At 71.8% G+C, this 54,791-nt stretch carries 57 protein-coding genes; 24 read left to right on the top strand and 33 right to left on the bottom strand.

Annotation, left to right across the window (positions count from 1 at the left end; genetic code table 11):
- Positions 1–149: 149 nt before the first annotated feature.
- The 3 genes from ADK55_RS20700 to ADK55_RS20690 all read left to right on the top strand — a co-directional run bounded on the left by ADK55_RS20700 (position 150) and on the right by ADK55_RS20690 (position 2,768).
- Entirely contained in the window at positions 150–1,238 is a 1,089-nt protein-coding gene (locus tag ADK55_RS20700) for an ABC transporter ATP-binding protein (protein WP_053680852.1), read from the top strand.
- Positions 1,239–1,531: 293 nt separating this feature from the next.
- A complete protein-coding gene (locus tag ADK55_RS20695; RefSeq protein ID WP_053680849.1) occupies positions 1,532–1,945 on the top strand; it encodes a hypothetical protein in 414 nt (137 codons plus the stop codon).
- 52 nt (positions 1,946–1,997) lie between these two features.
- A complete protein-coding gene (locus tag ADK55_RS20690) occupies positions 1,998–2,768 on the top strand; it encodes a nucleotidyltransferase family protein (RefSeq protein ID WP_078999202.1) in 771 nt (256 codons plus the stop codon).
- Positions 2,769–2,928: 160 nt separating this feature from the next.
- On the opposite strand, the gene ADK55_RS20685 is transcribed toward ADK55_RS20690, so the two are convergent.
- The gene (locus ADK55_RS20685) at positions 2,929–4,506 is read right to left on the bottom strand and encodes a DoxX family protein (protein WP_199826584.1); all 1,578 of its coding nucleotides are present in this window, start codon (positions 4,504–4,506) and stop codon (positions 2,929–2,931) included.
- Positions 4,507–4,676: 170 nt separating this feature from the next.
- Between ADK55_RS20685 and ADK55_RS20680 the strand changes: the two genes are divergently transcribed.
- Both ADK55_RS20680 and ADK55_RS20675 read left to right on the top strand, forming a co-directional pair.
- Positions 4,677–6,281 carry a hypothetical protein gene (locus tag ADK55_RS20680; protein WP_053680843.1) on the top strand — a complete coding sequence of 535 codons (1,605 nt, stop codon included), beginning with the start codon at positions 4,677–4,679 and terminating at the stop codon, positions 6,279–6,281.
- A 44-nt stretch (positions 6,282–6,325) separates the two neighbouring features.
- The gene (locus tag ADK55_RS20675) at positions 6,326–6,952 is read left to right on the top strand and encodes an NUDIX hydrolase (RefSeq protein ID WP_053680841.1); all 627 of its coding nucleotides are present in this window, start codon (positions 6,326–6,328) and stop codon (positions 6,950–6,952) included.
- A 126-nt stretch (positions 6,953–7,078) separates the two neighbouring features.
- Here ADK55_RS20675 and rlmB read toward each other — a convergent pair whose 3' ends face one another.
- The 5 genes from rlmB to ADK55_RS20650 all read right to left on the bottom strand — a co-directional run bounded on the left by rlmB (position 7,079) and on the right by ADK55_RS20650 (position 11,708).
- The gene (gene rlmB / locus ADK55_RS20670; RefSeq protein WP_053680839.1) at positions 7,079–8,050 is read right to left on the bottom strand and encodes a 23S rRNA (guanosine(2251)-2'-O)-methyltransferase RlmB; all 972 of its coding nucleotides are present in this window, start codon (positions 8,048–8,050) and stop codon (positions 7,079–7,081) included.
- A 109-nt stretch (positions 8,051–8,159) separates the two neighbouring features.
- Positions 8,160–9,560 (bottom strand): cysteine--tRNA ligase, encoded by a 1,401-nt coding sequence (cysS, locus tag ADK55_RS20665; protein WP_053680837.1) that lies wholly within the window; start codon positions 9,558–9,560, stop codon positions 8,160–8,162.
- Between the two features lie 91 nt (positions 9,561–9,651).
- A complete protein-coding gene (gene ispF, locus ADK55_RS20660; protein ID WP_053680836.1) occupies positions 9,652–10,158 on the bottom strand; it encodes a 2-C-methyl-D-erythritol 2,4-cyclodiphosphate synthase in 507 nt (168 codons plus the stop codon).
- Complete coding sequence (gene ispD / locus ADK55_RS20655) at positions 10,148–10,894, bottom strand: 2-C-methyl-D-erythritol 4-phosphate cytidylyltransferase (RefSeq protein WP_053680834.1); 747 nt, start codon at positions 10,892–10,894, stop codon at positions 10,148–10,150. The genes ispF and ispD overlap by 11 nt, the downstream gene beginning before the upstream one ends.
- 331 nt (positions 10,895–11,225) lie before the next feature.
- Positions 11,226–11,708: a CarD family transcriptional regulator gene (locus ADK55_RS20650; protein WP_003953493.1), complete on the bottom strand. Its 483-nt coding sequence runs from the start codon at positions 11,706–11,708 to the stop codon at positions 11,226–11,228.
- Positions 11,709–12,321: 613 nt separating this feature from the next.
- Here ADK55_RS20650 and ADK55_RS20645 point away from each other — a divergent pair.
- Positions 12,322–12,999, top strand: coding sequence for a hypothetical protein (locus ADK55_RS20645; protein ID WP_053680832.1), 678 nt, complete (start codon positions 12,322–12,324; stop codon positions 12,997–12,999).
- Positions 13,000–13,112: 113 nt separating this feature from the next.
- Here ADK55_RS20645 and ADK55_RS20640 read toward each other — a convergent pair whose 3' ends face one another.
- Complete coding sequence (locus tag ADK55_RS20640) at positions 13,113–13,793, bottom strand: response regulator transcription factor (RefSeq protein WP_030009598.1); 681 nt, start codon at positions 13,791–13,793, stop codon at positions 13,113–13,115.
- Positions 13,790–15,028: a sensor histidine kinase gene (locus ADK55_RS20635; RefSeq protein WP_053680830.1), complete on the bottom strand. Its 1,239-nt coding sequence runs from the start codon at positions 15,026–15,028 to the stop codon at positions 13,790–13,792. The genes ADK55_RS20640 and ADK55_RS20635 overlap by 4 nt, the downstream gene beginning before the upstream one ends.
- 230 nt (positions 15,029–15,258) lie before the next feature.
- On the opposite strand from ADK55_RS20635, the gene phoU reads away from it, so the two are divergent.
- The 3 genes from phoU to ADK55_RS20625 all read left to right on the top strand — a co-directional run bounded on the left by phoU (position 15,259) and on the right by ADK55_RS20625 (position 16,906).
- On the top strand, positions 15,259–15,936 hold the full coding sequence (gene phoU / locus ADK55_RS20630) for a phosphate signaling complex protein PhoU (RefSeq protein WP_053680829.1): 678 nt from the start codon (positions 15,259–15,261) through the stop codon (positions 15,934–15,936).
- A gap of 197 nt (positions 15,937–16,133) precedes the next feature.
- On the top strand, positions 16,134–16,283 hold the full coding sequence (locus tag ADK55_RS39265; RefSeq protein ID WP_199826583.1) for a hypothetical protein: 150 nt from the start codon (positions 16,134–16,136) through the stop codon (positions 16,281–16,283).
- A gap of 425 nt (positions 16,284–16,708) precedes the next feature.
- Positions 16,709–16,906 carry a hypothetical protein gene (locus ADK55_RS20625; protein ID WP_053680826.1) on the top strand — a complete coding sequence of 66 codons (198 nt, stop codon included), beginning with the start codon at positions 16,709–16,711 and terminating at the stop codon, positions 16,904–16,906.
- A 69-nt stretch (positions 16,907–16,975) separates the two neighbouring features.
- Here ADK55_RS20625 and ADK55_RS20620 read toward each other — a convergent pair whose 3' ends face one another.
- From ADK55_RS20620 to ADK55_RS20610, 3 genes are all read right to left on the bottom strand, one after another.
- The gene (locus ADK55_RS20620; RefSeq protein WP_159041497.1) at positions 16,976–17,305 is read right to left on the bottom strand and encodes a hypothetical protein; all 330 of its coding nucleotides are present in this window, start codon (positions 17,303–17,305) and stop codon (positions 16,976–16,978) included.
- Positions 17,306–17,340: 35 nt separating this feature from the next.
- Entirely contained in the window at positions 17,341–17,595 is a 255-nt protein-coding gene (locus ADK55_RS20615; protein ID WP_063839574.1) for an NUDIX hydrolase, read from the bottom strand.
- A 92-nt stretch (positions 17,596–17,687) separates the two neighbouring features.
- On the bottom strand, positions 17,688–18,449 hold the full coding sequence (locus tag ADK55_RS20610) for a phosphoglyceromutase (protein ID WP_053680821.1): 762 nt from the start codon (positions 18,447–18,449) through the stop codon (positions 17,688–17,690).
- A gap of 207 nt (positions 18,450–18,656) precedes the next feature.
- On the opposite strand from ADK55_RS20610, the gene ADK55_RS20605 reads away from it, so the two are divergent.
- On the top strand, positions 18,657–19,997 hold the full coding sequence (locus ADK55_RS20605; protein WP_078999201.1) for an MDR family MFS transporter: 1,341 nt from the start codon (positions 18,657–18,659) through the stop codon (positions 19,995–19,997).
- Positions 19,998–20,043: 46 nt separating this feature from the next.
- Here the strand turns inward: ADK55_RS20605 and ADK55_RS20600 are convergent, their stop codons facing one another.
- Positions 20,044–20,535 (bottom strand): YbjN domain-containing protein, encoded by a 492-nt coding sequence (locus ADK55_RS20600; protein ID WP_053680868.1) that lies wholly within the window; start codon positions 20,533–20,535, stop codon positions 20,044–20,046.
- A complete protein-coding gene (gene mshA, locus ADK55_RS20595) occupies positions 20,528–21,910 on the bottom strand; it encodes a D-inositol-3-phosphate glycosyltransferase (protein ID WP_053680819.1) in 1,383 nt (460 codons plus the stop codon). Before mshA ends, ADK55_RS20600 begins: the two co-directional genes overlap by 8 nt.
- A 209-nt stretch (positions 21,911–22,119) precedes the next feature.
- Here mshA and ADK55_RS20590 point away from each other — a divergent pair, with 209 nt between their 5' ends.
- The 3 genes from ADK55_RS20590 (at position 22,120) to ADK55_RS20580 (ending at position 25,988) form a co-directional block, all read left to right on the top strand.
- On the top strand, positions 22,120–22,932 hold the full coding sequence (locus ADK55_RS20590) for a class I SAM-dependent methyltransferase (protein WP_199826582.1): 813 nt from the start codon (positions 22,120–22,122) through the stop codon (positions 22,930–22,932).
- Between the two features lie 211 nt (positions 22,933–23,143).
- The gene (locus ADK55_RS20585) at positions 23,144–24,244 is read left to right on the top strand and encodes a C40 family peptidase (protein ID WP_053680814.1); all 1,101 of its coding nucleotides are present in this window, start codon (positions 23,144–23,146) and stop codon (positions 24,242–24,244) included.
- A 454-nt stretch (positions 24,245–24,698) separates the two neighbouring features.
- On the top strand, positions 24,699–25,988 hold the full coding sequence (locus ADK55_RS20580) for a PP2C family protein-serine/threonine phosphatase (RefSeq protein ID WP_053680812.1): 1,290 nt from the start codon (positions 24,699–24,701) through the stop codon (positions 25,986–25,988).
- A 62-nt stretch (positions 25,989–26,050) separates the two neighbouring features.
- On the opposite strand, the gene ADK55_RS20575 is transcribed toward ADK55_RS20580, so the two are convergent.
- From ADK55_RS20575 to ADK55_RS20565, 3 genes are all read right to left on the bottom strand, one after another.
- The gene (locus ADK55_RS20575; protein ID WP_053680866.1) at positions 26,051–26,389 is read right to left on the bottom strand and encodes a DUF2516 family protein; all 339 of its coding nucleotides are present in this window, start codon (positions 26,387–26,389) and stop codon (positions 26,051–26,053) included.
- A 140-nt stretch (positions 26,390–26,529) separates the two neighbouring features.
- On the bottom strand, positions 26,530–27,132 hold the full coding sequence (locus ADK55_RS20570) for a hypothetical protein (RefSeq protein ID WP_053680864.1): 603 nt from the start codon (positions 27,130–27,132) through the stop codon (positions 26,530–26,532).
- 17 nt (positions 27,133–27,149) lie between these two features.
- Positions 27,150–27,572 carry a helix-turn-helix domain-containing protein gene (locus tag ADK55_RS20565; protein WP_053680811.1) on the bottom strand — a complete coding sequence of 141 codons (423 nt, stop codon included), beginning with the start codon at positions 27,570–27,572 and terminating at the stop codon, positions 27,150–27,152.
- 180 nt (positions 27,573–27,752) lie between these two features.
- Between ADK55_RS20565 and ADK55_RS20560 the strand changes: the two genes are divergently transcribed.
- Positions 27,753–28,205, top strand: a complete 453-nt coding sequence (locus tag ADK55_RS20560) for a hypothetical protein (RefSeq protein WP_053680809.1) — start codon at positions 27,753–27,755, stop codon at positions 28,203–28,205.
- 60 nt (positions 28,206–28,265) lie between these two features.
- Here ADK55_RS20560 and sigJ read toward each other — a convergent pair whose 3' ends face one another.
- The 4 genes from sigJ to ADK55_RS20540 all read right to left on the bottom strand — a co-directional run bounded on the left by sigJ (position 28,266) and on the right by ADK55_RS20540 (position 32,115).
- On the bottom strand, positions 28,266–29,150 hold the full coding sequence (gene sigJ / locus ADK55_RS20555) for an RNA polymerase sigma factor SigJ (RefSeq protein ID WP_078999199.1): 885 nt from the start codon (positions 29,148–29,150) through the stop codon (positions 28,266–28,268).
- Between the two features lie 68 nt (positions 29,151–29,218).
- Positions 29,219–30,010 (bottom strand): putative protein N(5)-glutamine methyltransferase, encoded by a 792-nt coding sequence (locus tag ADK55_RS20550; protein WP_053680807.1) that lies wholly within the window; start codon positions 30,008–30,010, stop codon positions 29,219–29,221.
- 114 nt (positions 30,011–30,124) lie between these two features.
- Complete coding sequence (locus ADK55_RS20545; protein ID WP_053680805.1) at positions 30,125–31,369, bottom strand: GNAT family N-acetyltransferase; 1,245 nt, start codon at positions 31,367–31,369, stop codon at positions 30,125–30,127.
- Positions 31,370–31,497: 128 nt separating this feature from the next.
- Positions 31,498–32,115 carry a hypothetical protein gene (locus ADK55_RS20540; RefSeq protein WP_053680802.1) on the bottom strand — a complete coding sequence of 206 codons (618 nt, stop codon included), beginning with the start codon at positions 32,113–32,115 and terminating at the stop codon, positions 31,498–31,500.
- 132 nt (positions 32,116–32,247) lie between these two features.
- Here ADK55_RS20540 and dtd point away from each other — a divergent pair, with 132 nt between their 5' ends.
- The gene (dtd, locus tag ADK55_RS20535) at positions 32,248–32,673 is read left to right on the top strand and encodes a D-aminoacyl-tRNA deacylase (RefSeq protein WP_053680800.1); all 426 of its coding nucleotides are present in this window, start codon (positions 32,248–32,250) and stop codon (positions 32,671–32,673) included.
- A gap of 33 nt (positions 32,674–32,706) precedes the next feature.
- On the opposite strand, the gene ADK55_RS20530 is transcribed toward dtd, so the two are convergent.
- The 10 genes from ADK55_RS20530 to ADK55_RS20490 form a co-directional block, all read right to left on the bottom strand.
- Positions 32,707–33,675: a YgfZ/GcvT domain-containing protein gene (locus ADK55_RS20530; RefSeq protein ID WP_053680799.1), complete on the bottom strand. Its 969-nt coding sequence runs from the start codon at positions 33,673–33,675 to the stop codon at positions 32,707–32,709.
- Positions 33,676–33,730: 55 nt separating this feature from the next.
- A complete protein-coding gene (locus ADK55_RS20525) occupies positions 33,731–34,198 on the bottom strand; it encodes a Fur family transcriptional regulator (RefSeq protein WP_053680797.1) in 468 nt (155 codons plus the stop codon).
- 79 nt (positions 34,199–34,277) lie between these two features.
- Positions 34,278–34,850 carry an FABP family protein gene (locus ADK55_RS20520; RefSeq protein ID WP_053680795.1) on the bottom strand — a complete coding sequence of 191 codons (573 nt, stop codon included), beginning with the start codon at positions 34,848–34,850 and terminating at the stop codon, positions 34,278–34,280.
- Between the two features lie 327 nt (positions 34,851–35,177).
- The gene (locus ADK55_RS20515; RefSeq protein ID WP_053680860.1) at positions 35,178–35,441 is read right to left on the bottom strand and encodes a DUF3099 domain-containing protein; all 264 of its coding nucleotides are present in this window, start codon (positions 35,439–35,441) and stop codon (positions 35,178–35,180) included.
- A gap of 173 nt (positions 35,442–35,614) precedes the next feature.
- On the bottom strand, positions 35,615–35,905 hold the full coding sequence (locus tag ADK55_RS20510) for a DUF1416 domain-containing protein (protein ID WP_053680793.1): 291 nt from the start codon (positions 35,903–35,905) through the stop codon (positions 35,615–35,617).
- 78 nt (positions 35,906–35,983) lie between these two features.
- Complete coding sequence (locus tag ADK55_RS20505; RefSeq protein WP_053680791.1) at positions 35,984–36,829, bottom strand: sulfurtransferase; 846 nt, start codon at positions 36,827–36,829, stop codon at positions 35,984–35,986.
- Between the two features lie 190 nt (positions 36,830–37,019).
- Positions 37,020–37,103, bottom strand: coding sequence for a putative leader peptide (locus tag ADK55_RS41005; RefSeq protein ID WP_350206375.1), 84 nt, complete (start codon positions 37,101–37,103; stop codon positions 37,020–37,022).
- 161 nt (positions 37,104–37,264) lie between these two features.
- On the bottom strand, positions 37,265–37,981 hold the full coding sequence (locus tag ADK55_RS20500; RefSeq protein ID WP_053680789.1) for a DUF2993 domain-containing protein: 717 nt from the start codon (positions 37,979–37,981) through the stop codon (positions 37,265–37,267).
- An 80-nt stretch (positions 37,982–38,061) separates the two neighbouring features.
- Entirely contained in the window at positions 38,062–39,759 is a 1,698-nt protein-coding gene (locus ADK55_RS39930; protein ID WP_234350169.1) for a hypothetical protein, read from the bottom strand.
- Positions 39,760–39,769: 10 nt separating this feature from the next.
- The gene (locus ADK55_RS20490; RefSeq protein WP_053680787.1) at positions 39,770–40,024 is read right to left on the bottom strand and encodes a MoaD/ThiS family protein; all 255 of its coding nucleotides are present in this window, start codon (positions 40,022–40,024) and stop codon (positions 39,770–39,772) included.
- A gap of 459 nt (positions 40,025–40,483) precedes the next feature.
- On the opposite strand from ADK55_RS20490, the gene ADK55_RS20485 reads away from it, so the two are divergent.
- From ADK55_RS20485 to ADK55_RS20465, 5 genes are all read left to right on the top strand, one after another.
- The gene (locus ADK55_RS20485) at positions 40,484–41,275 is read left to right on the top strand and encodes a winged helix-turn-helix transcriptional regulator (protein ID WP_053680785.1); all 792 of its coding nucleotides are present in this window, start codon (positions 40,484–40,486) and stop codon (positions 41,273–41,275) included.
- A gap of 24 nt (positions 41,276–41,299) precedes the next feature.
- Positions 41,300–42,322, top strand: coding sequence for a LacI family DNA-binding transcriptional regulator (locus ADK55_RS20480; protein WP_053680783.1), 1,023 nt, complete (start codon positions 41,300–41,302; stop codon positions 42,320–42,322).
- Between the two features lie 137 nt (positions 42,323–42,459).
- A complete protein-coding gene (locus ADK55_RS20475) occupies positions 42,460–43,683 on the top strand; it encodes a S1C family serine protease (protein ID WP_053680781.1) in 1,224 nt (407 codons plus the stop codon).
- 50 nt (positions 43,684–43,733) lie between these two features.
- Entirely contained in the window at positions 43,734–44,480 is a 747-nt protein-coding gene (locus ADK55_RS20470; RefSeq protein ID WP_053680779.1) for a response regulator transcription factor, read from the top strand.
- Complete coding sequence (locus ADK55_RS20465; protein WP_053680777.1) at positions 44,477–45,949, top strand: sensor histidine kinase; 1,473 nt, start codon at positions 44,477–44,479, stop codon at positions 45,947–45,949. The genes ADK55_RS20470 and ADK55_RS20465 overlap by 4 nt, the downstream gene beginning before the upstream one ends.
- On the opposite strand, the gene ADK55_RS20460 is transcribed toward ADK55_RS20465, so the two are convergent.
- Both ADK55_RS20460 and ADK55_RS20455 read right to left on the bottom strand, forming a co-directional pair.
- On the bottom strand, positions 45,929–46,807 hold the full coding sequence (locus ADK55_RS20460; protein ID WP_234350168.1) for a phosphatidylinositol-specific phospholipase C: 879 nt from the start codon (positions 46,805–46,807) through the stop codon (positions 45,929–45,931). The genes ADK55_RS20465 and ADK55_RS20460 overlap by 21 nt on opposite strands.
- A gap of 77 nt (positions 46,808–46,884) precedes the next feature.
- Positions 46,885–47,454, bottom strand: a complete 570-nt coding sequence (locus ADK55_RS20455; RefSeq protein ID WP_053680774.1) for a TetR/AcrR family transcriptional regulator — start codon at positions 47,452–47,454, stop codon at positions 46,885–46,887.
- Positions 47,455–47,619: 165 nt separating this feature from the next.
- On the opposite strand from ADK55_RS20455, the gene ADK55_RS20450 reads away from it, so the two are divergent.
- Positions 47,620–48,402, top strand: coding sequence for an alpha/beta fold hydrolase (locus ADK55_RS20450; protein WP_053680773.1), 783 nt, complete (start codon positions 47,620–47,622; stop codon positions 48,400–48,402).
- 105 nt (positions 48,403–48,507) lie between these two features.
- Here the strand turns inward: ADK55_RS20450 and ADK55_RS20445 are convergent, their stop codons facing one another.
- On the bottom strand, positions 48,508–50,325 hold the full coding sequence (locus ADK55_RS20445; RefSeq protein WP_053680770.1) for a bifunctional metallophosphatase/5'-nucleotidase: 1,818 nt from the start codon (positions 50,323–50,325) through the stop codon (positions 48,508–48,510).
- A 118-nt stretch (positions 50,326–50,443) separates the two neighbouring features.
- Between ADK55_RS20445 and mshD the strand changes: the two genes are divergently transcribed.
- From mshD to ADK55_RS20430, 3 genes are all read left to right on the top strand, one after another.
- The gene (gene mshD / locus ADK55_RS20440) at positions 50,444–51,373 is read left to right on the top strand and encodes a mycothiol synthase (protein WP_053680768.1); all 930 of its coding nucleotides are present in this window, start codon (positions 50,444–50,446) and stop codon (positions 51,371–51,373) included.
- A gap of 228 nt (positions 51,374–51,601) precedes the next feature.
- Positions 51,602–53,851, top strand: coding sequence for an RNA degradosome polyphosphate kinase (locus tag ADK55_RS20435; protein ID WP_053680766.1), 2,250 nt, complete (start codon positions 51,602–51,604; stop codon positions 53,849–53,851).
- Complete coding sequence (locus ADK55_RS20430) at positions 53,832–54,776, top strand: CHAD domain-containing protein (protein WP_053680764.1); 945 nt, start codon at positions 53,832–53,834, stop codon at positions 54,774–54,776. The genes ADK55_RS20435 and ADK55_RS20430 overlap by 20 nt, the downstream gene beginning before the upstream one ends.
- Positions 54,777–54,791: the final 15 nt, after the last annotated feature.

The following is a 54,791-nucleotide window of genomic DNA, read 5'->3' as shown; positions in this document are numbered from 1 at the left end:
GTCCCGCCCGACGGCATCCAAGTCGCCGTCCTCCGGGTGCTGACAGAACGGGCGTGGCCGGGGTAGCGTCGGGCGGAGTCCGATTACTGGACTAGACCTTCCACTCGGATCGTCCGGCACGTTCCTGCCGGTAGAAGGGATTCATCACCATGGCTTCTGTCACTTTCGACAAGGCGACCCGGCTGTACCCCGGCGGCGACAAGCCCGCCGTGGACCAGCTCCAGCTGGAGATCGAGGACGGCGAGTTCCTCGTCCTCGTCGGCCCCTCCGGCTGCGGCAAGTCCACCTCGCTGCGCATGCTCGCCGGCCTGGAGGACGTCAACGGCGGTTCCATCCGCATCGGTGACCGCGACGTCACGCACCTGCCGCCCAAGGACCGGGACATCGCGATGGTGTTCCAGAACTACGCGCTCTACCCGCACATGTCCGTCGCCGACAACATGGGCTTCGCGCTCAAGATCGCCGGCGAGGACAAGGCGACCATCCGCCGCAAGGTGGAGGACGCGGCGAAGATGCTGGACCTCACCCAGTACCTCGACCGCAAGCCGAAGGCCCTCTCCGGCGGCCAGCGCCAGCGCGTCGCGATGGGTCGGGCGATCGTCCGCAAGCCGCAGGTCTTCCTGATGGACGAGCCGCTGTCGAACCTGGACGCCAAGCTCCGCGTGTCCACCCGTACGCAGATCGCCGCCCTCCAGCGCGACCTGGGCATCACCACCGTCTACGTCACCCACGACCAGGTCGAGGCCATGACGATGGGCGACCGCGTCGCGGTCCTCAAGGACGGCCTGCTCCAGCAGGTGGACACCCCCCGCAACATGTACGACCGCCCCGTGAACCTCTTCGTCGCCGGCTTCATCGGCTCGCCCGCCATGAACCTGGTCGAGGTCCCGATCACCGACGGCGGCGTGAAGTTCGGCGACAGCGTCGTCCCGGTGTCGCGCGAGGCGCTGTCCGCCGCCGCCGACGCGGGCGACCGCACCGTCACGGTGGGCGTCCGCCCCGAGCACTTCGACATCGGCGACACGGGCGGCCTGACCATCACCGTGAACGTGGTCGAGGAGCTCGGCGCCGACGGCTACGTCTACGGCTCGACCTCCGAGGCCGAGGGCAAGCAGGACATCGTGGTCCGCGTGAACGGCCGCCAGGTCCCGGAGAAGGGCTCGACCCTGCACGTGGTGCCGCGCGGCGGCGAGATCCACGTGTTCTCGACGTCCTCGGGCGCCCGCCTCTCCGACTGACCTCCACACGGCGGCAGATGAGCCGTGAACGGGTGACACACGAAGGGGCGCTCCGCCAAGGGGCGCCCCTTCGGCACGAGTTGTACGCGGACAGCCGGCGGGTACCGCGAGAGCGGCGGCCGAACCCGAGCCGGCCCCGGCCGCCACCACCCCGCCAACCCCCGCGGGAACCCCGGCAGACCGGGCCATTCAGCCCTACTCGTCAACCCTCTATTCGAAAAACCACGTCGAACCATCCCCCGACCGAGTGACTGGATGTCGCCAAATCCTCACCGAGCGCTACTCTCGCCCTCGTGACCCACTCTGCCCGCCGTATCGGCCGTTCCCTCGCCCTGGTCCTGCCCGTCGTCCTGGTCCTGTCCGGCACCCTCGCGGTCACCATGGTCCCCTGGTCGGACACGTCCTCGTCCCAGGTCCTGACCGCGTCCGCCGAGGGTGTGTCCGTCCCCGCGAAGCCGCGCGCCGCACAGGACGTGCTGCGCGACAAGCTGCTCACCGAGTTGCAGGACGGCGCACAGCCCGGGGCGGTCCTGACGCACCTCCAGCAGGAGGTGGACCGGCGTCCGTCCCTCGCCGCGCACTGCGTGGGCATCGCGCGGGCACTCGGCCGTGCCGCGGTGGACGCGTACGGGCCCACGAAGGCGCAGTCGTTCGCCCGGCCCGTGTGCGACACCTCGTACGCGACCGGCGTCGCCTCCATGGGCTGACGCACGCCGCGTCGCCCTCCGTCGGAGTCGGGGTCTCCCTACTCTGACCGCCATGACCGACGCTCCCTCCGCAGCACCCCAATCCACCCATGACGCGGCCGCGTTCCCGGCCCGCCCGACCCAGGCAGTGATCCTGGCGGGTGGCCAGGGTTCGCGGCTGCGCCCGTATACGGACGACCGGCCGAAGCCGATGGTCGAGATCCCGGGCACGGGGATCCCGATCATCGGGCACCAACTCGCCTGGCTCGCCTCCGAAGGGGTCACCGACGCGGTGGTGTCCTGCGGGCATCTCGCGGAGGTCCTCCAGGACTGGCTGGCCCGGGCGCGCCTGCCGCTGCGGGTGACCACGGTCGTCGAGGAGGAGCCGTTGGGGCGTGGCGGCGGCCTGAAGTACGCCGCGCGCCGGCTCCCGTACCCCGACCAGCCCTGGTACGCGACCAACGGCGACATCTGGACCCGGTTCTCGCTGCGGGAGATGGCGGCCTTCCACACGGAGCGCGGTGCGACCGCGACGCTCGCGCTGGCCCGCCCGCGGATCCCGTGGGGGGTCGTGGAGACGAACGAGTTCGGGCAGGTGCTGGACTTCATCGAGGCTCCGCCGTCGCCCTATCCGGTCAACGCCGGCGTGTACGTCTTCGGCCCCGAGTTCGCCGAACTCCTGCCCGAGTTGGGCGATCACGAGCGGACCACCTTCCCCCGGCTGGCCCGGGAACGCCGCCTGGCGGGCTTCCCGCTGCCCCAGGGCGCCTACTGGCGGGCCATCGACACCGCCAAGGACCTCACCGAGGCCGCCAGGGAGTTGGCCGCGCAGAGCGGCGCCTGAGCGCTTCCCCGGGCCGATCCATCCTTCCCCGGGCCGATCCCTCCCCGAACCTCCCGATCATTCACCTCACCGACCCGGCCGCGAAAGCACGGCGGCACGCGAGAGGGCCCGGCGCGCTCCTCGCGCGCCGGGCCCTCCCCCGTACCGTCGTTCCGTCCGGTCAGCCGCCGATCAGGCCGCCCACCAGGCCGGGCTTCCTGGCCGGGGTGCCGCCACTGCCGCCACCGCTGCCGTTACCGCCCGTCGCGCTGCCCGCGCTGCCGTTCCCGGAGGACGAGGACGGCGCCTTCTGCGGGCTGGACTGGCGCGGGGCGCTGCTGCGCGGGCTGCTCTGGCTGCCGGCGCCGCGGGTCGCGGAGGGCGACTGCGCTCCGGTACCGGCGGTCTCGCGGGCCGGGGAACCGGTGCTGCCGCGGCTCGGCTTGCCGGTCGGGGCCGAGGCTCCGGCCGACGGCGTGGCCTTCTTCGCGGGCTGCTTCGGGGCGGACTGTCGGGGCGACGGCTGCTGCTTGGTCGGGGTCTGCGGCAGCGGGGTCCCCGGCAGGTAGTTGCTGGGGGCGCGGCCCGGTCCGGGGACGGTGACCACGGCGGTGGAGCGGACGGCGCCGCCGAGCAGCGAGCCGATGAGCAGGGTGAGTCCGCAGACGACGGTGGCCATGACGGCTCCGCGCCGCAGGACCCGCCGGCGCAGCCGCCAGACCTCGCTGCGCGGGCCGAGGGTGCGCCAGGCCTCGCCGGCGAGGCGTCCGTCGAGGGAGTAGACGGGGGCGCCGGCGATGATCAGCGGGCTCCAGGCGGCCAGGTAGATGATGTCGGGCGCGTCGTAGGCGGGAACGGTCTTCCAGCTGACCGTCATCAGCAGGGCGGCCGACAGCAGCGCCCCGAAGCTGGCGGCGAACCGCTGCCACAGACCGAAGACCGTGAGCACGCCGACGATGACCTGGAGGAATGCCACGCTGAGGCCGGCGCCGACCGGGTGCGCGAGCGCGAAGTCGCGCAGCGGCTCGGCGAGTGCCCACGGCTGGAGGGTGTGCAGCCAGGTCACCATGGAGCCGCGTTCGCCGCCGTCGAAGTAGACGGGGTCGCACAGCTTGCCCATGCCGGCGTAGATGGAGATGAAACCGAGGAAGACGCGCAGCGGGAGCAGCACGACGCCCAGGTTCATCCGGCGGCCGGGGTAGTACTGGGCCTGGGCGCGGGAGTCGGCGGCGGCCCGACGGGAGTCCACCCCGCCTCCGCCCGGTCCGTCGCCGTCGCGCGGGCCGTACGACAGGTCCCGTACGGCGGCCAACGGACGCGTCTCGTCCGGGTCCCCGTAGGTGCGCTGGCCGATGACGGTCGGCGTGCCGAGGGTGTCGTCGGCGAGGTCCTGCGCGAGGTCGACGCGCGGGATGGTCTGGGTGGCGCCGCCGTCGTACTCGTCGGAGCCGCGCCCGGCCTCCCGTACGGCCTGGAGGAGTCCCCCCATGGCCGCGGAGTCGCCGGGGGCGGCCTTGCCGCTCCAGACGACGGGGGCCCGGCGGCGGGTGGCCCCGGCGACGGCGGCCGCGGCCGCGACGCCGAGGACGGGTGCGCGGCCGGGGGCGCTCGCGGGCTTGGAACGCGCGCTCGGGCTCGGTGCGAGCCGCACGCGGAAGCTGGCGTGGTTGACGATGACCTGTGCGGGATCGCACGGCACCTTGACCATGCTCAGCGCGGGCTGGTCGTCGAACCCTGACGTTCTGGTGTCCACACTCATCTAACCGAGTGATCAGTGCTTAGGACACTGCCTTGACATCAGGGATCTGTCCGAGACCCGTCAAGATCCCATCGGATGTGGCGAGATGGAACCAATGTTCGGCGGCGTGACCCCATCTGGTGGGAGAATCAAGGGAGTTGTGTCAGTCGGTCATCTGGGGGGAGCCGCACATGTCCATTCGCACGTCCGAGCAGGAACAGTCAGGTGAACCGGAAGAGCCGTCCGCGGGGGCGGAGGTCCTGACGGCGGGTGACCCGAACGGCCCCCCGCTGAATCCGCTGCAACCGGCGCGGCGGGAGCCGAACCAGTTGGTCTTCGGCGACCTCACGGACTATCCGGTGATGGCCCAGGCCCTGGACAACCAGTGGCTGCCCGCCGAACTCGCCTCCTCCCGACAGCACCCGGACGCGGTGTCCGGCCCCTCCCCCGAGACGGTCGCGGCCGCCGCCGGCGAACTGCGCCGCTCCCTCGTGAACAGCGGGACCCTGGTCGTGAACCGGGCGTTCATCCTCAACAACGAGGCGCTGTACTCCTCGTACCTGCCGACCGCCGATCCGCTGGAGCGCGGCGCGTTCGCCAAGCTGCTCAACTCCCGCGCCCTCGTCCCCTTCCTGTTCGCCGAACGCACGGCCACCACCGACTTCGCCTGGGGCTACGACCGCCGGGTCCACACGGCGTGGAGCCGGTTGCTGGAGGAGGAGGCCGATCCCTCGCTCGTCCGCTTCGACTGGGACGACGCGCGCAACGGGCCGACCACCGCCCGGATCGGCAACTGGTTCTCCCAGCAGCTCTCCGTCCTGAAGCGGCTCGACGCGGCCGAGCTGGCGTCGAGCCTGGGCATCTCCATCGCGCAGGCCCAAGCCATGCGCGACGGGATCCTGCGGGACCTCTACATCTGGGCCGGCGACCAGGACAACGACCAGTCGATCACGCGCAATGCCGTCTACCAGCGGTTCCTTTCGCGGCCCGGCACCGAACCGTACGAGAACCTGCTGCTCGACGGGCCGCACATCGTGCCCTTCAAGCAGCTGATCGACCTGCTCTACAACCTGGGCGTCCCCACCGCGAGCGGCCTGGTGGCGCTCACCCCGCCGGACTCCCCGCCCCGATCGGCCCTCCAGGAACTCCGCCGGGAGAATCCCCGCGAGAACGACCCGGAGGCCATCGGGCTGCTGCTGCGGGCCCTGCTCGCCGACGACCTGCACCGGGCGGTCGACGGACCCAATTCGTACGCGGGGCTGGGTCTGGCGGACGTGGTGCTGCTGCGTCGGGAGGAGGAGTGGCGGGCGTACATCAACACTTTGTCGGCCTTCCTGGACGGCAGTTTCGCGGATGGCCGGCTGCCCTCGAAGGAGGAGTTCACGGCCGGTACCCGCGAGGTGGCCCGCCGGCACGCGCGGATGCTCCAGGTCACCCGTCGGCTCAGCAGTTCCGACACCGGCTTCCGCCGCGAGATCGCCACGGTGCTGGTGTTGGAGTCGGCCGGGATCGCGATGGAGGTGCTGGCCGGCGAGACCCCGTCGGTGCCGGAGGCGGCCTTGGCCCTCCTCGTCGCGACGGCGGGCCCGCTGACGATCCGGCTCCAGTTCCGCGACCGGGGCGGTGCGCGCGGGCTGGGACGAGGACTGAGCCACAGCATGACGTTTCCGGCCCTGAGGCTGGGCAGTCTCCAGAGGGACTGGACGACGATCCTGCGGGTCCTCGGAGCCGAGGTCACCCCCACGGACCGTCACCCGGGCGGCCCCGGCCGGCTCGCGGACCGCCAGACGGACTGACCGAAGCGGCCGAACGGGCCGAGACGATACGACGGGGGACGCCCATGACCGGAGTCGACGAGTACGAGGCCCTGCGCGCGGCGCGGCCCGAGCTGTTCCGCAACCTGCCGGACGGGATCGAGATCCTGACCGACCCGGCGGCCGTCGCGGCGGCGGGCGGGGTCCTCTACCGGGACCGGTACCTGACGCTGCTGCGCGACCCGGTGCGCTTCCCGGACGGTCGCGAAGGCACGTACATCCGGTCGATCGGGACGACGGCCGAGCCGGGGTGCGTGGTGTTGCCGCTGCTGGACGGCGAGGTGGTGCTGATCGAGCACTTCCGGCACGCCACCCGGTCCTGGCACTGGGAACTGCCCCGCGGCTTCGGTACCGGCGGTCTGGACGATCCGGCGAACGCGGCCAAGGAGCTGCGCGAGGAGATCGGGGCGGCGCTACGGGAGCTGATCCCGCTGGGCGTGCTGCACCCCGACACGGGGTTGCTCGGCGACCGGGTGCTGCTGTACGCGGCACGGATCGACGGGATGGGCGAGCCGGCGCACGGGGAAGGCATCCGCAGTGCGCTGACGGTGCCGTTCGACGAGGCGGAGGCGATGGTCGCGGACGGCCGGATCACGGACGCCTTCACCATGGCGGCCCTGCTGCGCGCACGCCTGGCGGGCCTGGGGAACTGACCCCGTACCGGTGCCCCTTGCCCCGGTCCGCCGGAAGCCGCCTCCGGGGGCGGCCCTCCGACGGACCGGAGCAGGGACCCGAGTACGTGACCGGGGTGCGGACCGGGTCGGGCGATCGGGCGCGGATCAGAGGCGGGGGGCCTCGGCGCGGCGGCGTGCGGCCTCGTACAGGACGACGCCCGCGGCCACACCGGCGTTGAGGGACTCGGCGCCACCGGGCATCGGAATCCGGACCAGGTGGTCGCAGTTCTCGCCGACCAGACGGCCCAGGCCCTTGCCCTCGGAACCGACCACGATGACGACGGGACCGACGAGCGCCTCCAGGTCGTTCACCGTGTGGGTGCCCTCGGCGGCGAGGCCGACGATGGTCATGCCGGCCTTCTTGTACTCCTGGAGGGCGCGCGTCAGGTTGGTGACGCGGGCGACGGGGGTACGGGCGGCCGTGCCGGCCGAGGTCTTCCAGGCACCGGCGGTCATGCCGGCGGCGCGGCGCTCGGGGATGACCACGCCGTGGCCGCCGAAGGCGGAGACGGAGCGGACGATCGCACCGAGGTTGCGCGGGTCCGTGACGCCGTCGAGGGCGACGATCAGCGGGTCCTCGCCGTTGTCGTAGGCGGCGGCGGTGAGGTCCTCCGGGTGCGCGTACTCGTACGGCGGGACCTGGAGCACCATGCCCTGGTGGTTGAGCCCGTTGGTCATCCGGTCGAGCTCGGGGCGCGGGGCTTCCATCAGGTGGATGTTGCCGCGCTCGGCCGCGAGCTGGAGGGCCTCGCGGACGCGCTCGTCGTTCTCGATGAACTGCTGGACGTACAGGGTCGTGGCGGGAACACCGTCACGCAGCGCCTCGAAGACCGGGTTGCGGCCGACGACCATCTCGCTCGTGCCCTTGGGACCGCCGCGGCGCGGGGCCGGGCGGCGCTTGGCCGCCTGCCGGGCCATCGCGTTGCTGATGCGGTTCGCCTTGTGCTTCTTGCGGTCCTCGGCCTTGGGCGTGGGGCCCTTGCCCTCCAGGCCCCTGCGCCGCTGGCCACCGCTGCCGACCGTCGCGCCCTTCTTGTTGGACGTGCGACGGTTCCTGCGCTGGCTGTTCCCGGCCATGACTTCTACCTGATTTCGTTGGTGCTGCGGTATGTACGTATGAAGAGTGTGCCGCCCGGGGGGCCGGGCGGCACAGTCGGACTGCTCCGGTGGTACTGCTCCGGTGGGCTCAGCGGGGGCCGAGCGTCCAACGGGGTCCCGTGGGGCTGTCCTCGATGACCAGGCCGGATTGCTGGAGCTGGTCGCGGATGGTGTCGGCGGTCGCCCAGTCCTTGCGGCCGCGGGCGGACTCGCGCTGCTCCAGGACGAGGCGTACGAGCGTGTCCACGGCGCCGTGCAGGTCCTCGCCCCGGTCGGTCTCGCCCGCCCAGTGCGGGTCGAGCGGGTCCAGGCCGAGGATGCCCAGCATGGCCCGCACCTCGGACAGGCGCGCGATGGCCGCGTCCTTGTCGTCGGCGGCCAGGGCGCTGTTGCCCTGGCGGACCGCGGTGTGGACGATGGCGAGCGCCTGCGGGACGCCGAGGTCGTCGTCCATGACCTCGGCGAAGGCGAGCGGGACCTCCGCGGCGGGCTCCACGGGGCCGCCGGCCTTCTCGATGACGCGCTGGTAGAAGCCCTCGATGCGCGCGAAGGCCGACTCCGCCTCGCGCAGCGACTCCTCGCTGTACTCGATCATCGAGCGGTAGTGGGGGGTGCCGAGGTAGTAGCGCAGGACGATCGGGCGCCACTGCTTGAGCATCTCGGAGACGAGGACCGAGTTCCCGAGGGACTTGGACATCTTCTCGCCGGACATGGTGACCCAGGCGTTGTGCACCCAGTACTTCGCGAACTCGTCGCCGTAGGCCTTGGCCTGGGCGATCTCGTTCTCGTGGTGCGGGAAGATCAGGTCGAGCCCGCCGCCGTGGATGTCGAAGGCACTGCCGAGGTACTTGTGCGCCATGGCGGAGCATTCGAGGTGCCAGCCGGGACGACCGCGGCCCCAGGGCGTCTCCCAGTCGGGCTCGCCGGGCTTGGTGGCCTTCCACATCGCGAAGTCGCGGGGGTCCCGCTTGCCCGTGATGCCCTTCTCGGAGGGCTGGCGCAGGTCGTCGATGTTCTGGTTGGAGAGTTCCAGGTAGCCGGGGAAGGAACGCACGTCGAAGTAGACGTTGCCGTCCGCCTCGTAGGCGTGACCGCGCTCGATGAGCGTGCGCATCATCTCGATCATCTCCGGCACGTGACCGGTGGCGCGGGGCTCGTACGTGGGCGGGAGGCAGCCCAGCGCGTCGTAGCCGTCGTTGAAGGCGCGCTCGTTCTCGTAGCCGATCGACCACCAGGGGCGGCCCTGCGTCTCGGCCTTCGCGATGATCTTGTCGTCGATGTCGGTGACGTTGCGGATGAAGGTGACGTCGAGGCCGCGGTAGGCGAACCAGCGGCGCATGATGTCGAAGTTCAGGTACGAACGGACGTGCCCGATGTGCGGGGCGGCCTGCACCGTGGCGCCACAGAGGTAGATCGAGACACAGCCCGGCGTGAGGGGGGTGAAGTCACGGATCTGCCGGGCGCTGGTGTCGTACAGGCGAATAGTCACGGCATCCAGGGTAGTGCGCGCGTAGCAGTGCCCCGCGACCCTTTGGGGACGCGGGGTGACGTTTGTGGCGCGAGACCCGGCGCGAACGCTCTCACTCGGGCGATTTCCCGGTGTTCGTCCGGTAGACGAGGGCCGTGGCGATGGCGGCGAGGCCCTCGGCCCGGCCGGTCAGGCCCAAGCCGTCGGTCGTGGTTCCGGACACGGCGACAGGGGCGCCCGCGGCGGCGGCGAGCGCCTTCTGTGCCTCTTCGCGCCGCCTGCCGATCTTCGGGCGGACGCCGATCACCTGGATCGCGATGTTGCCGATCTCGAAGCCCTCGGCCCGTACGATCCGGGCGGCCTCCGCCAGCAGGACGACGCCGGCGGCGCCGGACCACTCGGGGCGGGAGGTACCGAAGTGCGCGCCGAGGTCGCCGACACCGGCGGCCGAGAAGAGGGCGTCACAGGCCGCGTGGGCGGCGACGTCGCCGTCGGAGTGACCGGCGAGGCCGTCCTCCCCGTCCCACAGCAGGCCCGCGCACCACAGTTCGCGGCCGGTCTCGAAGGCGTGCACGTCGGTGCCGATGCCGACCTGCGGGATCAAGGGACTAGTAGGCATCGGTGGCCCTCCTGCGGGCGAGTACGGCCTCGGCGAGGACCAGGTCGAGCGGACGGGTGACCTTGAAGGCCTCTTCGTGGCCGGGCACCACCACGACGGTGACGCCCAGTTGTTCCACCATGCCGGCGTCGTCGGTCGCGCCCTCGCCCCGTACGGCGACCCGCTCGTGGGCCCGTACGAGAGTGGCGAGGTCGAAGCCCTGCGGGGTCTGCACGGCGCGCAGTCGGGCCCGGTCGGGCGTGGCGACCACCGGCTCGGGCTCGCCGGGCTTCCCGGGCTCGACCTCCTTGACGGTGTCGGCCAACGGCAGCGCCGGCACCACGGCGGGGGCACCCTGACGGACGGCCTCCACGACGGAGTCGACGGTGTCCACGGGTACCAGCGGCCGGGCCGCGTCGTGGATCAGCACGGCGCAGACGTCGGCCGGCAGGGCGTCGAGCCCGGCGCGCACGGACTCCTGGCGGGTCGCGCCGCCGGGCACCACGAGGACCTCGGTCCGCTCGGGCAGCGCGTGCTCGTCGAGCATGCGGCGCACCTCGGGCGCGTCGTCGGGCGGGGCGACGACCACGACGAGGGAGACCGCGCGGGAGCGGGCCATCGCGCGGACGGCGTGGATCAGCATGGGGATCCCGCCGAGGGTCCGCAGCGCCTTGGGGGCGCCGGGGCCGAGGCGCAGCCCGCGCCCGGCCGCCGGGATCACGGCGGCGGTGCGGGGGGTACGCGTTTCGTCAGACATCAGTAGCTCCGAGCCAGGTTTGTGACTTCGGCCGACATGGGTATGGCCTCAAGGGTGCCGGGTGCGACGCCCTCGCCCCTTCCGTGACGACCGGTCGAGCCGGCTGCCCGGACCCGGCACGCCAGTGAGATCCGCACCTCGGTGAGGGTTGCACCACAGTGTGAAAACCAGCAGGGTGGGCACCGCGGAGCGCGTTCCGTGGAACAAGCAGCGCAGGCAGTACGCACAAGCATGGGTACAGACATGCCGCAGCGCCCGGCGACAAGTTTCCTTGTCATCGGGCACCGCGGCACGACTGTGTACGACCGGTCGTGTAAGACCGGTGTTCGCGTCAGGACGCGAGAACCTCGTCGAGGAGAGCCTCGGCCTTGTCCTCGTTGGTGTTCTCGGCGAGCGCGAGTTCACTCACCAGGATCTGGCGCGCCTTGGCGAGCATGCGCTTCTCACCCGCGGAAAGCCCGCGCTCACGCTCACGACGCCACAGGTCACGCACGACTTCGGCGACCTTGATGACATCGCCAGAAGCGAGCTTCTCCAGATTTGCCTTGTAGCGCCGGGACCAGTTCGTCGGCTCTTCGGCATACGGTGCGCGAAGCACCTCGAAGACCCGGTCCAGCCCGTCCTGGCCGACTACGTCGCGAACACCGACGAACTCCGCATTGTCCGCAGGCACACGAACCGTCAGGTCGCCCTGGGCGACCTTGAGCACCAAGTAGGTCTTGTCCACGCCTTTGATCTGACGAGTCTCAATGGCCTCGATCAGCGCGGCCCCGTGATGGGGATAGACCACGGTGTCGCCAACCTTGAACGTCATGTGACAGGTACCCCTTCCGTGGCTATCCAGGGTAACACGAGAACGGACTGTTATGAATGGCGTTTTCGCAGGTCAGGGCACATCTCGGGGCTTGACAACAGCGAGGCGAACGTGCTGCGAAGGACTTCCGGAAGGGGGTATTCGCAGGTCGGAGGCGCTGTGCGGACCAGGAGAAACGGCCACGTTACACCTGACAGACGCCCCGTCCAGTGTGACGTACATCCCGTTTTGCCCGTTTCGGTAACCGAAAACCCGACTACTCCGTTCGACTGGCGGGCTGGTGTACGGGGCGGTTCCGGCCCAATCCCGAATTGATCATCGAGGGGTGTTCGAAGGAATCCCGGAATTGATCATCGAACGGCCGGCGCGCGATATGGGGAATGCGAGATCACGGGCGGATCCCCCGAAGATCGCGGGGTGATCGCGGAACCGGCGCAGGGCGGCCGGCGCGCTGCGGAGGGTCGGGTGCGGGGGCGGGGCGGCGGCTCGGTAACCTAAGCGCGCTGACACACCCTTAGGGCGGCTTTACCTCAGCCGCCCCAGGGGGAACCTCCCAGCGCACTGGCTGGGGGCGTCCACCCTCCGTCCGAACGTCCAAGGAGTTGCCGCCGCCGTGAGCCGCAGCCTTCGACGCGGCGCCCTCGCCGCTACCGCCGTCGTCTTCTCGATCGCTGCGCTCGCCGCATGCGGAGCGGGCAACAACGCCCAGACCCTCGAGATCAAGCCGGACAACGCCGCCATCACCAAGGGCGACATCAAGATCCAGAACGCCCTGGTGATCACCCAGAGCGAGCAGGACAAGAAGGGCCCGGCGGCCGTCTCGGCGACGGTCTTCAACACCGGCACCCAGGCGCAGACCCTTGACGGCATCACCCTCGCGGGTGGCAAGAGCAAGGTCGTCCTGAAGAACGCCGAGGGCGCGGGCAAGATCACCGTGCCTGCCGGCGGCTCCGTCGTCCTGGGCGGCACGGGCAACGCCTCCGCCGTGGTCGTGGGCGGCCGCGAGGCCGTCGAGGACGGAAACGTCCAGAAGGTCACCTTCCAGCTCAGCAGCACCGGCGACGTGGCGCTGGACGCCTTCGTCGTCCCGGCCGCGGGCATGTACGCGGGCTACGGCCCGACCGTGGCCCCGGCCGCCGCGCCGAGCCCGTCGGCCTCCCCGTCCGGTACCGTCTCCGGATCCCCCTCGGGCACCCCGTCCGGTGGCCCCTCCGGGTCCGCCGCGGGCACCCCGTCGGGCGCGACCTCGGGCAAGCCCTCGGGCTCCCCGTCGCAGAGCGCCGGGCACTGAGCCCCGGCCGTCACGACGCACGTACGGGAAGGGCCCCCGACCGCTCCGGCGGTCGGGGGCCCTTCCCGTTTCCCGTTGCGCGGTCCGACCCGGGTCGGGTCGGAGGCGCCGGCCTACGGCTCGAACTTGTAGCCGAGGCCGCGCACGGTGACCAGGTAGCGCGGGGCGCCCGGGTCCGGCTCGATCTTGGCGCGCAGGCGCTTGACGTGGACGTCGAGGGTCTTGGTGTCGCCGACGTAGTCGGCGCCCCAGACCCGGTCGATGAGCTGCATGCGGGTCAGTACGCGGCCCGCGTTGCGCAGCAGCATCTCCAACAGGTCGAACTCCTTGAGCGGGAGGTCCACCTTGCCGCCGGAGACCGTGACCACGTGCCGGTCGACGTCCATCCGTACCGGGCCGGCCTCCAGGGCCGCCGGGGTGACCTCCTCCGGCTCGCCGCGGCGCCGCAGCACCGCGCGGATGCGGGCGACCAGCTCCCGCGAGGAGAAGGGCTTGGTGACGTAGTCATCGGCTCCTATCTCCAACCCGACGACCTTGTCGATCTCGCTGTCCTTGGCGGTCACCATGATCACGGGGACGTTGGAACGGCCGCGCAGCTGCCGGCAGACCTCGGTGCCGGGCAGGCCGGGGAGCATCAGGTCGAGGAGGACGAGGTCGGCGCCGTTGCGCTCGAACTCGTCGAGCCCGTCGGGCCCGGTCGCGGCGATGGCGACCTCGAAGCCCTCCTTGCGGAGCATGTAGGACAGGGCGTCGCTGAAGGATTCCTCATCCTCGACGACGAGCACTCGGGTCACGGAAGGACCTCCGGGGCAGGGATGGCTGTTTCTGTTTCAAGCAGGGGTCGGGCGGGTGCGGGGGCCGTCGCAGGGGCCTGCGCGGCCGCTTCGGGCAGGCGCAGGGTGAACGTGGAGCCCTGGCCCTCGGAGCTCCACACCGACACCTCCCCGCCGTGCGATGCCGCCACGTGCTTCACGATCGCGAGACCCAGTCCGGTTCCTCCCGTGGCGCGGGAGCGGGCCGGGTCCACGCGGTAGAAGCGCTCGAAGACACGTTCGCGGTCCTTCTCCGGGATGCCGATGCCCTGGTCGGTCACGGCTATCTCGATCAAGTCTCCTCCCGGCGCGGTGACCCGGCGCGCGGCGATGCCGACGCGGGTCCGGGCCGGGCTGTAGTTGACGGCGTTCTCCACCAGGTTTCCGAGGGCCGCCGCCAGCTGCCCCCGATGTCCCCACACCCGCAGTTCGGCGGTGCCGCCGGCGGCCATGGTGATCTGCTTGGAGGTGGCCGTGTGCCGACAGCGGTCGATGGCCTCGGCCACGAGGGTGTCCACCCGCACGGGCTCGGCGTCCTCCAGGGCCTCGTCGTTCTGCACCCGGGAGAGGTCGATGAGCTCCTGTACGAGGTTGATCAGGCGGGTGGACTCGATCTGCATCCGGCCCGCGAAGCGGCTGACCGCCTCGGGGTCGTCGCAGGCGTCCATGACCGCCTCCGAGAGGAGGGAGATCGCCCCGACGGGGGTCTTCAGCTCGTGCGACACGTTCGCGACGAAGTCGCGGCGCACCGCCTCGATGCGGCGGGCCTCGGTGAGGTCCTCGACGAGCAGCAGCACCAGGCGGGAGCCGAGCGGCGCCACTCGGGCGGAGACCGCGAGGGCCTCGCCGCGGCCGGTGCCGCGGCGGGGCAGGTCCAGTTCGATCTGTCGTATCTCGCCGTCCCGGCGGGTGTCGCGCGCCATGTGGAGCATGGGTTCCACGGCGAGCTTGCCGCCGCGGACCAGCCCCAGCGCGTACGCCGCCGAGCTGGCCTTGACCACCGCGTCACCCTCGTCGAGGACGACGGCGGAGGAGCGGAGCACGGAGAGCACGGTGTCCACGCCGGGCGGGAGCACCGCGTTGATGTCGGGGCGCATGGAGCTCCGGGTGGGGCGGGCCTGGTCGCGCTCGCTCCAGCGGAACGCCAGCATCGCGATCACACCGGTGCAAAGACCGGCAATCGCTGCAGCTGCGGCGACCGCCGCGTTCACGTCCATGCACCCAGGTTAAGCAGGTGCAACGACACTTCCACAGCCGTTCGGGTGGCAGCTCGAACACTCGTCGCCCAGAGTTCACCCTGGCGACGGGGTTGATTCACTTGCGGTGCCGGAGTCGGACGCGTTCGAGGCCCACCGTGGCAACGTGAGGCAAGAAGCCACGCAGCGATAGGGCAGTAGTAGTAAGAGTCCGCGACATCAGCGGGCGAGCAGTCGAGAGAGGGACCACCATGCGCGACGCGTACCACGAGGAACTGGACTCGATCGGAGAAAGCCTGGTCGAGATGGCCCGGCTCGTCGGTTCCGCGATCGGGCGGGCCACGACCTCCATGCTCGACGCCGACCTGAAGCTGGCCGAGAGCGTCATCGCCGGGGACCAGAAGGTCGACGACCTCCAGCACGACCTGGAGGCGCGGGCCATCGCCCTGCTGGCCCGGCAGCAGCCGGTCGCCACCGACCTGCGCATCGTCGTGACCTCGCTGCGGATGAGCGCCGACCTGGAGCGCTCCGGCGACCTGGCGCAGCACGTGGCGAAGCTGGCGCGGCTGCGCTTCCCGGACACGGCGGTACCGCGTGACCTGCACGCGACCATCCTGGAGATGGGCCAGTTGGCGCAGCGCCTGATGGCGAAGGCGGCCGAGGTCATCATCACGAAGGACGTCGACCTGGCCCTCCAACTGGAGCAGGACGACGACGAGATGGACCAGTTGCACCGCACGCTGTTCCAGCACCTGATGGACGACCGCTGGAAGCACGGCATCGAGACGGCCGTCGACGTGACGCTGCTGGGCCGGTACTACGAGCGGTTCGCGGACCACGCGGTGTCGGTCGCGAAGCGCGTCGTGTACCTGGTGACGGGCGAACACGCGGACGAGCTCCAGCAGCCCACGCAGGTGGAGGGCATCTGACGCGTGTGACCGGCCGGACGGGGTCGGGGGCGGGGCGTCGTCGAGTCGGGGGCGGGGTGCCGTCTGGTCGGGGCGAGCCCCAATGCGCCGTTGACGCGCCGGTGCGGCTGGGCATGAATGAGGCGAAGGCACGAAGGCACGAAGGCACCACGCCGTACGACGACGACCTGTGCGCACGCCGCCTGCGAGGAGGATCCATGTCCGATTCCCCCGTCCCCATCACCCCGGAACACGAGCAGCCGCAGCCCCGGGAGCCGCTCCGCCTTCCGTTGCTCGCGGCCTGCGGGTGCGGCTCGGGCTGCGGCTGCGGCTGCCAGTCCGGCGCCCCCTGCCAGTGCGGCGGCTGACCCCGCCCGCCGGATCCACGTATGCGAGGGCCCCGTCCGACCCCGTCGGACGGGGTCCTTCGTGCACGCGAACTCCCTTGGCAGGGAGTCGAGTTCACTCGGATGCCATGTACGGATCCCCGTGTGCCCCAGGTTCGACGCGTGGACTTCTTCGCGCGCTTCTGGTGGGTCTTCGCGCTGTTCGGTGTTCGCCGGTGTGGCCACGGTCGCCTCGGTGAGAGGGTTCGTGCGCGAAGGGGCCGATCCCGACCCGGTGGACAGGTGTCCCGCTTCTCCCTGCGCCGCCGCTCCGCCTCGGACCGCCACAGGCCGTGAGGCCAGGGGGCGACGCCCTGCCCCGCGGACTGCCCGGCGGACTGCCCGGCGGGCCCCGCACCCCCGAATCTCGGCTGCGCTCCACCACTTCCGCATGCGATCTTGCCCGCATGAAGGAAAACGTCCCGGCGCCACTGACCATCGCCGACAGTGAGATCCTCGCGGGCCGCACCATCTCCGCGATCAAGACCATCCACGAGCACCTCGGACGCTCCCTCCAGGAAGCCGTCCTGGTCTACCACGACCGATGTGATGTCCTCCGGCGCGAACAGCCCGACGCGTTCGCCGTGGCGCTCGACGACCACTGAACGGGCTTGCACGGCACGCGGAGCGGGCCGAAGGCGCGAGCGTCGCCGCCGAGCGGGTCCGGGAAACCCTCAGGGCCCGGTCTCGGCACGGAACTCGTCGAGGAGCTCGAAGAACAACTCCACGGCCGGCGTGCCCGCCGCTTCGGCTGCTCGCTCGATCTCCACCGCCCAGCCCAGGGCGCTTGGGTACCGCATGTCGAGCCGAGGCCACAACCATTCGCCGAAGGGGCCGAAGTGCTCGAAGATCCCCATGCTTGGTGCGCCGTGTACCTCGGTGGCGACGCGGTACCCGTAGAGGATCGATTGGAGATCCCGGAGCGGGAAGGGGGGACGCAGGTGCATGCCCGGTCGTAGGCGTACCTCATCCAGGAAGTCGTGGACGTCGTGCAGCTCGCTCAACTTTCGCGGCGCACCTCCCGCCGCGGGCGAGGACGTCATACGGAGGTTCCCGTCGGGCGCCTGCCGTCATGGCTGCGGACGTGGGGGCCCGCACCGTCCAGGGCGTCCGGGAGCCGGACCGCGTAGACCTCCGGGGACTCGCTGACTTCGAGGACTCCGCCCGGCAGTTCCCACGTCCCGCTGTCCGCGCGACGGATCGCCAGGAGCCGGCCGTCCTCGCGCGGCACCGCCCCGGCCACGGACACGGAGTGCGGTGCCTCTGACTTGCCCTGCGGAGAACTCGTACTCATGTGCGGGAGCTTAGGAGGAAGAGGGGGCCGTACGACGAGAAACCCCCCGTCCGCCGGGAAACGGCGGACGGGGGGCTGTTCGTGGCTTGGGACTACTTCTTCTTGCCCTGGTTCTTGACGGCCTCGATGGCGGCCGCGGCGGCGGCCGGGTCGAGGTAGGTGCCGCCCGGGTTGAGGGGCTTGAACTCGGCGTCCAGCTCGTAGGCGAGCGGGATGCCGGTCGGGATGTTGAGGCCCGCGATGTCCTCGTCGGAGATGCCGTCCAGGTGCTTGACCAGGGCGCGCAGCGAGTTGCCGTGCGCGGCGACCAGGACGGTGCGGCCGGCGAGCAGGTCCGGGACGATGCCGTCGTACCAGTACGGCAGCATGCGGACGACGACGTCCTTGAGGCACTCGGTCTTCGGGCGCAGCTCCGGCGGGATGGTCGCGTAGCGCGGGTCCTCGGACTGCGAGTACTCCGTGCCGTCCTGGAGGGCCGGCGGCGGGGTGTCGTACGAGCGGCGCCACAGCATGAACTGCTCCTCGCCGAACTCGGCGAGGGTCTGGGCCTTGTCCTTGCCCTGGAGGGCGCCGTAGTGGCGCTCGTTCAGGCGCCAGGAGCGGTGGACGGGGATCCAGTGACGGTCGGCTGCCTCGAGCGCCATCTGCGCGGTGCGGATCGCGCGCTTCTGGAGCGAGGTGTGCACGACGTCGGGGAGCAGGCCGGCGTCCTTGAGCAGCTCACCGCCGCGGACCGCCTCCTTCTCGCCCTTCTCGTTGAGATTGACGTCCACCCAGCCGGTGAACAGGTTCTTCGCGTTCCACTCGCTCTCGCCGTGGCGGAGGAGGATCAGCTTGTACGGTGCGTCGGCCATGCGTACGAGCCTAATGGACGCCCCGGGGCGCTCGCGCGCGGTGTCCAGGGGGCTCGGGGGGCTTTCGTACGGGCCGCGGGGACCCGCTCGTTCGGTACTCGGGAGGGGGTCGTTTGACGTTCGGCGTCAATTGACTGGCGGGGCACCACGGACGTTCGTAGCATGCGGAAAGCCGTAGAGACACTTACATATCCTGGGGGAATCCGTATGTTCACAGGCCGTTTGACGCGGATTGCCCGGGAAAGCGTGGGGGGTCTTCCGCGCGCGTTCTGGTGGCTGTGGACGAGCACCCTCGTCAACCGGCTCGGGGCGTTCGTCGCGACGTTCATGACGTTGTACCTGACCTTGGAGCGGGGCTACTCGGGCTCGTTCGCCGGTCTGGTGGTGGCCCTGCACGGGCTGGGCGGTGTGGTGTCCTCGCTGGTCGCGGGGGTGATGACCGACCGGCTGGGACGGCGGCCGACGCTGGTGGCGGCGCAGGCGTCTACGGCGTTCTCGGTGGCACTGCTCGGCTGCATGGAACACCCGGCGGCGATTGCCGCGGTGGCCCTGCTGGTGGGCATGACCTCGAACGCCTCGCGCCCGGCGGTGCAGGCGATGATGGCGGACCTCGCGCGGCCGGAGGACCGGGTCCGGGCCTTCGCGCTGAACTACTGGGCGATCAACCTGGGCTTCGCCGTGTCCGCGACGGTGGCGGGGTTCATCGCCGAGTACAGCTACCTCGCCGGGTTCCTGGGCGAGGCCGCGCTGACCCTGGTGTGCGCGGTGCTGGTGTTCGTGAAGCTGCCCGAGTCCCGGCCGGAGAAGAGCGCCGCGGAGAAGGCGGCGGCCGAGCCGGAGATCGGGATGGGGACGGTGCTGCGGGACGGCCGGTTCATGGGTGTGGTCGGGCTGTCGTTCCTGATCTCGCTGATCTTCATGCAGGGCTCGTTCGGACTGCCGCTGGCCATGGGCGAGGCCGGATTCTCGACGGGTGACTACGGGCTCGTCATCGCCGTGAACGGGGTGCTGATCGTGTTGCTCCAGATCCCGGTCACCCGGTTCATCGAGCACCGGGATCCGCAGATGCTGCTGGTCCTGTCGGCGCTGCTGGCCGGGTACGGGTTCGCGCTGACGGCCTTCGGCGGGGCCGTGTGGAGCCTGGGGTTGGCCGTGTGCGTGTGGACGCTGGCCGAGATCGTGAACTCGCCGACGCAGATGGGGCTGGTCGCCCGACTGTCCCCGCTGCACGGCCGGGGCCGCTACCAGGGCATGTACACGTTGTCCTGGGCCGTGGCCTCGCTGGTGGCGCCCCTGATGGCGGGGTTCACGATCGACCGGTTCGGCGCTTCCTGGCTGTGGGCCGGCACCGCCGGTCTGGGCACGGTGGCGGCGCTGGGCTACTGGCTGCTGATGCGCAACCTGCCCGAGGTCGGCGAGTCGGCGGCGCCGGCGGTCGCCGTGGTCGAGGCCCCGGTCCCGGCCCAGGTGCCGGCGGCCCAGCCCGCCGGGGTGGTCCAGGCGCCGACGCCGGAGCGGACGCCGGCCGCGACCCCGGCCGAACTCTGACGCGGCCTTCCGCGCGAAGGCTCGGCCTTCCGCGCGAAGGCTCGGGTCAGGTGCCCGCCGGGCGGGTCAGGTGCTTGAAGGCGTCGAGGTTGTAGGTCGGTTCGCCGCGGGAGACCCGCCATTCGTACTCGCGGCGGATGGCGCTCGCGAAGCCGAGTTCCAGCAGGGTGTTGAAGGCGCCGTCCGCCGCCTCCAGGACGGTGCCCAGGAGTCGGTCCAGGTCGTCCGGGGTGACCACGGTCAGCGGCAGTCGGGCCGTCAGGTACACGTCGCCGAGGCGGTCGACGGCGTAGGCCATCCCGTACAGCTTGAGGTTGCGTTCCAGCAGCCAGCGGTGGACGCCCGCCTCGTTCTCGTCGGGGTGCCTGATGACGAAGGCGTTGACCGACAGGGAGTGCTTGCCGACGCGCAGCGAGCAGGTCGTGGAGAGCTTGCGGGTGCCGGGGAGCTGGACGACGTACGTGCCCGGGTCCGGGTTCTCCCAGCTCAGCTCGGCGCCGTTCAGCGTGGCTTCGATGATCTCGGCGGTGTCAGCCATGGTGGGAGCGTACGCGACGGCGATGATCATGCATGGCCGCGGTGTAGACGTCGGCGGTGCCCGCCGCCGCGGTGTCCCAGCCGAAGAACTGCGCGTGCCGGGCCGCCTCGCCGCCCATCCGGTCCGTGAGCCCGGGGTCGTCCACGAAACGCCGCAGCTCACGGGCGTAGTCCACCGGGTCGTGGCCGGGTACGAGGATGCCCGTGACCCCGTCGTTGACGGCCACCGGCAGGCCGCCGACCTCGGCGGCCAGGACGGGCGTGCCCGTGGCCTGGGCCTCCAGGGCGACGAGCCCGAAGGATTCGTTGTAGGAGGGCATGACCAGCACGGAGGCCGCGCGGAACCAGTCCGCGAGCCGGTCCTGCGCGACCGGCGGCTGGAAGTGCACGAGGTCCGCGATGCCGAGTTTCGCCGCGAGCTTCTGGAGCCCCTCCGGTTTGGCGAGCCCACTGCCGCTCGGCCCGCCGACGACGGGAACGAAGAGCCGCCTGCGCAGCGTCGGGTCCCGGTCCACCAGCTCCGCGACGGCCCGCAGCAGGACGTCGGGGGCCTTGAGGGGCTGGATGCGGCCCGCGAAGAGGGGGATGACGGCTTCCCGGGGCAGCCCGAGGCGGGCGCGGGCGGCGGCGCGGCCGTCGCCGACGGTGAACCGGTCGAGGTTCACCCCGGGGTGGACGACGGCCACCTTCCCGGGGTCGGCCTCGTAGTGCCGTACGAGTTCGTCCGCCTCCTCGGCGGTGTTCGCGATCAGCCGGTCGGCGGCGGAGACGATCTGGGTCTCGCCGATGACGCGGGCGGCCGGTTCGGGCGTGTCGCCCTCGGCCAGCGCCGCGTTCTTGACCTTGGCCATGGTGTGCATGGCGTGGACGAGGGGCACGCCCCAGCGTTCGGCGGCGAGCCAGCCGACGTGGCCGGAGAGCCAGTAATGGGAGTGGACGAGGTCGTAGTAGCCGGGGCGGTGCCCGGCCCAGGCCTGCATCACACCGTGGGTGAAGGCGCACAGCTGCGCCGGCAGCTCCTCCTTGGCGAGGCCCTCGTACGGGCCCGCGTCCACGTGTCGTACGAGGACGCCAGGGGCCAGCTCGACGGCCGGCGGAAGCCCTCCGGTGGTGGCCCGGGTGAAGATCTCGACCTCGATGTTGATCGCGGCGAGGCGCTTGGCGAGCTCGACGATGTACACGTTCATCCCGCCCGCGTCGCCGGTCCCCGGCTGGTGCAGCGGTGAGGTGTGCACGCTGAGCATGGCGACGCGGCGCGGCTTGCGGTGGTGGCCGACGGCCGGGAGGCGCAGGCGCGGCGGGTCGTGACGGGTGCTGCGGGCGGCGGCTATCCGACCGCTGATGCTGCCGCCGAGGCGGGACACGTACTGGCTCAAGGGAGCAGTTCCTCTCGCTCGGACGACTCGGGCGACTCGTACGACGCGTACACCGGGTGCCGCGCGGACGGCATGGCGAACGGAGCGCGGGCGGCGCTCTTCCAGCAGTGCAACCCGGACGGCGGTGCCCCGCATTCCGGGGGGCACCGTTTTCCTCGGTCGTTTGCCGGATTTTTATGTTGGGTGTGTGCTCCGCATACGCTCGGCGCATGGCCTCCCGCAGCACCCCGCCGCCCCCGAGACGCCCCGTGGGCACCGTGACGCGCGGGACCACGAACCCGAATCGTCTGCGCCGCATGGACCGCTGGATCGCGGCGACGCACGGGGCGGCGCTGCGGCGGGCGACGGCTCCCGTCGCGGTCGACCTGGGTTACGGGGCGGCGCCGTGGACGGCGGTGGAACTGCTGGCGCGGCTGCGCGCCGCGGCCCCCGCCGTGCGGGTGGTCGGCATCGAGATCGAGCCGGCCCGGGTGGCGGGTGCCAAGCCGTACGAACGGGAGGGCCTGACCTTCCGGCACGGCGGCTTCGAGGTGCCCCTGGACGGCGGCGAGGCACCGATGCTGATCCGCGCCGCGAACGTGCTGCGCCAGTACGACGAGGAGCGGGTCGAGGAGGTGTGGCGGCTGCTGTGCGCCCGGCTGTCCCCCGGCGGGCTGCTCGTCGAGGGGACCTGCGACGAGATCGGGCGCAGGCACGTGTGGGTCGCGCTCGGTCCGCAGGGGCCGCGCACGGTGACGTTCGCGACCCGGCTGGGGTCGCTGGAGCGGCCGTCGGACCTGGCCGAGCGGCTGCCGAAGGCGTTGATCCACCGGAACGTCCCGGGTGAGCCGGTGCACGCGTTCCTGCGCGACTTCGACCGGGCGTGGGCGGCGGCGGCCCCGTACGCCTCGTACGGGGCGCGGCAGCGCTGGATCCGCACGGCCCGGGCCCTGGCCGGGACTTGGCCGCTGGCGGACGGGCCGGTGCGGTGGAGGCAGGGGGAACTGACGGTGCGTTGGGAGGCGTTGCGCCCGACGGGGTGAACCTCGCGTGTCGGGGAACCCGCGCCCGGAGCGGCCCGTTGAGTCGTCAGGGGCGGGCGTGACGTGGCCGGTGATGATCAGGGGGGCATCCGCAAGGGTGTCGGAATTCACGGACTCGTGGCACCATCCCGAAGGCAGTGCCAAGTTACTGATGAATAGTCAGATCTGGTGTGGGATGACATCGGTCTGACGCGGGGCACCTGGGGGGACCATGGGGACCGTGAAGCGAGCGCACCGACGGGGCGCATCCGCTCTCACGCTGTTGTGCGCGATGGCGATATTGACGGCCCCGGGCCTCGGACTCTCGGGGACGGCGCACGCGGCACCCGCCGCTCCCTCCGTGCCCGGAGCGCCGGCGGCGCCCACGCCCGAACCGGGAGCCAAGTCCCTGGAGCAGATCCGCAAGGAGATAGAGGATCTGTACCGCCAGGCCGGAAGCGCCACGGACGCCTACAACCTCGCGGAGAGCGAGACGAAGGTCCAGTCGGAGCGGATCGTCCAGATCGCGCAGTTGATCGTGGCCGGCCGCGAGCGGATCAGCGGGCTGAAGGACCGGGCCGGCGCCGCCGCCCGCGCCCAGTACCGCTCGGGCGGACTGCCGGCGGGCGCGCGGCTGGTGCTGAGCGACAGTCCGAGCCAGTTCCTGGACTCCAAAAACCGGCTGCGGCAGGGCGAGAAGGCCACCACGGACCTGCTGACCGAGCTCGACCGCACCCAGCACGACCTCCAGCGGTACGCGAAGGACGCGAGCACGGTCTGGCAGAAGCTGGAGACGAACCGGGTCGAGCGGGAGAAGTCCAAGAAGCGGATCGAAGAGAAGATCAAGGCCGCGCAGGACCTGGAGAGCAAGCTGGAGGCCGAGGAGAAGGCCCGGCTGCTCCAGCTGGAGCAGGAAGCCCAGTACAAGGCGCAGACGCAGTGGCTGTCGTCCGGCGCGATGAAGGACGTCAGCGGCAAGGCGACGGACGCGGGCAAGAGGGCGGTCCAGTTCGCCACGGCCCAGGTGGGCAAGCCGTACGAGTGGGGCGCCACGGGCCCGGGGTCCTTCGACTGCTCGGGCCTGACCTCACAGGCCTGGCTGGCGGCGGGGAAGGCGATCCCGCGGACCTCGCAGGAGCAGTTGCGGCTGCGGAAGGTCGCCGTGAAGGACATGCGGCCGGGCGATCTGATCATCTACTTCGACGACGCGAGCCATGTCGGGATGTACGTCGGGGACGGGGCCATGGTCCACGCGCCACGACCCGGCCGCGACGTGACGATGGCGGGCGCGGGCTCGATGCCGATCAAGGCGGTCGTCCGCCCGGACGCGTAGCCGCGCAGCGGCCGGTCCATGGGGTGGCGGGGTTCTCGCCGGCCCGATCCGGGCGGGGCCGTGGGCGTGTGACGCGCGGCCCACGGTGCCCGGCGGCCCGGTGGGTCCGGGGTCGGGCTTCCGACGGGTACCGGGCCGGGCCCCCGGAGCGGGCTCCCGGAGCGGGCTCCGCTTCCCACTCCGGGCCTGGTCCCCCTGGCGGGGACCCCCGCGGGGGTCGGTTTCGCCCGGTGCGCGTGGTGAAGCCCACATCGGGTCATCTCGGCAGCCGGGACTTCGGTCCTCCCACCGTGAGCTTGGTCATCCCATCAGCCCGCATTTCCCCCGCGATAACGGCATATGACGGAGGCCCTCCCCGGGACCTCCACCGGACCGCCATTCCGCTCCCCCGTTCCGGCCCGCTAGGGTCGAGCGCATGAGCGCACCCTCGGGGGGAGGGAAGGAACCGGAGACGATGCCCCTACCCATACCGCGGCAGAGGGAGAACCTCGCCACGGAGGGCGGCCAGGCCCTGTTGGCCACCGCCGTCGAGCACGTCCCGACCACCATCCCGGTCCCCGTACCCGCGCAGACGTCCCTGACCCTCCTGGTCATCGAGGACGATCCCGCGGGCGGCCTCACCGTGCCCGAGATACTGGACGCCGACGGCCATCGCATACGACTGCGCACCGCCCGCAACCTCACCGAGGCCACCCGGCTGCTCACTCCCGACGTGCACTGCATCCTGCTGGACCTGTCGCTCGCCAACCCGGGACCCGGTACCGCCGACGACCGGTTCGCCACGCTCCGCGAGGTCCTGCGGCTCGCCCCGCGTCACGCCGTGCTGGTGCTGACCGCCGAGGCGGACGCGGAGCACGCCGCCGAGGCGGTACGGGTGGGCGCCCAGGACTACCTCTTCCGCGACGAGCTCGACGGCCGGCTGCTGAGCCGGGCCATCCGCTACGCCGTGGAGAGAAAGCGCGCCGACATAGCCCAGTACAAGCTCGCGGAATCGAAACTCCGGGCCCAGGAGAACGCCCGCCTGGAACGCGGACTGCTCCCGAACCCCCTTCTGGAGGGTTCCGACCTCCGCTTCGCCGCCCGCTACCGGCCCGGCCGCAGCCGGGCCCTGCTCGGCGGGGACTTCTACGACACGGTCCGCACCCCGGACGGCACCGTGCACGCGATGATCGGCGACGTCTGCGGCCACGGCCCCGACGAGGCCGCCCTCGGTGTCGAGCTGCGCATCGCCTGGCGGGCGCTGACCCTCGCGGGACTGTGCGGGGACGATCTGTTGGCCACGCTCCAGGAGGTGCTGGAGGTGGAGCGCCCCTGCGAGGAGATCTTCGCGACGCTGTGCACCGTGGACATCGCCCCGGACGGTCGGCGCGCCGGCCTCTGCCTGGCCGGTCATCCGGCGCCGCTGATCTCCAGGCCGGGTCGGGCCGCGCGGCTCCTCCCGTACGAGAACAGCGGGCCGGCGCTCGGACTGCTCCCCAAGGCCCGCTGGCCCCGCCGCCAGGTCGAGCTGGGCGGGACCTGGAGCCTCATGCTCTACACCGACGGCCTCATCGAGGGGAAGATCGGCCAGGGCAAGGAACGGCTCGGACAGGACGGAATGATCGAGATGATCAACCGGCATCTGGATCAGGGGCTGAGCGGCGAGAGCCTGTTGGAGGCTTCCGTCACAGAGGCCCGGCGCCTCAACGGCGGCGAGCTGACCGACGACGTCGCCGTGGTCCTGCTCTCCCGCGCGGAGGGCTGAGCCCGGCGCACGGCGCCGGGCCCACCACCGGGACCCCCGGCCGGGAGTTCCTGCGAGAGTGCTTATCGGCCGCCGTTGTACGGACCGTACGGACCGTCGCTGCTGCTGCCGCCGCTGCGCCGACCGCCGCCCGACACCTGCTTCAGGGCAGGTCGAACGTCGACCATGAAGACGATGGAGGCCACCAGGCCGGCGATCTGCAGGAACAGCATCCCGAGGAAGAAGTCCACGAGGATCGTGATGCCGAGGATGACCAGCCAGAAGGTCTTGGTCTTCTTGTCGGCCGCCCGGTAGGCGTCGTCGCGCGCCATCAGCGCCAACACGAAGGCCACGACGGCGAGCGCCAGCATGGCGTATCCGAGCAACGGGATGACCCCGTTGTCGAAACCGTTCATCAACATCGCCTCGACCACCTTCTTCCGCGTCTGATGCCTTCGCCCCCACGCTACCGGGGGAAGCGGCCCTCACCCATGACAACGGACCGGACACCTTCCCGGTGCCCGGTCCGTCGCCTGTCCGATCGGCTCTGTCGCCGGTCGCGTCAGCTCTTGTCGCCGGTCGCGGCGACCGTCTTCTTCGCGGTGCTCTTGCGCGCCGTGGTCTTCCGGGCGGACGGCTTCTCCTCGGCGGAGGCGGAGGCGTCTGCGGGGGCATCGGCGGAGGCGTCGGCGGCCACCGGCTCGGCGGCCGGCTCCGACTTCGCGGGCGCCGCCGGCTCCACGACCTCGGCGATGTCGACGATCTCGTCGGTCAGCTCGCCGCGCCAGGCGCGTACGGCCTGCTCGCCGTGCTCGGCGACCTTGTCGTACGTCTCCTTGGCGCGCACCGCGTACTCGGCGGCCACGCCCACACCGCGAAGGGCCAGGTCCTGGGCGGTCTCGCCCAGCTTCTTCGGGTCGATCGCCCCGAAGACCTCGGCGACCTTGGCGGTGACCGCCTCCTGCGCCCCCTTGGCCCTCTCCTGGACGACCTTCGGGTCGGTGTTCTTCACGGCCTCGATGCGTGCGGGGGCCTCGGCGCGCAGCTGCTCGATGAACCCGGGCACCTTCTTGGCCTGCTGCACCGCGAGGTCGGCGGTGCCGGCGGCGAAGTAGAGCGGGGTCGGGTCGGTGAGGGTCTTCTTCAGGTCATCGGCGATGGCCATGTGCTGGTCCTCCCGGATCACAGTCGGTTCGTATGGGGCGGCTCGTCGTCGGCATCGATCGCGGCGTCGACCGCGGCGTCGGCGGCTGCCGCGGCCGGCGCGTTCTCCTTGCGGAACGAGTCGTAGATCTGGAGCAGCACCTGCTTCTGCCGCTCGTTGAGGGACGGGTCGGCGAGGATGACGGCCCGCGTCTCGACCTCGTCCCGATCCCGCTCGTCCAGGATTCCGGCCTGCACGTACAGCGTCTCCGCGGAGATCCGCAGCGCCTTGGCCAGTTGCTGGAGGATGTCCGCGCTCGGCTTGCGCAGCCCGCGCTCGATCTGGCTCAGGTACGGGTTCGACACCCCTGCGGCGTCGGCCAGTTGCCGCAGCGAAAGCTGGGCCTGTCGCCGTTGCTCACGGAGGTACTCGCCGAGGTTCCCGACGTTGAGCGATGCCATGCCCCGATCCTGCCGCACGTTGCTAACTATTGCAAGCAGACGCTTGCAATAACTCCCGCTCCGTGAGGGGCGACACCTGCCACTGCGGCTTCGCCTTCCCCGAAGAGCCCCGGACGACACTCGGCCGGGCTTCGGGGACGATCCGCCGGCAGGGTCGCGCGCATGTGGGTGGAAGGGGAAGTGGAACTGGACAGGATCAACCGGGCTGCGCTGAAGCACAATTACGGGTCCGCCGAGGACGTTCCCGCACTGCTCCGCCGATGCGCGGGTCCGGATCGGGACGACGCGGACGGCGCCTCGGACGAACTGCTCAATCTGCTCTTCCACCAGGGTGGCCGGGTCTGTTCCGCCGCCTCGGCCGCTCTGCCCTTCGTACTCCGTCTGGCTGCGACACCGCGGGTTCCGAGCCGCCGCGCGATGCTGGAACTCGTGGCGATGCAGGCGGCGGAAGCCGGTCGCGCCGATGCCCGGTTCCTCGATCCCGGCTGGTCTGCGGCGTGGACACAGGCCCTGCCCGAGTTTGCGGGCCCGCTGGACGATCCCGAGCCGAAGATCCGACGGGCCGCGGCCGACGTACTCGGTGTCTGCGACGGCCCCGGCGAGCTGCTCGGCGCCTGCGGCCTGTCCGCGTGAGGTGCGCCGCGCCCCGGCCGGGGCGCGTCCGCGCGCATGCCCCGGCCGGGGACCCGTGACTCAGAGGTCGAGGGCGCTCAGGTCGAGCTCCTTCAGGCGTTCCGGGTCGGCCAGGACGTCGATGGCGACGATCCTGCCTCCGACGACCGTGAAGGCCATCACCGACAGGCGGCGGCCGTCCATCACCACCATGACGCCGGCGGTCCCGTTGATCAGCGCGGGGCGGGCGAACGGCGACAGGGAACCGAAGGTGATCGCCTGCGAGGCCACCGTGCGGGCGCCGTTGAACACCAGCGTGTGGCGGGCGCGCGTCACGCCGCCGTCGGAGCGCAGGACCACGTCGGGGTCGAGCACCGAGACGAGCGCCTCGAAGTCGCCGTCCCGCGCCGCGGCGAAGAAGGCGCCGACCACCTGGCGCTGGAGTGCGAGGTCCGGGTCGGGGGCCGGGGCCCTGCCGCGCACCCGGCGGCGGGCCCGACTCGCGAGCTGCCGGGTCGCGGCCGGGGTCTTCTCGATCATCGGGGCGATCTCGTCGAAGGGCACCGCGAACATGTCGTGCAGGACGAACGCGAGCCGCTCGGCCGGCGCCAGCGATTCGAGGACGACCAGCAGCGCCAGGCCCAGGGAGTCCGCCAACAGGGCCTGCTGTTCCGGGTGGAGACCGTCCTCGCCGCTGATGACCGGGTCGGGTGTCCGGAACTCCAACGGATCCTCGCGGCGGGTCGCCCGGGAACGCAGCATGTTCAGGCACACCCGGCCGACAACCGTGGTCAGCCAGGCCGCCATGTTCTCGATGGCGTCCGCGTCCGTGCCGTCCAGACGCAACCAGGCCTCCTGGACCGCGTCGTCGGCCTCACTGACCGAGCCGAGCATCCGGTAGGCCACCGCCCTCAGCCTGGGCCTGTGCTCCTCGAACCGATCCGCCCGCCATGCCCCGTGGTCCACCGCGCGTCCCCTCCCCCATGTGGTCCGGCCCGCACCCGTCCGTCGACTCCCCTGGAACGGTGGGCCGTTCAGGCGCCCGGCCGGGCGCCGATCACCACGTTCGCATACAGCTCCCGCGAGCCGACCGCCCGTACCGTGAGGCCGCCCGCGGCCAGTGCCGACGCCGTCACCGGGGACTGCCGGGCGCTCGTCTCGATCAGCAGGTGCCCGCCGGGCGCCAGCCAGTGCAGCGCCCCGGCCGCGACCCGGCGGTGGACGTCCAGACCGTCGGCGCCGCCGTCCAGGGTGGTCAGCGGTTCGTGTTCGCGGGCCTCCGGCGGCAGGAAGCCGATCTCCTCCGTGGGCACGTAGGGGGCGTTGACCACCAGGACGTCCACCCGCCCCGTGAGGTCCCCGGGCAGCGCCGCGTACAGGTCGCCCCGGTGGACGGTCCCGCCGTACGGGGCCACGTTCCGGCGGGCGTAGCCGACGGCCACCTCGTCGATGTCCGACGCGTGCAGCTCGACGCCCGGGACCTGCGAGGCCACCGCCGCGCCCAGCGCGCCCACTCCGCAGCACAGGTCGACGACCACCGCGCCGGGCCGGGCCAGCGCCACGGCCTCCCGCGCGAGGAACTCGCTGCGCCGGCGCGGTACGAACACCCCCTCGCCCACCTCCATGCGCAGGCCGCAGAAGCCCGCCCAGCCCACCACCAGCTCCAGGGGCTCGCCGGCGACCCGGCGTGCCAGCATGCCCGCCAGGTGTCCGTCGTCCCGCGCGGCGGCCGTCAGCAGGTCCGCCTCCTCCTCCGCGAAGACACAGCCGGCCGCGCGCAGGCGTTCCACGAGTGTTGCCACGTACCTCAGTCCTCGGTTTCCCATCCGTGACGTCCAGGGTCTCCAGCCGCGCCGGATCCGCCAGGATGTCGATCGCGACGATACGTCCGCCGCGCACCGTGAACTCCATGTCCCTGACGGGGTACGGGGACGGGCCGGTCAGAACACGTCCGGGCACCACGGCCGGCGAGCCGTGCGGAAGGCCGCGTCGGCGAGCGCCAGCGCCCCCGGCCGCTCCTGCGTGACCTGCCCCAGCGCGGCCAACCGGACCGCCGACTCGTCGCCGAGGTACAGGGACCCCAGCGCGGACACGTCGAGGCGCAGGTCGGCGGGCTCCTCCGTACGGGCGCAGTCGCCGGTGCCCGTGTCCAGCCGGTAGCGCCCGTCGGCCAGGCCCTCCGCGTCGGTCACCTCCAGGACGAGGACCCCCGGCACGGCGTACGTCCGCGCGCTCAGCGCCCGTACGACGTCGAGCACCCGCACCCACAGGAAGTCGGCGGCGGTCACCAGGCGTGCGGCCCGCGGATCGGGCAGCAGCAGCGGGGCGAGGTCGTCGGGGGCCCGGTATCCGGTGCGGACCTTCTGCACCCAGTCGATGGAGCACAGGAAGTGCCACAGGGCCCGCTGCGCGTCGACGGTGACCGCGATCAGGTCCTTGACCTGCACGGTGTTCTGCGGGAGCTTCGCGTCGCTCCACTGGTCGTCGGCCCGGTAGACGGCGATCCCGGCGGGTTCGCCGTCGGCCGTGCGGTGGACGGCGTGGAACGACTCCTTGTAGGGGCGGTGGGACATCTGCTCCGTGCCGGACGCCAGGTTCCACCAGCGCTCGTCGCGGTCGACGGTGCCGTGCGCGTGCGCGCGCAGCCGCTCGTGGAGGGCGGCGCCGATCCGGCGGGCCTCGGCCGCGTCCACCAGGTCGATCCGCCCGCCGTCCCCGGGCCCGGACCAGCGCGGGTCCAGGCCGGTGCGGGCCACCTCGATCTCCCACTCGGCGATCGAGGTGGCGGGCCCGTAGCCGTACCGGCCGTAGATCGGGTACTCGGCGGCGATCAGCGTGGACAGCACTTCGCCGCGGTCCTTCGCGGCCGTCAGGTCGGCGCGCATCATCCGCGTCAGCAGGCCCCGGCGGCGGTGCGTGGGCGACACGGTGACGTTGGAAACGGCGTCGGCGACGACGACGGCCCCGCCGGGAACGGTCAGCTCCTGCGCGAAGGACCGGAAGGTGGCGACGCAGCGGCCGGCCTCGGAGTCGAAGGCGCCCCGGATGCGGGCCAGGTCGCCGTACTCGGCCCGTTGGGCGACGTCGGAAACGGTGACGGGGGCGGTGGTGAGGAAGCCGGTGTTGAGGGCTCGGAGCCAGTCGGGGAGTTCGGAGGCGGCGATCGGCCGGACATCGGTGGTCATGGCCGGCCACGCTAACCGCCGCGCCGCGAGCACGTCGCCTGAATTTCCGCCGCCCCGAAGCGGCCCGCTCACCGCCGGCCCCGGCGCCCCCGCGGCTACGCCAGGCGCCGGCCCCGGCGCCCCCGCGGCTACGCCAGCAGGTCGTCCACCTGTGCCTCGCCCTCCCGGTACCGGCGGGTGATCTCCGCGCCGGCCTCGTCGGCGGTGCGCTGCAACCGTTGCCGGCGCCGGGAGACCTGCTGCTCGTAGCGCACCAAGCGGCCCATCGCCTCGTGCAGTTCGTCGTCCGTGCGGGCGCCCAGGTCCGAAAGCTCCACGTCGCAGAGCATCTCCGCCTCCAGCAGCCGGAACTCCTCGCTGTGCGGGGCGGCGAGCGTGACGTGCCGGGCCGAGGCGCTGCGGCTGGACGGGGCGTCGGCGAGGATCTCCGAGAGCCGGTCCACCACCGGCGTCTCGGGGTTCGCGCGCCGGGCCGCCTCGGGGTCGCAGCGGCGGGCGAGTTCGGCGCGCAGGATGTCGATGCGGCCGTGCAGGAGTCTGCGTACGTAGCTGAGATCGGCCTCGTCGCGCTGCGCGTCCCGGCGCAGGGCACGCAGTTCGGGCAGCCCGAGGGCGGTGGCGGGGGTGGTCGGCCCCTGCGACTCGCCGGTGCGCTGCGCGGGAGGTCTCACCGTCGCCGCCGCGACGTCGGCGGCCGTCGCCGCCGCCGAAGCGGGCGCAGGTACGGAGGTACCAGAAAGATTCATGTGAACGTGTCCGTCCCCTCGACCGGTGCCGGAGGCACCGCCTGCGTGCATCGTGCCACTGTCCGTGGTGTGGATGCAGTCCCACTGCACCCGATCGGCCCCGGACGGGTGCACGCCTGATACACAGGTGGTATGCGAGCAGTGGTGCAGAGGGTGGACGGCGCGAGCGTCGTGGTGGCCGGCGAGACCGTCGGGGAGATCGTCGGCGAGGGACTGTGCGTCCTGGTCGGGGTCACCCACGACGACACGCCGGAGAAGGCGGAGCTGCTGGCCCGCAAGCTGTGGTCGGTGCGGATCCTGGAGGCGGAGAAGTCCTGTAGCGACGTGAACGCCCCGCTGCTGGTGATCTCCCAGTTCACGCTCTACGGCGACGCGCGCAAGGGCCGCCGCCCCACCTGGAACGCGGCGGCGCCCGGCCCGGTGGCCGAGCCGCTGGTCGACGAGGTCGTGGCGCGGCTGCGGGCGCTGGGCGCGACGGTGGAGACGGGCCGGTTCGGGGCGGACATGCGCGTCTCGCTGACCAACCACGGCCCGTTCACCATCGTCATCGACGTGTAGGGCTCGCCGTGACGGCGCCCCCACGTGGGCCCGTCAGGGCGCGACGACGACCTCCTGCGCGGCGGCCGTCTTGCCGACGAGCAGCGGCGCGTCCAGCGGGACGTTCCGCTTGACCAGCGCCAACGCGATCGGCCCCAGCTCGTGGTGGCGGACGGCCGTGGTCACGAAGCCCAGCTGCCGGCCCTCCTCGCCGTCGGCGGCGAGCCGTACGGGCGTGCCGTGCGCCGGGAGCAGCACCTCGGAGCCGTCCAGGTGCAGGAACACCAGCCGGCGCGGGGGCTTCCCCAGGTTGTGGACGCGGGCGACGGTCTCCTGCCCCCGGTAGCAGCCCTTCTGGAGGTGGACGGCGGTGCCGATCCAACCCAGCTCGTGCGGGATGGTGCGGTGGTCGGTCTCCAGGCCCAGACGCGGCCGGTGCGACTCCACGCGCAGGGCCTCGTACGCCAGGAGGCCCGCGGCGGGGCCGTGCGCGGCGGCGAACGCCTCCAGGTCCTCGCGGGGCACGAAGACGTCCCGGCCGTGCGCGGTCTCGCGGACGGCGAGTTCCTTCGCGACCTCGGCGATCGAGCCGGCCGGCAGGTGGACGACGGCGAACTCGGCCGTACGGTCGGCGACTTCGACGCGGTAGAAGAACTTCATGGACTCCAGGTAGGCGATCAGCGCCTCCTGGGTGTCGGGCTCTACGTGCGCCCAGACCGTCTCGCCGTCGTCGACGAGGTACAGGGCGTGCTCGATGTGCCCGTTGGCGGAGAGGATCAGCGCCTCGGTGGCCTGTCCGGGCGGCAGGTCGGTCACGTGTTGGGTGAGCAGCAGGTGCAGCCAGCTCAGCCGGTCCGTGCCGGTGACGGTCACGACCCCGCGGTGGGAGAGGTCCACGAACCCCCGGCCGTCCGCGAGTGCGCGTTGTTCGCCGTACAGCTCTCCGTAGTGGGCGGCGACGCCCTCGTCGCGGCCTTCGGCCGGTACGGCGCCGGGGAGATGGAGCAAGGGGCTGCTGGTCATGCCACCAGCGTACGACCCCGGACCCGACGATCCCACGGGGTGTCGTGCGGCGGTGCTACGTCTCGGCGGCGCGGTGCTTGGCGGCGTCCTTCGCGCAGAGCCCGAAGATCGCGAAGTGCTTCATGTCGGTCTCGAAGCCGAAGGTGGAGCGGAGCTTCGCGGTGAACTCGGCGGCCACGTCCAGATCGGCCTCGATCACCTCGGCGCAGTCGCGGCACACCAGGTGGATGTGGTGGTGCCGGTCGGCGAGGTGGTAGGTGGGGGCGCCGTGTCCGAGGTGGGCGTGCGAGACCAGTTTGAGCTCCTCCAGGAGCTCCAGCGTGCGGTAGACGGTGGAGATGTTGACCCCGGAGGCCGTCTTGCGGACCTCGACGAGGATCTCGTCGGGGGTCGCGTGCTCCAGTGCGTCGACCGCTTCGAGCACGAGTTGGCGCTGCGGGGTCAGCCGGTATCCGCGCTGCCGCAGGTCGCTCTTCCAGTCGAGTCCGCCGTCGGCGGTCCCGGTGCCCTCGGTGCTCACCACCCGGCCAGTGTAAGCGCGCGAAAGGGACCGCGGGCGGTCCCGGGGTCCCCTTCTCGCACAGGCTGTGGAAAACGGCCGATCAGCGGAAGAACGCGATGCCGTCGTCCGGCATGTCCGGCAGGTTGCGCGCCATGTCGGCGATCTCCTCCGGGGTGACGACCTTCTTGAGCTGGGCCGACATGTAGGGGCGCAGCTCGACGTCGGGCGTGGCCTTCTCGCCGACCCACATCAGGTCGCTCTTGACGTAGCCGTACAGCCGCTTGCCGCCGCTGTACGGGCCGGAGGCCGCCGTGCGGGCCACCGCGTCGGTGACGACGTCGATCTGCGGCTTCTGGTCGGCGAGGTCGCCGTACCAGACCTCGACGACGCCCTGGTCACGGACCATGACGATCTCGACCTTGCGGTCCTTGTCGATGCGCCAGTAGCCGGACTCGGATTCGAGCGGCCGCACCTTGTTGCCCTCGGAGTCGAGCACCCAGGTGTGGGAGGCGTACTCCAGGAAGTCCCGGCCGTCGTGGCTGAAGACGACTTCCTGGCCGAAGTTGCACTTCTCCTCGCCGGGGAAGTCGAAGACTCCCGCGCCCTCCCAGTTGCCGAGGAGGAAGGCGAGCGGGACGAGGCCCGGGTTCAGGTCGGACGGGATCTGGATCATGTGTGGCTGCTCAGGCGATCTGTGGGAGGGATCCGGGAGGGACGGCTGCCGATCAGGGGGTCAGCGCTGGCCCTGGTACAGCTTCTTCACGGCGAGGGCGGTGAAGGCGAGCACGCCGACGCAGACCAGGACCAGCAGGGCGGAGAAGAAAGTCTCAAGCACGGGAGGTGCTCCTCGAAGGTTGCGTTCGGGGGGTCCCCCCGGGACGGAGTCCCCGGAGGTACGGGGCCGGTCCCCAAGCCTACTGGCCCGGGACCCGGCGCACTCTGCGAGGTGGGCCGTACCGGTGGCGGGCCGGGCGTCCGGCCCCGCGTCCGGCGGGGCGCGTCATTCGTCGCGGCGGTGCTTGCCGTCCAGTTCGTCCCACCACTCGTCCGACTTCTTGTCGCCCGAGGGGTCGTCCCACCAGCGGTCGTCCGGGCCGCGCCGGTTCGCGATCATCGCGGCGACCGGCGGGATGACCATGGCGACGACGCACATCGCCACGGCGGCCGGCACGGAGAAGAGCCGTACGAAGGACCAGGCCGAGACGAAGAGGAAAAGGCAGCCGCCCATCATGAGGAAGTAGGCGCGGCGCCGCCGGGCGTACATGCCTCCAGCGTAGGTCCGGGACCGGCCGCCGCGCAGGATCCGGGACGGGCCCCCGCGCACGAGCCGGGACGGGCGCTCGTGCACGGGCCGGGACGGCACGAAGGGCCGCACCCCGTTCCAGTGGCGTCCAACCCCCTGGGGTGCGGCCCTCCGGCCGTTCTCGTCTGGAGCGATCAGACGGCGATGGCCACGTCCGTCACGCCGCCGGCGTCCGCGACGACGACGGCCCGGTCCGCCTGGCCGCCCGGGACGAGTGCCCGCAGCGTCCAGGAGCCGGTGGCCGCGTAGAAGCGGAACTGGCCGGTCGCGGAGGTCGGGACCTCCGCGGTGAACTCGCCGGTCGAGTCCAGCAGCCGCACGTAACCGACGACGGGCTCGCCGTCCTTGGTCACCTGGCCCTGGATGGCGGTCTCACCGGGCTTGAGGGTGGCGAGGTCGGGCCCGCCGGTCTTTGCTCCACACATGTCTCTGTCCTGTCCTGGAGGGGTCTGCGTACGTACTGCGGGCGGCGCGGCCCCGCGGGCCCGCAGGGGCTGCTCGGGTTACTTGGCGGCGCCGAGCTCGATCGGCACGCCGACGAGCGAGCCGTACTCGGTCCACGAACCGTCGTAGTTCTTGACGTTCTCCTGGCCCAGGAGCTCGTGCAGCACGAACCACGTGAGCGCGGAGCGCTCACCGATGCGGCAGTAGGCGATGGTGTCCTTCGCCAGATCGACCTGCTCGGCCTCGTAGAGGGCGGTCAGCTCGTCGTCGGACTTGAAGGTGCCGTCGTCGTTGGCGTTCTTCGACCACGGGATGTTGCGGGCGCTCGGCACGTGGCCGGGGCGCTGCGACTGCTCCTGCGGAAGGTGCGCCGGTGCGAGCAGCTTGCCGGAGAACTCGTCGGGCGAGCGGACGTCGACCAGGTTCAGGGAGCCGATCGCGGCGACGACGTCGTCACGGAAGGCGCGGATGGACTTGTCCTGGGCCTTGGCCTTGTACTGGGTGGCCGGGCGGTTCGGGACGTCCTTGCCGTCGACCAGGTCGCGGGAGTCGAGCTCCCACTTCTTGCGGCCGCCGTCGAGGAGCTTGACGTCCTGGTGGCCGTAGAGCTTGAAGTACCAGTAGGCGTAGGACGCGAACCAGTTGTTGTTGCCGCCGTAGAGGACGACGGTGTCGTCGTTGGAGATGCCCTTGGCGGAGAGGAGCTTCTCGAAGCCCTCCTGGTCCACGAAGTCACGGCGGACCGGGTCCTGGAGGTCGGTCTTCCAGTCGATCCGGACGGCGTTGGTGATGTGGTTCTTGTCGTAGGCGGACGTGTCCTCGTCCACCTCGACGATGACGACGTCGGCGTCGTTCAGGTGGGCCTCGACCCAGTCGGCGTCTACGAGGACGTCGCTGCGGCTCATGGTGTTCTCCTCCGGGGCAGTGTGCGGCGGGGTGGTGCTGGTGCTGCTGCGGGATGGTGCTGCGGGTGCGCGCCGCGGACGGATCGGCCTCGCGGTACCCGGGCGGGGAGGCGTCGGGCGGGCGGAAGGCGGGGTGCGGTCACGCGGGGAAGGCCAGTCGTCCGGCCGGTGGAGCGGATGCGCTCACACGTCACATGGATCGACAGAGCATGGCGGCGACGCGACACAGGTCTACTGCCCGCCGCTTCGTGAGGTCCGCCTGCTGATGCTTCATAGTCATGGATCGTAGGGACGAATCGACCGCCCTGTCACCGGTGTGTCATATGTCGAGACAGGATCGTCCGAATGATGGACGAGAAAGCCCCGGCAGGCCGCTCGGGCGGCCTCCGGGGCTCTTCGCGCGACCCACCCTTCTGAGGGGCGGACCGCACCGTCTCACGATCCGGCCAGCGACACGTTCGTGCCGGTCAGCGCCAGATGCACGCCCGCCTCGTCCGACGTCAGGGTGGTGAGCTTCAGTCCGGCCGGCAGACCGGCGTCGAGCCGGCGGTCGAAGTCGGTCTTCTTGCGGACGACCTTCTCGATCCCCGGGATCCCCTCGCCCGGAACCTCCTCGGCGCGCACCCGGACGATCTTGCCGCCCGGGGAGTCCTTCGCGTCCTCCAGCGTGACGGTCGAGATCACGCTGCGGGTGAACTTCCGGCCGAGGAAGTCCACCGTCGCGCTGACCTTCACCTTGCCCGGCTGTCCGCCGTAGGAGACGGTCACCCCGGTCTCCGAGGCCGCGGTCAGGTCCGCGTACGAGACCAGGGCCTTGCCCTCGGCCCTGCCGGCCGTGCCGCCGCTGTAGTCGCTGTTCAACTTCACGTCGTGGAAGGCGGCTTCGATCCGCGTCAGCCGTGCCTTGCGGCCTTCGGCGGAGGCGTCCACGCCCGTGAGCACCAGATCCACCTGCTCCAGCCGGTGGTCCAACGCCTGGGTCAGGAACGGAAAGCCGTGGATGTCCACCTTCACGTCACCCGACAACCCCTGCCGGGACTGGATCTTGTCGGCCAGTTGGTTCTCGGCGTAATCGACCGCCCAGCGGTCGGCGCCCACGAACAGGGCCCCCAGGATCACTCCGATGATGACGATGGCCCGCAGAAAACGCACGTGCCCCTCCCCCAATAGATCAGTACGTGCGCTCTAGTTGACCACGCCTGGAAAGGGAGGGGTCGAACGTGCGGCCGACGTCAGCCCACCACCCGGCCCATCAGGTAGACGGCGGGAGCCGCCGCCGCCAGCGGCAACGCGACACCGGCCGTCATGTGGACGAACTTCGACGGGTAGTCGTACGCGGCCACCCGCAGGCCGACCAGGGCGCACACCCCGGCGGCCAGACCGAGCAGCGCCCCGCCGGTCCCGATGCCCGTCATCGTGCCGACCGCGATGCCCGCACCCGCCGCGGCGGCCAGCGAGACCGCCACGGACGCCGGCGCGGGCAGCGGCAGGGCCCGGGCGAAGACGGCGACCGCCACGGCGGCCCCTCCCACGCTGACGGCCTCGGAGCCGGCCGCCAGGTACCCGGCGCAGACGATGGCGAGGGCGGCGGAGGCCACCGAGGCCATGAGTCCGTACATCCGCTCGTCGGGGTCCGCGTGACTGCGGAGCTGGAGCACCAGCGTGAGCAGCACCCAGGCACCGAGGGTGCCGATGATCGCGCCGGGCCCGTTCACGTCGTCCACGGCGAGCACGGCGGCGTCCGCGACCACGGCGCCGAGGAAGGCGAGGGCGATGCCCTGACGGGCGGGCCACATGCCGTTGAGGCGGAACCAGCCGGCCGCGGTGAGGCCCTGGAGGGCGATCAGCGGCACGAGCAGCGCGAGGTCGCCGAACGCGGCGGCCGCGGCCAGCAGCAGTCCGAGGGCGGCGGTCAGTATCGCCGACTGCGGACCGGGGCCGATGATCGGCGACCGACCCTCGGCGCGGGCCTGCGCCGGGTCGACGGCGCGGAGCGTGTTGCCCGCGAGCGTCGGCGGGGAGTACTCGGACCGCGTACCGGGGTCGGCGTCGGGGTCCGGGGAACCCCGTGCGGGCTCCGGGGCGGCCGTCACCGGCGGCAGATAGGCGGTGGCCTCCACGGCCGGCTCCGCGGTCTGCGGCGGCAGGTACGCCGTCTCCTCCGCCCAGCCGGCCGCGGCGGGCGGGGCGGCGGGGGCGGGGGCTTGGGCCGCCGGGGCCTCCTCGCGGAACCACCCCTCGGGCACCACGGGCTGCCCGTACGACGCCTGCTGCGGCGGCTGCGCCTGGAACTGCTGGGGCTGGAACTGCTGTCCCTGCGACTGCTGGGGCTGCTGGGGCTGGAACTGCTGTCCCTGCGACTGCTGGGGCTGCTGCGACTGCTGGGGCTCCTGGTACGGAGGCAGGTACGCCGTCTCGGCCCACTCCTGGGCGGGCGCCGCCTGCGCCTCCTCGCGGAACCAGGCCTCCGGCGCCACGGGCTGCCCGTACGACGCCTGCTGCGGCTGCTGCTGGGGCTGGAACTGCCCTTGCGACTGCTGGGGCTGCTGCGACTGCTGGGGCTGGAACTGCTGCCCCGGCTGCTGCTGCTGGAACTGCTGTCCCTGCTGCTGCGGCTGCCCCGGCTGCGGCTGCCCGGAGTCCTGGTACGGCTCCCGGTACGGCGGCGGGTACGCCGTCTCGGCCCACTCCTGGGCGGGCGCCGCCTGCGCCCCCTCGCGGAACCAGGCCTCGGGCGCCGCGGGCTGCGCCGGCTGCTGCCCGCTCCGGCCCGGGACCCCGCCGAGCTGCGGCTGCATCGGCTGGTAGCCGGTGTCCCAGGTGTCGGCCTGCCAGGTCTGCGTCCCGTACGGATCGTACGGATCGTGCTGTTGCTGCTCCTGCTCCTGCTCTTGCTGCTGCCTGCGCTGTTGCTCTTCGGGGGTACTCATGGGCTCCCGCTCACCCGCCCGCGAACGGCGGAAGCACCTCGACGGTGCCGCCTTCCGTGAGCAGGACGGCATCGTGCGGGCGCTTGCCCACAGGTTCTTCGTTCACGAGGAAGGAGCAGCGCAGCAGGACCCGGGTCAGTTCTCCCGGGTGGCGTTCGCGCACGGCGTCGAGCGCCTCGCCCAGTGTCCGCGCCGCGTACGGCTCCTCCGCCGTCCCGGCGGCGGCCTTGGCCGCCGCCCAGTAGCGGATGGTTCCGGTTGCCACAGCTGCTCCCCTCGTCGGCTCTCTGTTCGTCGGCATCCATGATGACCCCTCCGAACACCCACCCCCGTGTGCCTCCGCGCGCCCCGAGTGCGCCCGCGTGCGGCGACCAGAGGCCGCCGATCAGACGAAACCGGGGCATACCCTGGTGACGGGCGTGGCAGGAACCACAGAAGGGGTTCGCCGGAGCCTCTGCCCCGAAAGGGCCGGTGGGCTATTCTGGCGGCGTAGAGGATCCGGGCAACGTTGCCCCCGGGTCCTTTTGTGCTTTCAGCGCGTTGAACGGACCGAGAAGAGTGCGTCACCCCGGACCCCAGGGCGCGGGGACCGGGGGGGCGAGGCAAGTCGTACGAAGCAGTGCCGCGAAAGTCCTCGACGGGACCGAGGAGGAACCGACGTGATGGACCAGCGATCCGTGCACACGCACGTGCACAAACGCCCGACCCGGGCAGGTGGTCGGGCATGAGCTCTCTCCTGCTGCTGACCAACGCCCTGCAGCCGTCGACCGAGGTGCTGCCCGCCCTCGGCCTGCTGCTGCACAACGTACGGGTGGCGCCCGCCGAGGGACCGGCCCTCGTGGACACCCCCGGAGCCGATGTCATCCTCATCGACGGGCGCCGCGACCTCCCGCAGGTGCGGTCGCTGTGCCAGCTGCTCCGCTCGACGGGCCCCGGCTGTCCGCTCGTCCTCGTCGTCACGGAGGGCGGTCTGGCCGCCGTCACGGCCGACTGGGGCATCGACGACGTCCTCCTCGACACCGCCGGGCCCGCCGAGGTGGAGGCGCGCCTGCGGCTCGCCACCGGCCGGCAGCAGATGGGCTCCGACGACTCCCCGATGGAGATCCGCAACGGCGATCTGTCGGTCGACGAGGCCACCTATTCGGCGAAGCTGAAGGGCCGGGTCCTGGACCTGACCTTCAAGGAGTTCGAGCTGCTCAAGTACCTCGCGCAGCACCCGGGACGGGTCTTCACCCGCGCCCAGCTGCTCCAGGAGGTCTGGGGATACGACTACTTCGGCGGCACCCGGACGGTCGACGTCCACGTGCGTCGGCTGCGGGCCAAGCTCGGCCCCGAGCACGAGTCGCTGATCGGGACCGTGCGCAACGTCGGCTACCGCTTCGTCACGCCCGAGAAGGTCGAGCGGGCGGCGGCGGAAGCGGCGGCCCAGGCCGCCGCGAAGGCGGCGGCGGCCCTCCCCCGTCCGGAGGAGACCCCGGTGCAGATCGAGTCTGCGGGACGGCCTGCCCAGAGGTAGGTCACCCCGCGTAGACTGCCGCGCGTGGCCAAGGTGACGCGGGATGACGTGGCGCGACTTGCGGGTACCTCTACCGCCGTCGTGAGCTATGTCATCAACAACGGACCCAGGCCGGTTGCCCCGGCCACGCGCGAGCGTGTACTCGCCGCGATCAAGGAGCTGGGCTACCGGCCCGACCGGGTCGCGCAGGCCATGGCGTCCCGGCGCACCGACCTCATAGGCATGATCGTCCCGGACGCCCGGCAGCCGTTCTTCGCGGAGATGGCGCACGCGGTCGAACAGGCCGCCGCCGAGCGCGGGAAGATGGTCCTGGTCGGCAACTCCGACTACCGCGACGAGCGCGAGGTCCACTACCTGCGGGCCTTCCTCGGCATGCGGGTCTCCGGGCTGATCCTGGTCAGCCAGGGCATGAGCGAGCGCGCCGCCTCGGAGATCGAGGCGTGGGACGCGCGGATCGTGCTGCTGCACGAGCGTCCCGAGGCCATCGACGACGTCGCGGTGATCACCGACGACATCGGCGGCGCGCAGCTCGCCACCCGGCACCTGTTGGAGCACGGGCACCCGTACGTGGCCTGCATCGGCGGCGTCGAGAACACCCCGTCGGTCGGCGACCCGGTCGCGGACCACGTCGAGGGCTGGCGGCGGGCCATGCTGGAGGCCGGGCGCTCGGTGGAGGGGCGGCTCTTCGAGGCCCCGTACAACCGCTACGACGCGTACACCGTCGCCCTGGAGGTCCTGTCGGGGCCGAACCGGCCCCCGGCGATCTTCTGCGCCACCGACGACCAGGCCATCGGTGTGCTGCGGGCGGCGCGGGAGCTGCGCATCGACGTACCGGGCGAACTGGCCGTGGCCGGCTTCGACGACGTCAAGGAAGCGGCGCTGACGGACCCGCCGCTGACCACCATCGCCTCCGACCGCACGGCGATGGCGCGCGCGGCGGTGGACCTCGTGCTGGACGACGCCCTGCGGGTGGCGGGCTCGCGCCGGGAACGGCTCAAGCAGTTCCCGTCGGCGCTGGTGATCCGACGGTCCTGCGGCTGCCACTAGGACCTCTCCGTCGGTCGGGCTCGGGCATCCCCGAGCCCGATCCCGACCCCTGTCCTTATATCGGGCATACGCGGTTCTGTCGGGCTTCTCAGCCGGGACTCAGGAAGCTCTCATGATCCCCGGACACAGTCATAGACATGACCGAGAGCTTCCGCCGCGAAGGCGAGTACCCCCAGGAGAACCGCCCCCAGCCCGAGCCGTTCGGCGAGGACTGGCAGCGCGGACGTGACCGGCTCGCCCAGGAGGCCGCGGCGGGCGCCTACCCGCCGCCGCCCCCGTACCCGCCCGCCGCGCCGGCGCCCGGTTGGCACGAGGCGCACCGGCCGCCCGTCGTCCCGGGCGAGACGGTGCCCGCCGAAGACGGCGGCCGGGACCGGCCCGCCCCCGCCCCGGAAGGGCCCGCGCACGCCGGGCCGGCCCGCGCCAAGCGGCCCGTGGCCCTGCTGGCCGCCGTCGCGCTGGCCGCCGCCGTCGTGGGCGGTGGCACCGCCGCGGCGGTGCAGCAGTACCTCGGCGGGCAGAACACCGGCGGCTCCGGCATCAGCGGCACCAACGTCTCCCAGTCCAGCAACGGCACCGTCTCCGGCGTGGCCGAGCAGGTCAGCCCGTCCGTCGTGCGCATCGACACCCGCACCTCGTCCGGCCAGGGCACCGGCTCCGGCATCGTCCTCACCGCCGACGGGGAGATCGTCACCAACAACCACGTGGTCGAGGGGGCTTCCGAGATCCAGGTGACGATGAGCGACGGCAAGAAGTACACCGCCAAGACCGTCGGCACCGACCCGGACAAGGACCTCGCCCTGATCAAGCTCCAGGGCGCCAGTGGCCTCAAGGCGGCCAAGCTCGGCAACTCCGACGGGCTCAAGGTGGGCGACGAGGTCGTGGCCATCGGCTCCCCGGACCGGCTGACCGGAACCGTCACCAGCGGCATCGTCTCCGCCCTGAACCGCGACGTGAACGTGCCCAAGTCCGAGCAGCAGGCCCCGCAGGGCCGCCAAGGCGGCGGCTGGCCGTTCTCGTACGAGGGACAGCAGTTCAACGGGAACACCGGCCAGAACACCACCTCCTACAAGGCCATCCAGACGGACGCCTCGCTCAACCCCGGCAACTCCGGCGGAGCCCTCGTCAACATGAACGGCGAGATCGTCGGAATGCCCTCCGCGATCTACTCCCCCTCCAGTGACAGCAGCAGCGCCGGCAGCGTCGGCCTCGGCTTCGCCATCCCGGTCAACACCATCAAGGCCGACCTCGACTCCCTGCGCGGCGGCGGCAGCGGAAGCGGCAGCGCCGGCAACGACGGCGCCGACTCGGGCGCCGGCGACTCGGGCGGCGCCGCCAACGGCTTCGGGACCTCCTTCTAGGCGCCCCGTGCGAGTCTGATAGGACCGACCACCACCCCCGGGGGACCCACATGAACGCCGCCGAAGGCGACCAGCAGCGCATCCTCGTCGTCGACGACGAGCCGGCCGTCCGCGAGGCCCTGCGCCGCTCCCTCGCCTTCGAGGGATACGGCGCGCGGACCGCGGTCGACGGCCTGGACGCCCTCGACCAGGCGGTCTCGTACGCCCCCGACCTGATCGTGCTGGACATCCAGATGCCGCGGATGGACGGCTTGACCGCGGCCCGGCGGCTGCGCGCCGCCGGCAGCACCACCCCGATCCTGATGCTGACCGCCCGCGACACCGTCGGCGACCGCGTCACCGGCCTCGACGCGGGCGCCGACGACTACCTGGTGAAGCCGTTCGAGCTGGACGAGCTGTTCGCTCGGGTCCGGGCACTGCTGCGGCGCAGCTCGTACACCGCGCCCGCGGCCGGCGGGCCGGAGCCCGAGGACGCGCTGACCTTCGGCGACCTGCGGATGGACCTCGCGACCCGCGAGGTGACCCGGGCCGGGCGGCAGGTGGAGCTGACCCGCACCGAGTTCACGCTGCTGGAGATGTTCCTCGCGCACCCGCGCCAGGTCCTGACCCGGGAGCAGATCCTGAAGACCGTCTGGGGCTTCGACTTCGAACCCAGCTCCAACTCCCTGGACGTGTACGTGATGTACCTGCGCCGCAAGACCGAGGCCGGCGGGGAGCCGCGCCTGGTCCACACCGTGCGCGGGGTGGGATACGTGCTGCGCGCCGCCGGGGCCGGGGACCACGGAGGGCCCGAGTGAACCCGGTCGCCGGATTCCGCGCGCTGCCGCTGCGCTCCCGGCTGGCGCTGCTGGTCGCGGTCGCGGTCGCGGTCGCCGTGGCCGCCGTGGCGGCGGTGTCCTGGGTGATGGTGCGCGCCCAGCTGCGGGACCAGCTGGACCGCTCGCTGATGGCCACCAACCCGAACCCGCAGGTGGGGCGGGTACTGGACGGGGGCCGCTGTGTGACCCGCCCCGCCGAATCGCAGCAGGACATCGCCGGGAACCTGAACGCGACGGTCCAGATCGTCACCGACCAGGGCGGGCACTGCTGGGTGAGCGGGCCGGCGACGCTGCCGGTGACCGCCATCGACAGGGAGATCGCGGCGGGCAAGCGGCGGGCCACCCTCCAGGACGTGACAACCTCCGAAGGCGTCGACATGCGCGTCTACACGACGCCCGCGCAGGTGGTGTCCGGCGGGCCCGTATTCGGCATCTCCATCGCCAAGCCGCTCGCCGACATCGACAAGCCGCTGTCCACGCTGGCCTGGGTACTGCTCCTGGTGTCCGGCATCGGTGTCGTGGGCGCGGGCGCGGCCGGCCTGTGGGTGGCCCGTACCGGTCTGCGGCCGGTCGACGAACTCACCGGCGCCGTCGAGCACATCGCCCGTACCGAGGACCTCACGGTGCGGATCCCCGACGAGGGCGAGGACGAGATCGCCCGGCTGTCTCGGTCCTTCAACTCGATGACCGCCGCACTGGCCTCCTCCCGGGACCGGCAGGCCCAGCTGATCGCGGACGCCGGTCACGAGCTGCGCACCCCGCTGACCTCACTGCGGACGAACATCGAGTTGCTGGCGCGCAGCGAGGAGACCGGCCGGGCGATTCCGCCGCAGGACCGCCGGGAGCTGCTGGCGTCGGTGAAGGCGCAGATGACGGAGTTGGCGTCGCTGATCGGGGACCTCCAGGAGCTGTCCCGCCCGGACGCGGCCTCGCCGGGCCCGCTCGGGGTGGTGGCCCTGCACGAGATCGTCGGGTCCGCGCTGTCGCGGGCCCGGCTGCGCGGTCCGGAGTTGACGTTCGGCTCGTCGCTGGAGCCCTGGTACGTGCGGGGCGAGGCGGCGGCGCTGGAGCGTGCGGTGGTCAACGTCCTGGACAACGCGGTGAAGTTCAGCCCGCCCGGCGGCCGGGTCGAGGTGGCGCTGCACGCCGGGGAGCTGACCGTACGGGACCACGGGCCGGGCATCCCGGACCAGGACCTGCCGCACGTCTTCGAGCGGTTCTGGCGGTCCCCGTCGGCCCGCGCCCTGCCCGGCAGCGGGCTGGGCCTGTCGATCGTGGCCCGTACGGTGGGCCGCGCGGGCGGCAGCGCCGAGCTGCGGGCGGCCCGGGACGGCGGCCCGGGCACGGAGGCGGTGCTCCGCATCCCGGGCGCGCCGACCCCTCCGCCGGCAGCGGATCCGCAGGCGTCACCGCCCGCGGGCGGCGCGTCAGTTGTGCCGGATCAGTGAGGTGACGAGTCCGGAGCGGGTGTTGGGGAAGTCCATGGGGACGATGCCGAGCCCGGTCCGGCCGGCCATCTCCCCGCCGTCCACGAAGCCGTGGACCTGCGGGTTGAGTCGGTCGGAGTTCCAGCGCGGGGGCATGTAGGCGGCGGTGCTGGCGTAGTTCACGAACAGCTTCCCGGGCTGCTGCACGGCCTTGCGGAAGTGGTTCTCGATCCGGCCCCGCTTGGCGAAGGGCTCGGTGTTGTAGTCGTCCTGGATGTCGAAGACGTTCCCGTCGCCGTACCGCAGGCCGGGCAGTCCGCCGTTGTCGGCGAGCAGCACCACCTTGCCGCGGGCCTGTCCCAGGGACGAGGGCAGGGTGTCGGCGATCCGGAAGAGGGGACGCCAGCCCCGGTTGTCGAGGTAGTCGTCGAAGACGGCGCGGAAGGTGGCGTCGCTGTCCTCGGAGTACTCCTGCTTGACGCGCATCAGCACGGTCTCGGAGGGGTGCGCGGCGAGGAAGTTCCCACAGTCGACGAGGACGTCCCCGAACATCAGGTCCTGGAAGAAGGCCGCGTGGTGGATGGCGAACGAGCCGCCCGTGACCCGACATCGGACGTCGAGGAAGCGGATGCCCGCGTCGAGCTGCTGCGCGATCGAGGTGTTCTGGCAGGCGACGTAGAGCCCGCCCTTGCGGGCGCCGGAGTCGTGGGTGCCGGGGATGGTCATGCGCTGGAGGGGGGTGGAGTCGGCGAGGCCGGCCATCCAGTCCTGTGTGCCGAGCGTGGCCGCCGAGGCCCGGCCCGCCGCCCCCGTCCCGAGGGCGGCTCCCGCCGCCAGCGCGCCGACCAGGAACCTCCGCCGGTCCATTCCGCTTCCCATGCCCGCCCCTTCGCCGACCCAGTGGTGGGACGGGATCATGGCATGCGGGACCGGGCATTGCTACCCATCGGTAGTGGTCAGCTTTCGAGCAACTCCGCCATGGCGCGCAGGCCTTGGGCGAGCTCGTGGCCGTCCGGCGCCGCCTCCGGGTCGGTCAGGCACTGCACCATCACGCCGCTGAGCAGCGCGATGTGCACCGAACCGAGGGCCCGTACGTCCGCTTCGGAGACCTCTTCCTCGGGGACGCCCCGGAGTTGGGCCGCGACCATGCGCCGGGACCGGCGCTGGCCCTCGGCGAGGATCGCGAGGACCTCGGGCGAGGACTGCGCGTGGACGAAGGCCTCGACGTTGGCGATCCACAGCCAGCGCATGTCGCCGAAGTCCCGGATCTTGCGGTCCCAGGTGTCGGCGTACCGCTCCTCGGCGGTGTCCCCCTCGCCGGCGAGCCGGCCGGCCGCCGCGGCCCACTCGTCCATGGCGTCGAACAGCGCGCGGTTCAGGAGCGCCTCGCGCGAACCGAAGTGGTAGCCGATCGCGGCCATGCTCACCTTCGACGCCGAGGCGATGTCGCGCACGGTCGTGCGCAGATAGCCCTTCTCCTCCAGGCAGCGGCGCGCTCCGGCCAACAGGTCCTCGCGATTTCCCATGCGGGGATCGTATCCGCGCCCCGGTTCTTGGGCGCTCGCCTCAGGCAGATGCCCTACACATGCGTATTGCGCGCTTGCCCAAATGCCGGCAGCCTTGAACCGGAACACCGATCGATCCGACCCGTCGATCGATCCGACCGATCACACCCGGGGAGAAGCCACGCCATGCGCCACGAGCTGAAGATCGACGACCGCACCCTGTCCCACCTGGACTTCGGCGGCCCCGGCCGCCCGCTGCTCGTGCTCCACGGCGGCCTCTCCGAAGGCGCCGCCTTCACCGGCCTCGCCGCCCACCTCGGCGACGCCTGGCGGGTCATCGCCCCCGACCAGCGCGGCCACGGCGACTCCGACCGGGCCCCCGACTACCGGCGCGAGGGCTACGTCGCCGACGCCGTGGCCCTCCTCGACCACCTCGGCCTCGACGCCCCCGTCGCCGTCCTCGGCTACTCCCTCGGCGGCCTCAACGCGATCCACCTGGCCGCCGCCCACCCCGACCGGGTCCGCGCGCTCATCGACGTGGACGCCGGGCTGGAGGTCGACCCCGACGGGCCGGAGCCGTTCCCCTTCCTGCGCGGCATCCCGTACACCGGCGAGAGCCCCGAGGCGCTCCTCGCGGCCGTCGGCCCGATCATCGCCCAGTTCGTCACCGGCGCCCTGCGACCGCTGCCCGACACCGGGCACTGGCGGCTGCCGTTCCACCCGCAGGACATGCTCGACTCCATCCACGCCTGCCGGGGCGACCACTGGGACGCCTGGCTGGCGAGCACCTGCCCCGCCCTGCTGATCCACGGCACCCGCAGCGCGGCCCTCCCGCGGCGACTGGCCGACGCGATGGTCACCCGACGGCCGGGAACCTCGTACGCCCCGCTCGACGGGGACCACTTCGTGCCGTTCACCGACCCGCGGGGCTTCCACGAGGCCGTCGGGGCGTTCCTCGACCGGCTCTGAACCCTTCCCGGCGGCGCCGGGGACCGCCGGGAACGCCGAAGGGGCGACGGGCCGCCGGGCCCGTCGCCCCTTCGGGCGCGCTGTGCGCGAAAGTGTCGCCTGGTGTTACTTGACGATCGTGATCCGGTTCGCCGCCGGCGGCGCGATCGGGGACTCCTGCGAGGAGTTGTTCGTCAGGTAGGCGTTGAAGCAGTCCAGGTCGGACGCGCCCACCAGCTTGTTCTTGTGCTCCTTCAGGACGGTGAAACCGTCACCGCCGCCCGCGAGGAACTCGTTCATCGCGACCCGGTAGGTCTTGGCGGGGTCGATGGCCGCGCCGTTCAGCTTCACCGAGTCCACGACGATGCGGTCCGCGCCCGCCTTCGTCAGGTCCAGGGTGTACGTGAAGCCCTTCGAGACCTGGAGGATCTTCGGGTTCGGGCCGTTGACCGTGCCGCTGACCTGCTGCTGAAGCGCGGTGATCAACTGCGCGCCGGTCAGGTCCACGATGTTCATCATGTTGGTGAACGGCTGGACCGTGAAGGACTCGCCGTACGTCACCACACCGTCGCCCTCGGCCCCGGAGGCCTTGAAGGCGAGGTCCGAACGGATGCCGCCCGGGTTCATGACGGCCAGCTGCGCACCACCCTTGTCGGCCGGGGCCAGGGCCTCCAGCTGCGCGTCGGCGATCAGGTCGCCGAGCGGCTTCTCGGGCGCCTCCGAGCCGCGACCCGGGATGTCGGCCGAGATGAAGCCCTGGGGGCGGCTCGCGATCGGGGCCGCCAGCTCGTTCCAGCGCCGGATCAGGTCGCTCATGTCCGCGGCCTTGGGCTGCTCGCGGCCCACGACCTTGTTGACCGGCTTGGGCGAGGTGACCGGCGTACGGACGATGTCCTTGGTCTGCCGGTCGTACGTGAGCGTGGTGTCCGTGTACAGCCGACCGATGGAGGCGGCCGAGGTGACCGTGCGCGGGTTGCCCGCCGGGTCGGGGATGTTGCACGCGTACGCCTGGTGCGTGTGGCCGGTCACCAGCGCGTCGACCTTGGGGTCGACCTTCTTGGCGATGTCCACGATCGCGCCCGAGATGCCGGCGCCCGCGCCGGGGGTGTCGCAGTCGTAGTTGTACGCGCCGCCCGCGGGCAGACCGCCCTCGTGGATGAGCGCGACGATCGACTTCACGCCCTGCTTGTTCAGCTCCGCGGCGTACTTGTTGATCGTCTCGACCTCGTCGCCGAACTTGAGGCCCTTGACGCCCTCGGCGGTGACGACGTCCGGAGTGCCCTCCAGGGTGACGCCGATGAAGCCGATCTTCACGTCCCCCTTCTTCCAGACGAAGGTGGGCGACATCAGCGGACGCTTGGTCTTCACGTCCGTCACGTTCGCGGCGAGGTACTGGAACTCCGCTCCGGTGAACGTCTTGCCGTACTCGAAACAGCCCTCGGTGGGGTGGCAACCGCCGTACGCCATGCGGCGCAGCTCGGTCTTGCCCTCGTCGAACTCGTGGTTGCCGACGCTGGAGACGTTCAAGCCGAGCTTGTTCATCGCCTCGATGGTCGGCTCGTCGTGGAAGAGCCCCGACAGCATCGGGCTGCCGCCGATCATGTCACCGGCCGCGGCGGTGACGGAGTACTCGTGGCCCTTGCGGGCTTCGCGCAGGCTCGTCGCCAGGTACTCGACGCCGCCCGCGGGTATGGCCTTGGTGGTGCCGTCCGCCTGGCGTTCGGTCACGGTGCCGGAGGAACCCTGCGGGGGCTCCAGCGTGCCGTGGAAGTCATTGAACGAAAGCATCTGAACGTCGACGGTCCGGCTCTTGGCCGCACCGCCACCACTCGCGGCTCCGGCCGGAAGGGCGGCGGCGACCAGGGCTCCGGCGCCGGCCGTGGCGGCGAGAGCGGCGAGGGTCAACCGGCGGGCTCGGCGGTGCCGTTGTGGCTTCGCTGACATTTAGTCCCCTTTGCGGACAGCGAGACAACTTGGGAGGTCCGCCGCAGCCTATTGTCAACGCGCGTAGCACGACAGGGGCTAATGGGTTACGGGCTGGTTGCGGTCGTACGGTGGGGTCATGACTGACGCAGCAGCGGCCCTGGAGCCGGGACGGCAGATTGAGACCCTCGACGAGCTGACGGAGGAACAGGCCGACGCCGTACTCACCCTGATCACGGACGCCGCCCGCACCGACGGCACCACCGCCGTGTCCGAACAGGGACGCATCCAGCTCCGCGGCGGACCCCGCGAGGGCATCCGGCACTTCCTGCTCACCGCCGACGGACGCCTCACCGCGTACGGGCAACTGGAGGACACCGACCCGGTGGAGGCCCCCGCCGCGGAACTCGTCGTCCACCCCTCCCTGCGCGGCCGCGGCCACGGCCGGGCCCTGGGCACCGCCCTGCTGGCCGCCTCGGGCAAGCGCATCCGCGTCTGGGCCCACGGCGGCAAGTCCGCCGCCCGGCACCTCGCGCAGGTCCTCGGTCTGACCCTGTTCCGCGAACTGCGCCAGCTGCGCCGCCCGCTCGGCCCGGAGGCACCGCCGCTGCCCGAACCCGCCCTGCCGGCCGGGGTCACCGTACGCACCTTCGTCCCCGGCGCCGACGACGCGGCCTGGATCGCGGCGAACGCGGCCGCCTTCGCCCACCACCCCGAGCAGGGCTCCCTCACCGAACGGGACCTGGCCGACCGCATCGCGCAGCCCTGGTTCGACGCCAAGGGCTTCTTCCTCGCGGAACGCGACGGCGAACTGATCGGCTTCCACTGGACGAAGATCCACGCCGAGGAGCGGCTCGGCGAGGTCTACGTCGTCGGCGTCCGCCCCGGCGCCCAGGGCGGCGGCCTCGGCAAGGCCCTCACCGCGATCGGCCTGCGCCACCTCGCGGCGGCCGGCCTGCCCACCGCGATGCTCTACGTGGACGCCGACAACCCGGCCGCCCTCGCCGTGTACGAGGGCCTCGGCTTCACCACCCACGAGGTGGACCTGATGTACCGCACCGAGAGCTGAGGCGCCGCCCGAACCGCTCCGTTCGGGCTCCCGCGGTGCGCGGGAGCCCGAACGGAGCAATCCGTCACCCCGGCGTCCTCCCGTGCGCCAGGCGGACCCTGGAAGCCATTCGCCATTAACCGGGCATTAAGAAGCGCTTGCCAGCATCCGACCATGCAGCCCCGACTCCGCCTGACGGCCGACACTTCCGACGCGCCTGTCCTGCCGCGTGCGCGGAAGAATGGAGTCATGAGCCACAAGCCCAGCGTCGGCCCCACCGAGGTCCCCGCCCAGCACCCGTCTCACACGCCCGCCACGGCGAAGTCGCAGCTCGGCTCCATAGCCGCGCACCGCCCGAACGTCGGCCACGTCGATCTCGATCCGGACCTCGACGCCGATCCGGACACCTACGACGACAAGGAGGGCGGCGAGCTGCCCCCCGGGCGGTTCCTCGACCGCGAACGCAGCTGGCTCGCCTTCAACGAACGGGTGCTGGAGCTCGCGGAGGACCCCGCCACCCCGCTGCTGGAGCGCGCCAACTTCCTGGCGATCTTCGCGAGCAACCTCGACGAGTTCTTCATGGTCCGCGTCGCCGGCCTCAAGCGCCGCATCGCCACCGGCGTCGCCACCCGCTCCGCCTCCGGCCTCCAGCCCCGCGAGGTACTGGACCTGATCTGGACCCGCTCGCGCGAGCTCATGGCCCGGCACGCCGCCTGCTACCAGCAGGACATCGCCCCGCAGCTCGCCGAGGAGGGCATCCACCTCATCCGGTGGCCCGACCTCACCGAGAAGGAGCAGGCGCGCCTCTTCACCCTGTTCCGCAACCAGATCTTCCCGGTCCTCACCCCGCTGGCCGTGGACCCCGCGCACCCCTTCCCGTACATCTCCGGCCTGTCCCTGAACCTGGCCGTCGTCGTGCGCAACCCGGTCAGCGGCCACCGCCACTTCGCCCGGGTCAAGGTCCCGCCGCTGCTCTCCCGCTTCCTGGAGGCCTCCCCTCAGCGCTACGTCCCGCTGGAGGACGTCATCGCCGCGCACCTGGAGGAGCTGTTCCCCGGCATGGAGGTGCTCGCGCACCACATGTTCCGGGTCACCCGCAACGAGGACCTCGAAGTCGAGGAGGACGACGCGGAGAACCTCCTCCAGGCCCTGGAGAAGGAACTCATGCGGCGCCGCTTCGGCCCGCCCGTCCGCCTGGAGGTCGAGGAGTCCATCGACCCCGGCGTCCTCGACCTCCTCGTACAGGAACTCAAGGTCAGCGCCGCCGAGGTCTACCCGCTGCCGGGCCCCCTCGACCTGACCGCCCTCTTCGGGATCTCCTCCCTGGACCGGCCCGAGCTGAAGTACCCCAAGTTCATCGCCGGCACCCACCGCGACCTCGCCGAGGTGGAGTCCGCGTCCGCGCCCGACATCTTCGCCGCGCTCCGCGAACGGGACGTGCTGCTGCACCACCCGTACGACTCCTTCTCCACCTCCGTACAGGCCTTCCTGGAACAGGCCGCCGCCGACCCGGACGTCCTCGCGATCAAGCAGACCCTGTACCGGACCTCCGGCGACTCCCCCATCGTCGACGCCCTCATCGACGCCGCCGAATCCGGCAAGCAGGTCCTCGTACTCGTCGAGATCAAGGCCCGCTTCGACGAACAGGCCAACATCAAGTGGGCGCGCAAGCTGGAGGAGTCCGGCTGCCACGTCGTCTACGGGCTCGTCGGCCTCAAGACCCACTGCAAGCTGTCGCTCGTCGTCCGCCAGGAAGGCGACCAACTGCGCCGCTACTCCCACGTCGGAACCGGCAACTACCACCCCAAGACGGCCCGCCTCTACGAGGACCTCGGCCTGCTCACCACCGACCCGCAGGTCGGCGCCGACCTCTCCGACCTCTTCAACCGGCTGTCCGGCTACTCGCGCCGCGAGACCTACCGCCGACTGCTGACCGCCCCCAAGTCGCTGCGCGACGGCCTCGTCTCCCGCATCGACAAGGAAGCCGACCACCACCGGGCCGGCCGCCCCGCGTACGTCCGACTGAAGATGAACTCGATCGTCGACGAGGCCCTCATCGACTCCCTCTACCGGGCCGCCCGCGCGGGCGTCCCGGTCGACATCTGGGTCCGCGGCATCTGCGCCGTGCGCCCCGGCGTCCCCGGGCTGTCGGAGAACATCCGCGTCCGCTCGATCCTCGGCCGCTTCCTCGAACACTCCCGGGTCTTCGCCTTCGGCAACGGCGGCGAACCCGAGGTGTGGATCGGCAGCGCCGACATGATGCACCGCAACCTCGATCGTCGCATCGAGGCACTGGTCAGGGTCGCCGACCCGGCCCACCGCACGTCACTGGACCGACTCCTCGAAATCGGCATGTCCGACGACACCGCCTCCTGGCACCTGGGACCGGACGGCGAGTGGACCCGGCACGCCACGGACTCCGAGGGCCAGCCGCTGCGGCACGTACAGGAGATGCTCATAGACGCCCGGAGGCGCAGGCGTGGCTCAGCCAAACCATGACCCCCTGGCAGGCGACGTGCTCGGCACGTACCTGCGGTCCCAGGCCACCGCATTCCTGCGCGCGCTGCGCCTGCACGGCGACGGCGCGGCAGGGGCGGCCGACACCGCCGAGGGAACCGACGCGGCGCGCGGCCTGCGGGGGGCCGCGCGCCGGATCGCCGGCTCCCTGGGCACCTTCCGGGTGGTGACCGAGTCGGCCTGGGCCGACTCGCTGCGCACGGAACTCGTCTGGCTGTCCTCGACCCTCGCCGACGAGCACGCGTACGCCGTCCGCCTGGCGCGGCTCATGGACGCCCTGCACCGGCTCTCCGGAACCCCCGAGGTGCCCGCGCCCCGGGGCACCGCCGGCGCCCTCACCGTGGGCTCGGCCCGGGCGGGCGCACTGCTGGAACGGCAGCTCACCCTGGCCCGGACCCGCGCCCACTCGGCCACCCTGTCCGCCCTCGGCTCGTCCCGGTTCCACGCGGTCGCCGACGCGGTGGCCGTCCTCGCCTCCGAGGTCCCGCTCGACCCCGTCGCGGCCCGCGGCCGGGTCGACGACGTACTGGTCCCACTGGCCGAGGTGGCCGAAACCCGACTGGTCGGCGCCGTGGACGCGCTCCCCGCCCCCGAGGGCGGCACCCCGTACTCCGCGCACGAGGACGGCGCCTGGCACGAGGTACGCCGCCTCCTGCGGGTCCACCGGTACGCCCGGGAAACCCTCGGCGACGACGTGACCCGGCTCGCCGCCGCCGGCGAGGCCCTGGACCACCACCGCGACGCCTCCGAAGCCGCCGCCGCCTCCGCGACCGCCGCCCGCACCCCCCGCATCGCCCCGGCCACCGCGTACGCCCTCGGCGTCCTGCACGCCGACCAACGCCACGCGGTCGAGGCGGCCCGCCAAACCTTCCACACCCTCTGGCACCCCACCCCGGCCCTCCCCTGACCGCACCCCCAGCCC

Origin of the sequence: Streptomyces sp. WM4235, assembly GCF_001279725.1 — a bacterium.
Taxonomy (GTDB): Bacteria; Actinomycetota; Actinomycetes; order Streptomycetales; family Streptomycetaceae; genus Streptomyces.
The sequence above is the reverse complement of the archived record's forward strand: the minus strand, read 5'-3'. Positions and strand labels throughout refer to the sequence as shown.

Coding starts and splice junctions, on each gene's coding strand:
- ADK55_RS20635 (WP_053680830.1), bottom strand. CDS start 15,028: ATGGACGTGAACGCGGCGGTCGCCGCAGCTGCAGCGATTGCCGGTCTT.
- rlmB (WP_053680839.1), bottom strand. CDS start 8,050: ATGGCCGGGAACAGCCAGCGCAGGAACCGTCGCACGTCCAACAAGAAG.
- ADK55_RS20470 (WP_053680779.1), top strand. CDS start 43,734: ATGAACGCCGCCGAAGGCGACCAGCAGCGCATCCTCGTCGTCGACGAC.
- ADK55_RS20505 (WP_053680791.1), bottom strand. CDS start 36,829: ATGAGCCGCAGCGACGTCCTCGTAGACGCCGACTGGGTCGAGGCCCAC.
- ADK55_RS20445 (WP_053680770.1), bottom strand. CDS start 50,325: ATGTCAGCGAAGCCACAACGGCACCGCCGAGCCCGCCGGTTGACCCTC.
- ADK55_RS20615 (WP_063839574.1), bottom strand. CDS start 17,595: ATGAGTACGAGTTCTCCGCAGGGCAAGTCAGAGGCACCGCACTCCGTG.
- ADK55_RS20675 (WP_053680841.1), top strand. CDS start 6,326: ATGACCGGAGTCGACGAGTACGAGGCCCTGCGCGCGGCGCGGCCCGAG.
- ADK55_RS20610 (WP_053680821.1), bottom strand. CDS start 18,449: ATGGCCGACGCACCGTACAAGCTGATCCTCCTCCGCCACGGCGAGAGC.
- ADK55_RS20530 (WP_053680799.1), bottom strand. CDS start 33,675: ATGACCAGCAGCCCCTTGCTCCATCTCCCCGGCGCCGTACCGGCCGAA.
- ADK55_RS20585 (WP_053680814.1), top strand. CDS start 23,144: ATGGGGACCGTGAAGCGAGCGCACCGACGGGGCGCATCCGCTCTCACG.
- ADK55_RS20625 (WP_053680826.1), top strand. CDS start 16,709: ATGAAGGAAAACGTCCCGGCGCCACTGACCATCGCCGACAGTGAGATC.
- ADK55_RS39265 (WP_199826583.1), top strand. CDS start 16,134: ATGTCCGATTCCCCCGTCCCCATCACCCCGGAACACGAGCAGCCGCAG.
- ADK55_RS20540 (WP_053680802.1), bottom strand. CDS start 32,115: ATGAATCTTTCTGGTACCTCCGTACCTGCGCCCGCTTCGGCGGCGGCG.
- ADK55_RS20690 (WP_078999202.1), top strand. CDS start 1,998: ATGACCGACGCTCCCTCCGCAGCACCCCAATCCACCCATGACGCGGCC.
- ADK55_RS20605 (WP_078999201.1), top strand. CDS start 18,657: ATGTTCACAGGCCGTTTGACGCGGATTGCCCGGGAAAGCGTGGGGGGT.
- ADK55_RS20520 (WP_053680795.1), bottom strand. CDS start 34,850: ATGATCCAGATCCCGTCCGACCTGAACCCGGGCCTCGTCCCGCTCGCC.
- ADK55_RS20435 (WP_053680766.1), top strand. CDS start 51,602: ATGAGCCACAAGCCCAGCGTCGGCCCCACCGAGGTCCCCGCCCAGCAC.
- ADK55_RS20685 (WP_199826584.1), bottom strand. CDS start 4,506: ATGAGTGTGGACACCAGAACGTCAGGGTTCGACGACCAGCCCGCGCTG.
- ADK55_RS20680 (WP_053680843.1), top strand. CDS start 4,677: ATGTCCATTCGCACGTCCGAGCAGGAACAGTCAGGTGAACCGGAAGAG.
- ispD (WP_053680834.1), bottom strand. CDS start 10,894: ATGTCTGACGAAACGCGTACCCCCCGCACCGCCGCCGTGATCCCGGCG.
- ADK55_RS20700 (WP_053680852.1), top strand. CDS start 150: ATGGCTTCTGTCACTTTCGACAAGGCGACCCGGCTGTACCCCGGCGGC.
- ADK55_RS20650 (WP_003953493.1), bottom strand. CDS start 11,708: ATGACGTTCAAGGTTGGCGACACCGTGGTCTATCCCCATCACGGGGCC.
- ADK55_RS20485 (WP_053680785.1), top strand. CDS start 40,484: ATGAGCTCTCTCCTGCTGCTGACCAACGCCCTGCAGCCGTCGACCGAG.
- ADK55_RS20510 (WP_053680793.1), bottom strand. CDS start 35,905: ATGTGTGGAGCAAAGACCGGCGGGCCCGACCTCGCCACCCTCAAGCCC.
- phoU (WP_053680829.1), top strand. CDS start 15,259: ATGCGCGACGCGTACCACGAGGAACTGGACTCGATCGGAGAAAGCCTG.
- ADK55_RS20450 (WP_053680773.1), top strand. CDS start 47,620: ATGCGCCACGAGCTGAAGATCGACGACCGCACCCTGTCCCACCTGGAC.
- ADK55_RS20580 (WP_053680812.1), top strand. CDS start 24,699: ATGCCCCTACCCATACCGCGGCAGAGGGAGAACCTCGCCACGGAGGGC.
- dtd (WP_053680800.1), top strand. CDS start 32,248: ATGCGAGCAGTGGTGCAGAGGGTGGACGGCGCGAGCGTCGTGGTGGCC.
- ADK55_RS20545 (WP_053680805.1), bottom strand. CDS start 31,369: ATGACCACCGATGTCCGGCCGATCGCCGCCTCCGAACTCCCCGACTGG.
- ADK55_RS20460 (WP_234350168.1), bottom strand. CDS start 46,807: ATGGGAAGCGGAATGGACCGGCGGAGGTTCCTGGTCGGCGCGCTGGCG.
- ADK55_RS20600 (WP_053680868.1), bottom strand. CDS start 20,535: ATGGCTGACACCGCCGAGATCATCGAAGCCACGCTGAACGGCGCCGAG.
- mshD (WP_053680768.1), top strand. CDS start 50,444: ATGACTGACGCAGCAGCGGCCCTGGAGCCGGGACGGCAGATTGAGACC.
- ADK55_RS20575 (WP_053680866.1), bottom strand. CDS start 26,389: ATGTTGATGAACGGTTTCGACAACGGGGTCATCCCGTTGCTCGGATAC.
- ADK55_RS20590 (WP_199826582.1), top strand. CDS start 22,120: ATGGCCTCCCGCAGCACCCCGCCGCCCCCGAGACGCCCCGTGGGCACC.
- ADK55_RS20455 (WP_053680774.1), bottom strand. CDS start 47,454: ATGGGAAATCGCGAGGACCTGTTGGCCGGAGCGCGCCGCTGCCTGGAG.
- ADK55_RS20475 (WP_053680781.1), top strand. CDS start 42,460: ATGACCGAGAGCTTCCGCCGCGAAGGCGAGTACCCCCAGGAGAACCGC.
- ADK55_RS20570 (WP_053680864.1), bottom strand. CDS start 27,132: ATGGCCATCGCCGATGACCTGAAGAAGACCCTCACCGACCCGACCCCG.
- ADK55_RS20550 (WP_053680807.1), bottom strand. CDS start 30,010: ATGGGAAACCGAGGACTGAGGTACGTGGCAACACTCGTGGAACGCCTG.
- ADK55_RS39930 (WP_234350169.1), bottom strand. CDS start 39,759: ATGAGTACCCCCGAAGAGCAACAGCGCAGGCAGCAGCAAGAGCAGGAG.
- ADK55_RS20565 (WP_053680811.1), bottom strand. CDS start 27,572: ATGGCATCGCTCAACGTCGGGAACCTCGGCGAGTACCTCCGTGAGCAA.
- ispF (WP_053680836.1), bottom strand. CDS start 10,158: ATGCCTACTAGTCCCTTGATCCCGCAGGTCGGCATCGGCACCGACGTG.
- ADK55_RS20515 (WP_053680860.1), bottom strand. CDS start 35,441: ATGTACGCCCGGCGGCGCCGCGCCTACTTCCTCATGATGGGCGGCTGC.
- ADK55_RS41005 (WP_350206375.1), bottom strand. CDS start 37,103: ATGAAGCATCAGCAGGCGGACCTCACGAAGCGGCGGGCAGTAGACCTG.